Annotated in this window: 53 protein-coding genes and 2 pseudogenes (1 of these 55 only partly in view); 26 read left to right on the forward strand and 29 right to left on the reverse strand. The window is 69.4% G+C overall.

Annotation, left to right across the window (positions count from 1 at the left end):
- Nucleotides 1-326: the 5' portion of a DUF4352 domain-containing protein gene (locus ACFY0I_RS21340; protein WP_388897983.1), read on the reverse strand. 85 nt of this gene lie to the left of the window's left edge; the window shows 326 of its 411 coding nt (coding positions 1-326); its start codon is at nt 324-326; its stop codon lies off the left edge, out of view.
- 524 nt (nt 327-850) lie between these two features.
- Between ACFY0I_RS21340 and ACFY0I_RS21345 the strand changes: the two genes are divergently transcribed.
- Complete coding sequence (locus ACFY0I_RS21345) at nt 851-1,630, forward strand: class I SAM-dependent methyltransferase (protein WP_388897986.1); 780 nt, start codon at nt 851-853, stop codon at nt 1,628-1,630.
- Here the strand turns inward: ACFY0I_RS21345 and ACFY0I_RS21350 are convergent.
- The 3 genes from ACFY0I_RS21350 to ACFY0I_RS21360 form a co-directional block, all read right to left on the reverse strand.
- Nucleotides 1,600-2,133, reverse strand: a complete 534-nt coding sequence (locus ACFY0I_RS21350; RefSeq protein ID WP_388897989.1) for a hypothetical protein — start codon at nt 2,131-2,133, stop codon at nt 1,600-1,602. The two genes, ACFY0I_RS21345 and ACFY0I_RS21350, sit on opposite strands and share 31 nt — an antisense overlap.
- Nucleotides 2,130-3,533, reverse strand: coding sequence for a molybdopterin-dependent oxidoreductase (locus tag ACFY0I_RS21355; protein WP_388897992.1), 1,404 nt, complete (start codon nt 3,531-3,533; stop codon nt 2,130-2,132). Before ACFY0I_RS21355 ends, ACFY0I_RS21350 begins: the two co-directional genes overlap by 4 nt.
- A 168-nt stretch (nt 3,534-3,701) precedes the next feature.
- A complete protein-coding gene (locus ACFY0I_RS21360; protein ID WP_388897995.1) occupies nt 3,702-4,151 on the reverse strand; it encodes an SRPBCC family protein in 450 nt (149 codons plus the stop codon).
- A 543-nt stretch (nt 4,152-4,694) separates the two neighbouring features.
- Between ACFY0I_RS21360 and ACFY0I_RS21365 the strand changes: the two genes are divergently transcribed.
- The 3 genes and pseudogenes from ACFY0I_RS21365 to ACFY0I_RS21375 all read left to right on the forward strand — a co-directional run bounded on the left by ACFY0I_RS21365 (nt 4,695) and on the right by ACFY0I_RS21375 (nt 7,146).
- The gene (locus ACFY0I_RS21365; RefSeq protein WP_388897998.1) at nt 4,695-5,912 is read left to right on the forward strand and encodes a hypothetical protein; all 1,218 of its coding nucleotides are present in this window, start codon (nt 4,695-4,697) and stop codon (nt 5,910-5,912) included.
- Between the two features lie 31 nt (nt 5,913-5,943).
- Nucleotides 5,944-6,247 (forward strand): annotated as a pseudogene (locus ACFY0I_RS21370) (SAM-dependent methyltransferase); the annotation flags it as partial.
- Entirely contained in the window at nt 6,244-7,146 is a 903-nt protein-coding gene (locus tag ACFY0I_RS21375; RefSeq protein ID WP_388898001.1) for an aminoglycoside phosphotransferase family protein, read from the forward strand. The pseudogene ACFY0I_RS21370 and the gene ACFY0I_RS21375, both read left to right, overlap by 4 nt.
- A 147-nt stretch (nt 7,147-7,293) precedes the next feature.
- Here ACFY0I_RS21375 and ACFY0I_RS21380 read toward each other — a convergent pair whose 3' ends face one another.
- The 4 genes from ACFY0I_RS21380 to ACFY0I_RS21395 all read right to left on the reverse strand — a co-directional run bounded on the left by ACFY0I_RS21380 (nt 7,294) and on the right by ACFY0I_RS21395 (nt 9,263).
- On the reverse strand, nt 7,294-7,506 hold the full coding sequence (locus tag ACFY0I_RS21380) for a recombinase (RefSeq protein ID WP_388898003.1): 213 nt from the start codon (nt 7,504-7,506) through the stop codon (nt 7,294-7,296).
- Between the two features lie 474 nt (nt 7,507-7,980).
- Complete coding sequence (locus tag ACFY0I_RS21385; protein WP_388898006.1) at nt 7,981-8,220, reverse strand: hypothetical protein; 240 nt, start codon at nt 8,218-8,220, stop codon at nt 7,981-7,983.
- 26 nt (nt 8,221-8,246) lie between these two features.
- A complete protein-coding gene (locus tag ACFY0I_RS21390) occupies nt 8,247-8,900 on the reverse strand; it encodes a hypothetical protein (RefSeq protein WP_388898009.1) in 654 nt (217 codons plus the stop codon).
- Between the two features lie 48 nt (nt 8,901-8,948).
- Complete coding sequence (locus ACFY0I_RS21395) at nt 8,949-9,263, reverse strand: hypothetical protein (protein WP_388898012.1); 315 nt, start codon at nt 9,261-9,263, stop codon at nt 8,949-8,951.
- 68 nt (nt 9,264-9,331) lie between these two features.
- Here ACFY0I_RS21395 and ACFY0I_RS21400 point away from each other — a divergent pair, with 68 nt between their 5' ends.
- Entirely contained in the window at nt 9,332-9,535 is a 204-nt protein-coding gene (locus tag ACFY0I_RS21400) for a hypothetical protein (RefSeq protein ID WP_388898015.1), read from the forward strand.
- A 415-nt stretch (nt 9,536-9,950) separates the two neighbouring features.
- On the opposite strand, the gene ACFY0I_RS21405 is transcribed toward ACFY0I_RS21400, so the two are convergent.
- Nucleotides 9,951-10,901, reverse strand: coding sequence for an alpha/beta fold hydrolase (locus tag ACFY0I_RS21405; protein ID WP_388898018.1), 951 nt, complete (start codon nt 10,899-10,901; stop codon nt 9,951-9,953).
- Nucleotides 10,902-11,040: 139 nt separating this feature from the next.
- Between ACFY0I_RS21405 and ACFY0I_RS21410 the strand changes: the two genes are divergently transcribed.
- The 3 genes from ACFY0I_RS21410 (at nt 11,041) to ACFY0I_RS21420 (ending at nt 15,369) form a co-directional block, all read left to right on the forward strand.
- Nucleotides 11,041-11,697 (forward strand): TetR/AcrR family transcriptional regulator, encoded by a 657-nt coding sequence (locus tag ACFY0I_RS21410; RefSeq protein ID WP_388898020.1) that lies wholly within the window; start codon nt 11,041-11,043, stop codon nt 11,695-11,697.
- A 600-nt stretch (nt 11,698-12,297) separates the two neighbouring features.
- On the forward strand, nt 12,298-14,079 hold the full coding sequence (locus ACFY0I_RS21415; RefSeq protein WP_388898023.1) for a hypothetical protein: 1,782 nt from the start codon (nt 12,298-12,300) through the stop codon (nt 14,077-14,079).
- 480 nt (nt 14,080-14,559) lie between these two features.
- Nucleotides 14,560-15,369 carry an alpha/beta fold hydrolase gene (locus tag ACFY0I_RS21420; RefSeq protein WP_388898026.1) on the forward strand — a complete coding sequence of 270 codons (810 nt, stop codon included), beginning with the start codon at nt 14,560-14,562 and terminating at the stop codon, nt 15,367-15,369.
- Nucleotides 15,370-15,451: 82 nt separating this feature from the next.
- On the opposite strand, the gene ACFY0I_RS21425 is transcribed toward ACFY0I_RS21420, so the two are convergent.
- On the reverse strand, nt 15,452-16,351 hold the full coding sequence (locus ACFY0I_RS21425; RefSeq protein WP_388898030.1) for an RNA polymerase sigma-70 factor: 900 nt from the start codon (nt 16,349-16,351) through the stop codon (nt 15,452-15,454).
- 168 nt (nt 16,352-16,519) lie between these two features.
- On the opposite strand from ACFY0I_RS21425, the gene ACFY0I_RS21430 reads away from it, so the two are divergent.
- Entirely contained in the window at nt 16,520-17,578 is a 1,059-nt protein-coding gene (locus ACFY0I_RS21430) for an NAD(P)/FAD-dependent oxidoreductase (protein WP_388898033.1), read from the forward strand.
- A 361-nt stretch (nt 17,579-17,939) separates the two neighbouring features.
- Here ACFY0I_RS21430 and ACFY0I_RS21435 read toward each other — a convergent pair whose 3' ends face one another.
- Nucleotides 17,940-18,905 (reverse strand): hypothetical protein, encoded by a 966-nt coding sequence (locus tag ACFY0I_RS21435; protein ID WP_388898036.1) that lies wholly within the window; start codon nt 18,903-18,905, stop codon nt 17,940-17,942.
- A gap of 312 nt (nt 18,906-19,217) precedes the next feature.
- Nucleotides 19,218-19,349 (reverse strand): hypothetical protein, encoded by a 132-nt coding sequence (locus ACFY0I_RS21440; RefSeq protein WP_388898038.1) that lies wholly within the window; start codon nt 19,347-19,349, stop codon nt 19,218-19,220.
- Nucleotides 19,350-19,560: 211 nt separating this feature from the next.
- On the opposite strand from ACFY0I_RS21440, the gene ACFY0I_RS21445 reads away from it, so the two are divergent.
- The 7 genes from ACFY0I_RS21445 to ACFY0I_RS21475 all read left to right on the forward strand — a co-directional run bounded on the left by ACFY0I_RS21445 (nt 19,561) and on the right by ACFY0I_RS21475 (nt 26,643).
- Entirely contained in the window at nt 19,561-20,163 is a 603-nt protein-coding gene (locus ACFY0I_RS21445; RefSeq protein WP_388898040.1) for a TetR/AcrR family transcriptional regulator, read from the forward strand.
- Between the two features lie 73 nt (nt 20,164-20,236).
- Nucleotides 20,237-21,415, forward strand: coding sequence for an MFS transporter (locus ACFY0I_RS21450; RefSeq protein ID WP_388898043.1), 1,179 nt, complete (start codon nt 20,237-20,239; stop codon nt 21,413-21,415).
- Nucleotides 21,416-22,095: 680 nt separating this feature from the next.
- Complete coding sequence (locus tag ACFY0I_RS21455) at nt 22,096-23,028, forward strand: NADP-dependent oxidoreductase (protein WP_388898458.1); 933 nt, start codon at nt 22,096-22,098, stop codon at nt 23,026-23,028.
- A gap of 333 nt (nt 23,029-23,361) precedes the next feature.
- A complete protein-coding gene (locus tag ACFY0I_RS21460; RefSeq protein ID WP_388898046.1) occupies nt 23,362-24,207 on the forward strand; it encodes an alpha/beta fold hydrolase in 846 nt (281 codons plus the stop codon).
- Between the two features lie 182 nt (nt 24,208-24,389).
- Nucleotides 24,390-25,358: a sigma-70 family RNA polymerase sigma factor gene (locus tag ACFY0I_RS21465; protein WP_388898049.1), complete on the forward strand. Its 969-nt coding sequence runs from the start codon at nt 24,390-24,392 to the stop codon at nt 25,356-25,358.
- 702 nt (nt 25,359-26,060) lie between these two features.
- On the forward strand, nt 26,061-26,210 hold the full coding sequence (locus ACFY0I_RS21470; protein WP_388898051.1) for a hypothetical protein: 150 nt from the start codon (nt 26,061-26,063) through the stop codon (nt 26,208-26,210).
- Nucleotides 26,211-26,250: 40 nt separating this feature from the next.
- Nucleotides 26,251-26,643, forward strand: a complete 393-nt coding sequence (locus tag ACFY0I_RS21475; protein ID WP_388898054.1) for a RidA family protein — start codon at nt 26,251-26,253, stop codon at nt 26,641-26,643.
- 16 nt (nt 26,644-26,659) lie between these two features.
- Here the strand turns inward: ACFY0I_RS21475 and ACFY0I_RS21480 are convergent, their stop codons facing one another.
- The 4 genes from ACFY0I_RS21480 to ACFY0I_RS21495 form a co-directional block, all read right to left on the reverse strand.
- Nucleotides 26,660-27,055: a transposase gene (locus ACFY0I_RS21480; RefSeq protein WP_388898460.1), complete on the reverse strand. Its 396-nt coding sequence runs from the start codon at nt 27,053-27,055 to the stop codon at nt 26,660-26,662.
- Between the two features lie 474 nt (nt 27,056-27,529).
- Nucleotides 27,530-28,222: an alpha/beta fold hydrolase gene (locus tag ACFY0I_RS21485; protein ID WP_388898056.1), complete on the reverse strand. Its 693-nt coding sequence runs from the start codon at nt 28,220-28,222 to the stop codon at nt 27,530-27,532.
- Nucleotides 28,223-28,774: 552 nt separating this feature from the next.
- Nucleotides 28,775-29,137 (reverse strand): hypothetical protein, encoded by a 363-nt coding sequence (locus ACFY0I_RS21490; RefSeq protein WP_388898057.1) that lies wholly within the window; start codon nt 29,135-29,137, stop codon nt 28,775-28,777.
- Between the two features lie 260 nt (nt 29,138-29,397).
- Entirely contained in the window at nt 29,398-30,321 is a 924-nt protein-coding gene (locus tag ACFY0I_RS21495) for a LysR family transcriptional regulator (RefSeq protein ID WP_388898060.1), read from the reverse strand.
- Nucleotides 30,322-30,501: 180 nt separating this feature from the next.
- Between ACFY0I_RS21495 and ACFY0I_RS21500 the strand changes: the two genes are divergently transcribed.
- From ACFY0I_RS21500 to ACFY0I_RS21515, 4 genes are all read left to right on the forward strand, one after another.
- A complete protein-coding gene (locus ACFY0I_RS21500; protein ID WP_388898062.1) occupies nt 30,502-31,785 on the forward strand; it encodes an FAD-dependent monooxygenase in 1,284 nt (427 codons plus the stop codon).
- A gap of 248 nt (nt 31,786-32,033) precedes the next feature.
- The gene (locus ACFY0I_RS21505) at nt 32,034-33,020 is read left to right on the forward strand and encodes an oxidoreductase (RefSeq protein WP_388898064.1); all 987 of its coding nucleotides are present in this window, start codon (nt 32,034-32,036) and stop codon (nt 33,018-33,020) included.
- A 197-nt stretch (nt 33,021-33,217) separates the two neighbouring features.
- Nucleotides 33,218-33,583 carry a hypothetical protein gene (locus tag ACFY0I_RS21510; protein ID WP_388898067.1) on the forward strand — a complete coding sequence of 122 codons (366 nt, stop codon included), beginning with the start codon at nt 33,218-33,220 and terminating at the stop codon, nt 33,581-33,583.
- A gap of 60 nt (nt 33,584-33,643) precedes the next feature.
- On the forward strand, nt 33,644-33,985 hold the full coding sequence (locus ACFY0I_RS21515) for a hypothetical protein (RefSeq protein WP_388898070.1): 342 nt from the start codon (nt 33,644-33,646) through the stop codon (nt 33,983-33,985).
- A 1,491-nt stretch (nt 33,986-35,476) separates the two neighbouring features.
- Here ACFY0I_RS21515 and ACFY0I_RS21520 read toward each other — a convergent pair.
- Both ACFY0I_RS21520 and ACFY0I_RS21525 read right to left on the reverse strand, forming a co-directional pair.
- On the reverse strand, nt 35,477-35,845 hold the full coding sequence (locus tag ACFY0I_RS21520; RefSeq protein WP_388898463.1) for a nuclear transport factor 2 family protein: 369 nt from the start codon (nt 35,843-35,845) through the stop codon (nt 35,477-35,479).
- Between the two features lie 180 nt (nt 35,846-36,025).
- A pseudogene (locus tag ACFY0I_RS21525) lies at nt 36,026-36,148 on the reverse strand (ATP-binding cassette domain-containing protein); the annotation flags it as partial.
- Between the two features lie 373 nt (nt 36,149-36,521).
- Between ACFY0I_RS21525 and ACFY0I_RS21530 the strand changes: the two are divergent.
- Nucleotides 36,522-37,409 (forward strand): LysR family transcriptional regulator, encoded by an 888-nt coding sequence (locus tag ACFY0I_RS21530; RefSeq protein ID WP_388898073.1) that lies wholly within the window; start codon nt 36,522-36,524, stop codon nt 37,407-37,409.
- A 99-nt stretch (nt 37,410-37,508) separates the two neighbouring features.
- Here ACFY0I_RS21530 and ACFY0I_RS21535 read toward each other — a convergent pair whose 3' ends face one another.
- From ACFY0I_RS21535 to ACFY0I_RS21565, 7 genes are all read right to left on the reverse strand, one after another.
- Complete coding sequence (locus ACFY0I_RS21535; RefSeq protein WP_388898076.1) at nt 37,509-38,294, reverse strand: ABC transporter permease; 786 nt, start codon at nt 38,292-38,294, stop codon at nt 37,509-37,511.
- Nucleotides 38,291-39,292, reverse strand: a complete 1,002-nt coding sequence (locus tag ACFY0I_RS21540; RefSeq protein ID WP_388898078.1) for an ATP-binding cassette domain-containing protein — start codon at nt 39,290-39,292, stop codon at nt 38,291-38,293. The genes ACFY0I_RS21535 and ACFY0I_RS21540 overlap by 4 nt, the downstream gene beginning before the upstream one ends.
- A gap of 188 nt (nt 39,293-39,480) precedes the next feature.
- Nucleotides 39,481-39,915: a VOC family protein gene (locus ACFY0I_RS21545; protein WP_388898081.1), complete on the reverse strand. Its 435-nt coding sequence runs from the start codon at nt 39,913-39,915 to the stop codon at nt 39,481-39,483.
- 746 nt (nt 39,916-40,661) lie between these two features.
- A complete protein-coding gene (locus ACFY0I_RS21550) occupies nt 40,662-42,617 on the reverse strand; it encodes an ABC transporter permease (RefSeq protein ID WP_388898084.1) in 1,956 nt (651 codons plus the stop codon).
- Nucleotides 42,617-43,477, reverse strand: a complete 861-nt coding sequence (locus ACFY0I_RS21555) for an ABC transporter ATP-binding protein (RefSeq protein ID WP_388898086.1) — start codon at nt 43,475-43,477, stop codon at nt 42,617-42,619. The genes ACFY0I_RS21550 and ACFY0I_RS21555 overlap by 1 nt, the downstream gene beginning before the upstream one ends.
- 388 nt (nt 43,478-43,865) lie before the next feature.
- Nucleotides 43,866-44,729: an alpha/beta fold hydrolase gene (locus tag ACFY0I_RS21560; protein ID WP_388898089.1), complete on the reverse strand. Its 864-nt coding sequence runs from the start codon at nt 44,727-44,729 to the stop codon at nt 43,866-43,868.
- 123 nt (nt 44,730-44,852) lie between these two features.
- The gene (locus tag ACFY0I_RS21565; RefSeq protein WP_388898091.1) at nt 44,853-45,200 is read right to left on the reverse strand and encodes a hypothetical protein; all 348 of its coding nucleotides are present in this window, start codon (nt 45,198-45,200) and stop codon (nt 44,853-44,855) included.
- 130 nt (nt 45,201-45,330) lie between these two features.
- Here ACFY0I_RS21565 and ACFY0I_RS21570 point away from each other — a divergent pair, with 130 nt between their 5' ends.
- On the forward strand, nt 45,331-46,224 hold the full coding sequence (locus tag ACFY0I_RS21570; protein ID WP_388898094.1) for a LysR substrate-binding domain-containing protein: 894 nt from the start codon (nt 45,331-45,333) through the stop codon (nt 46,222-46,224).
- Nucleotides 46,225-46,796: 572 nt separating this feature from the next.
- On the forward strand, nt 46,797-47,306 hold the full coding sequence (locus ACFY0I_RS21575; protein WP_388898097.1) for a GNAT family N-acetyltransferase: 510 nt from the start codon (nt 46,797-46,799) through the stop codon (nt 47,304-47,306).
- A gap of 101 nt (nt 47,307-47,407) precedes the next feature.
- Here ACFY0I_RS21575 and ACFY0I_RS21580 read toward each other — a convergent pair whose 3' ends face one another.
- On the reverse strand, nt 47,408-48,337 hold the full coding sequence (locus ACFY0I_RS21580) for a zinc-binding dehydrogenase (RefSeq protein WP_388898100.1): 930 nt from the start codon (nt 48,335-48,337) through the stop codon (nt 47,408-47,410).
- Nucleotides 48,338-48,466: 129 nt separating this feature from the next.
- On the opposite strand from ACFY0I_RS21580, the gene ACFY0I_RS21585 reads away from it, so the two are divergent.
- Entirely contained in the window at nt 48,467-49,117 is a 651-nt protein-coding gene (locus ACFY0I_RS21585) for a TetR/AcrR family transcriptional regulator (protein ID WP_388898103.1), read from the forward strand.
- Between the two features lie 402 nt (nt 49,118-49,519).
- On the forward strand, nt 49,520-50,407 hold the full coding sequence (locus tag ACFY0I_RS21590) for an SDR family oxidoreductase (protein ID WP_388898106.1): 888 nt from the start codon (nt 49,520-49,522) through the stop codon (nt 50,405-50,407).
- A gap of 22 nt (nt 50,408-50,429) precedes the next feature.
- On the opposite strand, the gene ACFY0I_RS21595 is transcribed toward ACFY0I_RS21590, so the two are convergent.
- Nucleotides 50,430-50,678, reverse strand: coding sequence for an alpha/beta fold hydrolase (locus tag ACFY0I_RS21595; protein WP_388898109.1), 249 nt, complete (start codon nt 50,676-50,678; stop codon nt 50,430-50,432).
- Nucleotides 50,679-50,843: 165 nt separating this feature from the next.
- On the opposite strand from ACFY0I_RS21595, the gene ACFY0I_RS21600 reads away from it, so the two are divergent.
- On the forward strand, nt 50,844-52,112 hold the full coding sequence (locus ACFY0I_RS21600; protein WP_388898112.1) for a YhgE/Pip domain-containing protein: 1,269 nt from the start codon (nt 50,844-50,846) through the stop codon (nt 52,110-52,112).
- Between the two features lie 956 nt (nt 52,113-53,068).
- Here the strand turns inward: ACFY0I_RS21600 and ACFY0I_RS21605 are convergent.
- Together ACFY0I_RS21605 and ACFY0I_RS21610 are read right to left on the reverse strand one after the other, a co-directional pair.
- The gene (locus ACFY0I_RS21605) at nt 53,069-53,944 is read right to left on the reverse strand and encodes a nitrilase-related carbon-nitrogen hydrolase (RefSeq protein ID WP_388898115.1); all 876 of its coding nucleotides are present in this window, start codon (nt 53,942-53,944) and stop codon (nt 53,069-53,071) included.
- Nucleotides 53,941-55,452 carry a purine-cytosine permease family protein gene (locus tag ACFY0I_RS21610; protein WP_388898118.1) on the reverse strand — a complete coding sequence of 504 codons (1,512 nt, stop codon included), beginning with the start codon at nt 55,450-55,452 and terminating at the stop codon, nt 53,941-53,943. Before ACFY0I_RS21610 ends, ACFY0I_RS21605 begins: the two co-directional genes overlap by 4 nt.
- Nucleotides 55,453-55,740 lie beyond the last annotated feature (288 nt).

Here is a 55,740-nt window from a genome sequence, read left to right on the forward strand (position 1 = left end):
ACCTCGAAGGTGAGGAATCCCAGTCCTGTGTCGCCCGGCGCGACGGTGATGCTCCCGGGGAAACTCACACCGGCGTCGCTGTCGTCGAACGATGTGTCGAACCGTTGGCCTTGGGTGTCCACGAGCTTGGCCCCGTTACCGGGGGAATCCTGGTATACGGCGGTGCCGGTGTTCTTCAGACGGAACTGGACGGCCACGAATCGTGTGCCGGCCTCCGGGGTGGAGTACTCGTTCTTCGCGCCGGCCGGGTCGACCACCTTCACGAGGGTGACCGCGAGGCTCTCCCCAGCGCGGGCGCCCGTGAGGTCGATGGTGGTCCCCACCATCGCGGATGCGGAGGGGGACGGCGTTGGGCTCGCCGGATCGTAGCCGGGGGCGCCGGATCGGCGGTCCGCCACCTTCACCGTTGTCGAGCCGCGCCCGCGGTCGGCCTCCCGCAGCAGCGGTCGGAACGTTCAGGGCGTGTGCCGAGCGTCTGATTCAGAGGACGACGTGCGACTGCGACACCACGGGCCGGCGGCCCGAAGTGCTCAGTACGTCGGATCCATTCTCGCCGGGAGCGCTCTCCCCGCCCCGGAGCCGGCGACGGGACGGCAAGCCCCAGGGGCGAGGGGCGGCGATCCGCAGCCACCCTTCCCGGGTGGACCGAGGCTCCGCCCGTTCACAACATCCGGTGTCATGGCGACCATCCACCGCGCCGACTCGGCTGAGGAGATCACCCGGACGCCGACGGTACGCCGGCGGCGGCTGTCCGCAGCTCGGCCATCCGATGCTCCTGGCAGGCGGCTCGGGCGTAGTCGTCCTAGCGTCGTGCGGGTCGGTTCCAGGCGTGCTCCGAAAGGGCCGAGTCATGACGCGCGTGTTCCCCAGCCCCTACGGTGTACGGCCCGCCACCGGGCCGAGCTGCCTCCCCCGAACGTCCACGGCGCCCGCCCACAAGGCGCCTGGAATCCGTGTCCGTGCCGCCGACCGGGATACCGACCGCCCGGAACCCTGGAACAGCGCCCTGTACGCGCAGGCGATCCACGCGCCCATCGGTGAGGTCACGCTGCGGGACGGCGAGGGCTGGTCCCTCCCGTTGGACGTAGCCCGCTGGTCGGGCGGGGCCGATCCGGCGGACCAGGCCGTCCTGGAACGCTGCAAGGGGAGGGTCCTGGACGTCGGGTGCGGGGCCGGGCGCCTCGTGGAAGCGCTCACACAACGCGGCCACATCGTCCTGGGCATCGATGTGTCCCCGGCCGCCGTCATCTCCACAGCATGCCGGGGCGGCCACGCGCACAGCGGTTCCGTCTTCGCTCCGGTACCGGACGAGGGTCGTTGGGACAGCGCGCTGCTGATCGACGGGAACATCGGCATCGGCGGTGATCCACGCCGCCTCCTGCGCCGCCTCCACGACCTCGTACGCCCTGCTGGGCTGCTGCTCGTGGAAACCTCGGCTCGTGATGTGGACGAGCGGCGCCGGGTCGCGATCCACGTCGGCCGCCGCCCGGCCGGCCCGATCTTCCCCTGGGCCACCGTCGGCACCCAGGCCTTGGTCCGGCACGGCCGGCTCTCCGGCTGGGCGCCCCTCGAGCAGTGGACCAGCCTGTCGGGCGAGCGTCACTTCGCCGTTTTGCGGGCCTGCCCCTGAGCTCGGCGCTCCTTGCGATCCGGCCGCGGGCGCAGCCGGATCCGCGCCAACCAGAGGATCGCCGAGGCGATGAACAGGGCGGCGGTGATGAGGAGCCAGCGGGCGAGGAAGCCGTCGGCGGACAGGGCGGTGTAGGCGGTGTAGTTTCCGCCTTGCTGGAGGATCAGGGGCCACCAGACCAGGAACAGCACACCCGAGACGAAGGCCGGGACGCGAAGGTGGTTGACGCTCGGTCGCGGCACGCCTGCGGGCGCGGTGGTTCGGCCGCGGACAAGGATCTGGGCGGCGCGGTCGGTGAGGGAGTAGGCGGGGAGCAGGACCAGGTCGTGCAGGAGGGCGGCGCCGACGAACCAGATCGCCACCCCCATGGTGTCGCCCGCCAGGAGGCGGATGCCGGCGTACAGGGCGAGGGCGAGGCAGGCCAGGGTGAGCAGGAGGTGGAGCGGGGAGGCACCGTAGCGTCGGCGGAATGCCGCGGCCGCCCCCATGGGCAGATCATTCATGCGGATTCTCCGAAGGTGAGGCGGGTGACCCATTTGGTGTTGTGGACGCCCGGGGCCGCCGGGATGATCACGCGGGCCGGGTATCCGTGGTCCACAGACAGGTCCGCCCCGTTGACGCGCACGGCGAGGAGCGAGCGGTCGTCGCGTGCCTGGTTGGCGGCGAGGACGACGGAGGAGAACGATCCGCCGCGTTGGACCGACTCCACGAGTACCCGCGGGGTATCGGTGCCGAGTCCGACCAGGGCGGCGAGATCGGTGAGGCGCACTCCGGACCACTGCTGGTCGGGTGTCGACCAGCCCTCCACGCACGCGATCGGCAGCGCCGCCTCCCGCTGCGGCATCGCCAGCAGCATCGCGCGGGTCAGCACCTCCTGGCGGCCTGCCCCGCGCACCGTCAGCCGCCAGGCGGGGCCGATGTCGCTGGGCCGGATTCCGCTGGAAGCGGCGGTCTTGTTGATCTGGAAGCCGTTCGGTCCCGTACCGGGGTCGCGGCCGTGCGGGGCCAGCAGTGCGGTCCGGCGCCACCAGCCCCCGATGCTCTGACCGGCCGTCACCACCAGCAAGGCCAGCGAGCCGGCCCCCACCATCGCGACCGCGCCCCGGCGCGAGATCGTGGCCTGCGCCGGACGGGGCGAGACCAGCCCCGCCGCTTCGTCGGAGTCCGCGGCGGGCTGCCACCCACGGCCGGCCCGGACCGCGCGGACGGCTCGTGGCAGCCGGAAGGCGACGTGGACGACGAACGCGGCCATGAACACCCAAGCGCCGTAGAAGTGGAGGGTGTAGAAGGAGCCGGGGAAGATGTAGTCCAGCTGGATGTTCAGGATCCCGGTGACGAACGTGAACCCGGCCCCGCCCACCAGGAGCAGCAGCGACAGGCGATCCAGGGCGTGGGCAGCCGAGCGAAGCGGCGGCCACTCGAACAACTTTGGGATGACCGACCACAGCTTGGCCAGCAGCACCGGGACCAGGACCACGCCGAGGACGGTGTGCACGCCCTGGGTGAGCCGGTAGAGCCAGTACGGGGACGTGGGCCAGGTGAACAGGTAGAACCCGAGCCAGCCCTTGCCGGGGGTCTGGTCGTTGCGTGGGGCGAGGTTCGGGTTGTAGGCCGCGTATGACAACAGACCCGTCACGAACAGCACGATGACCCCGACCAGCAGGATGAGCCCGAACACTCCGGTCAGCCACGGTCCCCGCAGCGGACTGCGCCAGAACCCGGGGCGTGCCGGGCCCGGCGGTGGACCCGCCGCCCGCGCCTTGCCGATCGCGTCACGCACCCGCTCGGCGACCGGTGTGCGCGGGAGCTTCGACGAGGCGGACGGCCGCTGAGGCACATCCTCCGGCTGGTCGCTGTCGCCGCCTGTATCCATCTGGTGCGTCTCCATGGGTATCCGGTTCATCGGACATGAACGTCTGGGAGAACGTCCCGCGCCCACGTCCTCACCGGGCTCGTGACACTCGTCGGGGGGCGTTGTTCCTCGTGCCGTCGGCCGTTCCGTCCCGGCCGGTGGCTCCCGGCGGCTGCTGCACACCACCGCCGGGACTCCACGGACGCGAAAGCGGGAGGCTCAGACCTCGCCGCGCCAGGAACCGGCCTCGCCGCCCTGCTCCTCGATGTACTCCTTGAACCGCTTCAGGTCACCGGTGATCTGCCGCTTCACAAGCCCGAGCTTGTCGGCGACGTTCTCGGCGAAGCCCTCGGGGTCGTAGTCGAGCTGCAGCATCACCTTCGACTTGTGGTCGTCCAGCCGGTGGAAGGTGACCACGCCGGCCTGCTGCACCTCGCCCGCGGACGTGGTCCAGGCGATCCGCTCGTCGGGGATCTGCTCGGTGATCCGGGCGTCGAACTCCCGGTCCACCCCACCGAACTTCGTCACCCAGTGCGTCAGCGTGGGCGTGAGCTGATCGATGCGCTCCACGCCTTCCATGAAGTGGGGGAACTTCTCGAACTGCGTCCACTGGTTGTAAGCCGTACGCACGGGCACATCGACCTCGACGGACTCCTCGACCTTCGACACAACAGCATCCTTCCTCCACGCCGGCCAGGCGGCGCCCTGCCGTACCCGGGAAGACCTTCCCCTCCCCCACGCCCGCGCCCCCGTTGCCCGCACCCATGCCCCCCGAACAGACGAACGATCTCCCGAACGACGATTCCCGAGGGAGCGCATGCCCGCCCTCGGGAGCCGGCGGCGTGGCCTGGTGCCGCTGTCTCGACCACCAGGTCGGGACGCACGGGCAGCACGTCCAGGACGTCACGACTGCCCCACGCCGCCGTGAACCGTGCGCCGGCCCACGGGTGCCCGGGGTCGGCCGCGGTGAGATGCTCGGCGACCCGGCGGGCCGGCTCCGGGCGCAAGGTCCCGGTGCGGCCGACATGCGCAGGCGGCCCGTGCTGTCGTGGCGGCCGAGGATCAGGAGCTGTGGGCGGGCGAGGGTCCCGGTGATCGCGCCGATGATGGCTTCGGTGGTGTCCCGTCTTCTGAACTTGCTCCTTAACCGCACCAGGGGTCGGGCCGATAATGCATGGCGGCTACGCCCCCGGCCGGGCAGGGTGTGGCGTGATGAGTCATTACGACGAGACGGCCCGCACCGCGTCCTACGCCCGCCACGACACGCTGGAAGGGCTGCTGCAACGCGGCCGGGGGCTGGGTGCGCAGCGCGCACGGTGTGACCCGAAGGCCACCGCGCCGTTCGTGTACGACGGGATCCGCCAGGACTGGACGTGGGATTCCCAGTGCGACGACCGTTCCCTCTACCAGGCGCGGCTGCTCCGGGATCTGAAGCTGTCGCCGACGCCGGCCGTCGACCACCTGGCGAGGGATGAGGAGGAGTGTCCGCGGACCGCCACGGTGCTGAAGCTGCTCGCCCTCGCCGGTTCGGACGAGGCCCGGGACGGGCTCCGGGCATACATTCGGAAGGGCAAGCACTGGGTGGCGGTACTGCAGTCGGTCGCGGACAGCTGGCCGACCGAGTGGTGGGAGGACCTCGGCGATGTCGCGCGCGCCCGGATCGGCGAGGAGGAAGAGCTTCCATGGTCCGCCGAACCGTGGGGCCGGTTCGGGATCGAGACGCCTGGCCGCACGTTCCGTCCGCGGCCGTCCCTCGGAGGGCTCAGCAACGAGGGACTGCTCGCCCTCCTGGCCGCCGACGGCACGGAGTTCCACACAAAGATCGATGCGTTGCGTGCGCTGGCCGGGCGCGAGCCGGCCGAGGGGCTGATCCCGCTCGTACCCTCGCTCGGAACCCGGGACGACAGCCGGCCCCTGCCCGTGCTCCGGCGGGCGGTCGACCGACTCGGAGCCCTCGCCGTGCCGGCGGCACGCGGATGGGCCGTGGACGGGCGGCAGTGGCTGGCCGGGCTGGGCGCGGACGTCCTGGCCGACCACCCCGGGGCTGAGGCACTACCGGGGCTGGTGGCCGAACTCACCGAACAGTGGACGGCCCGCGCCTGGTGCGGACCCGACACCACAGCGAGGAGACTGGCCCGCTTCGGACCCGAGGCCGCCGACGCGGTGCCCGTTCTGTGGCGCTATTGGCGGCACACCCCGCACTCCTACGAGCGCACCGACTACCTGATGGCTCTCGCCGCGATCGACCCGTGCGGCCTGGACGATGCATACTCCGAGTCGCTCTGGGACTGCGAGAAACGGGCACGGCTGCTGGCCATCGCCTCGGCACCCCACAACCCGCAGACCCTGCACCGCATCGCCGCGCTCCGCAACGACCCGATGGAAGCACCAGAGGTACGGGCCGCCGCCGGAGCACGGTTGGCCCCGTGACCGGCCATGAGCCTCTCCTCGTGAACAGAATAGCTTCGACTGGATTCTCAACGGGCAGTCCGTCCCGATGAAGTTCTGGCGCAGGCCGTGGCATGCGATGACCGATGCCGTCACCACCGCCGGCTTCCGTCTTTCCGTCATCAGCGAGCCGCACCCCGATCCGGCTGCCCGTGAACTGTTCCCCGGACGGCTTCCATGACCTTTCAGCCAATCCCAACTTCCTGTTGTTCGTCGTCGAGGTGCCTCCGTCGGCTACCGGCTCAGGCAGCTGGTCAGGCGTGGTTCACGAGCGGACCCCGAGTCGGCGCCTGCGCCAGTACTGTGGCCTCGTATGACCGACCTCGAGATCGAGATCACCGCAGACTTGGTCCATGACCTGCTGCGGGAGCAGCATCCGGACCTTGCAGGGCTGGCCATCCGCGAAGTAGTGGGCGGGTGGGACAACCAGCAGTGGCGCCTTGGGGACGAGTTGGCCGTGCGCATGCCGCGCACAGAACGTGCCCCGGACCTCCAGCGTAAAGAGTGCCGATGGCTACCCGTACTGGCCCCGCGCCTGCCGCTCCCGGTCCCCAACCCCGTACGGATAGGTGAACCGTCCGCTCGGTTCCCCAAGCCCTGGACCGTCATGACGTGGGTCCCCGGCGAGCCACTGGACCAGACCTCCATCAGCCGCGGCGACGACGCGGCCGACAATCTGGCGGCCTTCCTCACCGCGCTCCACGTGGAGGCGCCCGACGACGCGCCCATCAGCTCGGATCGCGGCGATCACCCCAAGAAGTGCGCCGACGGCTTCGACTTCTTCTTCCACGCCGTCGCCCCTGACGACCTCGCCGACGACGTCCGCGCCGTCTGGAACGACGCCGTCGCGGCGCCCGAGTGGGAAGGCCCGCCGCTGTGGGTACATGGCGACCTTCATCCCGCGAACGTCGTCGTCTCGGACGGGACGCTCTCCGGCGTGATCGACTTCGGTGACATGTTCGCCGGCGATCCGGCGTGGGACCTCGCAGCCGCCTGGGTGATCCTTCCCGCGGGCGCCGCCTCACACTTCTTCGACGCGTACGCGCATGCGGACGACGCGACGATCCGGCGCGCCCGCGGGCTGGCTGCTCTGAAAAGCCTGTTCCTCATGCTGATGGGCCAGAACGGAGACCGCGGCCTGCCAGGCGGCAAGCCGACCTGGGGACCCGCAGGCCGGGCAGCACTCGATCGTGTTCTGAAAGGCCGTTTGATGTAGGCACGGAGCGACGGTACTCACCCGATACCTGCCGTCGGAAATGCCCGCGATATCGCGCTCGCGTCGCTCACGACGCCCTCCCCCTGGAGACGAACGGATTCTCCCGCGACTTCTGTAGGAGTCGGATACGCGTGAGGGCGAAGGCGATCACCTCTCCTGCCTACCACGAGGCACCGGCGCGGGAATGCCCAGGTCAACTGTTCGGGGCATGCCTGTCAGCCGTACCGCTTCGGCCTGTTTCTGCCGGAGCAGCATCAGTGTCTGGTCGATGCCTTCGATCTCACCGAGCCAGCCTTCGGCCACGGCACGTGCCCGGCGTGCGATCAGATCGATCTCGATCTCTTCCAGGCGGAAGGCCATCTGCGGGTTGACCCGCAGGACCGGACAGCGGATACAGACGTGTTCGTGGCGGCAGTTGCTCGCGGCCGGCCGCAGTCGCCGAGCTCGACCTTGCGGCTGTCCAAGTGCTCCTCGAACTCGCTCCCCTCGGTGCTGGTCGGGGTTCGGTATTCGCCGTCGGGCCGCAGGCTGCGTCGGTTGTCCAGGAACTTCTGATAGTGCCGGACCACCTCATCGTTGAAACCCGCTAATGGTGGAGTCGGGTATTGGAACTGTCCGAATGCCTCAGCCATTGCGGACCCATGAGGTGAACTCGTCGGCGAGACCAGGCGGGTTGACGGCCTCGGTCTGCCGGGCGATCGCCTCGTAGTACTCCAGCGCGTGGACGATCACCGGCATGGTTCGGCCGACAGATCTTTCGATGACGCCGGTCGTATGGAGGGTTCGGGCGAGCTGTGGCCCCGGCGGGATCGCTGGTCAGGTCGCCGAACACAGTCAGCTCGTTTTGGATCCAGAAAGCATAGTTTCAGCGGCTTCTGCCTGGTCAGAGGCATCCTGGATGCTGCGTCGGGCCTGAGTTTCAGTGTTGTAGCCGATCGTCAAGGTCGGCTGACAAGGGTCGTCGTCCTCTTTGTCGATGAGGAAGGAGACAGCGTGGATGTCGCCGGCGTCGGCGGCCGGGATGGATGCGAGGGCCCTCTCGACGAGATGCACAAGGTGATCGTTGAACATCATGGTCGGAGGGGTCCTGTCAGTCGGGGTCATGAGTGCCACTGGTCGCAGTACTCGATGTGGATCTCGCGCGCGTCGCCGAGAATGCCGTCGTTGGAGTGGAGTTCGGTGCAGAAGTGCGGGTAGCTCGGATGGACGGGGATGTATTCGGGGCCGTTTCGGGCGACGTCGAAGAAGTGCCTGGCGGTGTCCCTGAACACCTTCGCGCTGCCGGTCATGAACAGGGTCTCGGAGTGGAGATGCTGGTGAAACAGATCCCGGTTCTCCTGGTAGTGCCGTGCCTCGTGATCAATCACGGTTTCGTCGGTGTGTCCTGGGCCGGGCAGCGTCACGGTCTGCGGACGTCCTGGGCCGAGCCGTCCTCGTACTTCCTTCCAGCGTGAAGGCGCGAACTGGAGTGAGTGGTGCAGCAGCACGAGATCAAGCTGCCGTGTGCCGTCTTCTGGCTGTTCGCGGGAGGGGCCACGGTTCCCCCGCATCGGCACGTGGACCAGCGAGCGCGGTGAAGAGGCGGCGAGCTTCCATAGCCCACCGATTCGCTGGGCGGCGTCCTGATCGAGGTAGGTGTCCAGGTGCCGATCGTGGTCGATGAGCACTGCGTGGAGCAGGGGCCGGGCTGGTCGGATGACCTTGAACTCCGTGGATCCGAGACGTGCTTGGTGGATGGTGATGGGTAGCTTCATTGGTTCTCCGGGACACGGCGGCTGACATCAGCGGCATAGGAGGCCCAGTCACCGGCTGATGCCTCTGATCCCCGGCAGCAGCGGCGCCGCGCCTTCGGCATCCATGCTGGATGCCAACCACCGCTCCTGCCAAGTCTCCCCCGGATACTGCGCCAGCAGACCAGTGATCATCCGCATGCCCTGACGCTGTCTGCTGCGATTGCCCGACAACTTCCCGGCCGAAAATCGATCAACCGCCCGCACCAGCTCGTCCTGGCCAGCGGCGGTCAGATCCCCGGACGGCAGCGGCAGCGCCGCCCTGGCCGCAACCGGAGCGACCGGCTCGATGACGGAGTTCCTGGCCGCCGCGTCGCCCGCCTCCACACGGGCCGCGGTGCCCGACCCTGAGGGACGGTCCACGCTGGTCCGCTGTCTCACGACGGCCGACGGGGGTGAGCGTCGATGCGGCCGCCTCGGGAGAACTCGCCGTGGGCGGCATGACCGCGGCCGAGGTCGGCGGCCTCGCCCACCACTGCGGCGTAAGGCTGCACGCGCTGAGCGACGTACGGGTGTCGCTGGAGCAGGCGTACATGGACCTGACCGCGCGGAGCGTCGAGTACGCGACGGGCTCCACGGAACAAGGGGGACTGCGTTGAACAGCGCGACGACATCCGGCGGGCGGACACGTGCGCCTCGGACCGTGCACGACACTCCGGGACGGCGCGCGCCCGGCGGCTTCGCCGGGGTGGTCGCCTCCGAGTGGACCTTGCGGACCGGTCCGCACCAGGGCGGCGTCCGTGTCACCGCCGTCCTCCCGCACCAAGCGGCGCGCCCTGCGACGCGGGCAACCGCCCCCGGGACAGGCGGGCACATCGATCGCGGCGCCGCCCCCGAATCCACCGACCGGCTGGCCGCCGCGCGGCGCCGGACCGTTGCCGCCTTCGCGGCGCCGGTCACCGCAGCGGCGTTCTTCGTCCCGGCCGCCGCCTGTCTGGCCTGGCAGCTACGGTCCGGTGCCCGGAGAACTTCCGCTGAGCGCTGTTGGACGGTACGCGTCTGCGGCTCCCGCGGCTACGCGTCCGCGGCGCCCCGTGCCGCCGCCGGATCGAGGGAGTCGATGTCCTCCATGAAGCCCAGCATCCGGGCGTTGACCAGGTCGGGGTGGTCAATCTGCGGCCCGTGGCCGGTCGCGGCGACGATCTCGGCGCGGGCTCCGTGAATCAGGCGCGGTACGCGCTCCAGCTGACGCTTGGGGTGTACGAGCAGGCTGCGCTTGCCCATGACCAGGTAGAACGGCGTCCAGATGGAACCCAGTTCCGCGTCCGACAGCGGCAGCGGCGCGGGTCGGCGGATCCGGAAGGCCCGCACGCTGGCCTGGATCATCGCGCGCAACTCGGGGACCACGATCACCGGTTGCTCCAGCCACTTGGCGAGGCGCGGTCGCCACGCCTTGGGGGCGTAGGTGGCGAAGAGGCTGGCGAAGATCCATACGAAGAAGCGCAGCCCCACCTTCTCCAGGCCGCCCGGATCGAGGGCGGTGACCGAGGCGAGGCGTTCGGGCCGAAGGTGGGCCTGGTTGATGACCAGCCAGCCGCCGTACGAGGAGCCGACGAGGTGGACGTTGTCGAGGCCCAGCGCGTCGAGGGCCTCGTCCATCCACTGCGCCGCGCGCTCGGGCTGCCACATCGGCTCGCGCTGGACGCTGCGGCCGGGGTCTCCGGGAGTGTCAAGGGCGTAGACGGGGCGCTCGGCGCTCAGCGCGCGGGTGTTGGGATACCACTGCGCGGAGCAGCCGCCCGAACCGTGTATCAGCACAACGGGCGTACGTGACTCGGCTGCCGGGTCGGCGGGGCCGTACCGGTAGACGTGGGTGGTGCCGAAGCTCGTCTCGACGTCCGTCTCGGAGCGGATGGGCGCTCCCTTCGCGTAGAGCACGTCGCAGGTGGCGAAATAGAGGTCGCGCAGCTCGTCGCTCACGTAGCGGCCGATGTCTCGTCGTACTCGGGTCGTGTTCTCGGGCACGGGGTACCTCCAGGAAGATCCGTTCTTCGTGATACGAACGTACCATATTGTTGATACGGCGGTACCATGAAAATGTTCGGAGCGAGCCGGACTGCGAGCGCTGAACCACCCACCCCACCCACGGCCGGAGACAGCACTGATGCCAAAGCGCGTGGACCACGAGGAACGGCGCACCCAGATCGCCGAAGCTCTCATCCAAGTCGCGGGGCGGCGAGGGCTGCACGCCGTCGGCATGCGCGACGTGGCCGCCGAGGCCGGTGTATCCCTCCGGCTCGTGCAGTACTACTTCGAGACCAAGGAGAAACTGCTCTTCTACGGACTCCAGCACCTGACCGACCGCTTCACCGCCCGCGTGGGCGCCCGCCTGGCCTCCGTCGGCCCGGACCCGGGCCCACGCGAGACGATCGAGGCGCTGCTGCTGGCTTCCCTGCCGACCGATCAGGAGAGCCGAGTCTTCCACCTCCTGTACAGCTCCTACTCGATCCTGTCCGTGACCGACGGAGCACTCGCCGCCCAGCCCTTCATCGACAACCCCGACGCGGCCGAGAACGCACTCACCGGCCTGGTCGAAGGAGCCCAGGCGGCAGGCCTGGCCGATCCCGGCGCCGACGCACGCACCGAGGCGCTCAGCCTGCTCGCGATGACCGCGACCATGGGCACCAGCATCCTCGTCGCCCAACGGACACCGGAGTCAGCCAACGCCGTACTCCGCCACCACCTCGACCGCATCTTCACCGCCGACGGCCACACCACCCCGGACGCCGGACAACGGACAGGGGCCAATTCCTGTCCCTAACTGCTGCTCGTACGCCACTGCGGCGGCGCGGGGGCGTGCGAGCGGGATGGCATCGGCGGCCTGCGCCAGCACCGGTTCCACCGGCGACCGCAGCACCATCTCCCCGCCTGTACGCGGCGACAACAGCGTCCACCTCGCCGAGCTCCAAGCCGGCCAAGGCGCCTGGGCAAACCTCGTCCACCCTTACACCTCGAAACCCTTCCACCGACGGGCCTGCCCAGCACCGTCGCCCGCCGCACCTTCGCCGGATCAGCGTCCGCCTCCGGGAGGTCGTACTCGATACGTTCGGTGCCCGAGTGCCGACCCTCGCCCAGGAGGACCAGCGGCGCCTCGTCGAGCCGCGGCCGGGGCAGCGCTCGCGGAAGGGGCAAGGGTTCTGGTGCCTCCTGGGGTGGAGGACCACGCTGCGGTCCTTCGGTTTGAGTCATGCGCGCGTGCTCACAAGGGGTTTCAAGGACAAGACCTCACCCGGTCGCTCCGCCTGTGGCTCGTTCTGGGCTGATCGACAAGGCCGCACCTACGTAACGTTGTGCGCACGGGCGAGCACACGTTGTGCCTCTTCCGTCTACACGCACGCCGATGCTTGGGGAGCCTTCGCACATGGCTGAGCAGAAGTACCAGGTGGAACGCCGGGGAGTCTGGCAGACCTCGTTCATTTCCCGCGCCGACGAGGTGAAGAAGCCGGACGGCTCCGCGCCGCAGGACTTCTCCACGGACAAGCCGGAGTCCGGGTCCGTGGGCTGGTCTCCGCAGGATCTCCTGCGTACGGAAATCGGATACCCGCCGCGTCTGGTCGAGCACGGCGGCAAGGTGTACCTGACCCTCACCGGCGGCGACGAGCAGGTCCCGGTCGTGCGGTACTTCACGCCGGGCCGGCCCGGGTGGACCGACCTGGGCGCGATACCCGGGGTGAAGAGCGTGCGTCCGCCGGCTCTCGTCTCCCACCAGGGCAACCTGCACGCCTTCCTCAAGGCGGTGAGCGACGGACAGATCAACGAAGCAGTCCTGTCCCCCGCGGGCAAGTGGACGGTCCGGGCTGTCCAGCGACCAAAGGGCGAGGGCAGCTCGGAGACGGCACCCCTGTCGAGCCCGGTGGTGCCGGGTCTCGCCGTCCACGCCGGCGAGATGCACATCGTGTGGAGCGAGGGCGTCTACGGCCTGCGGTATGCGACGGTCAAGGACGGCGTCACCTCCACTCCAGTGCCGTTCCCGGGCGCGTGGACCACCGATGAGGAGGTCAAGTCGAACGGCCCGGCGGAGTCGCCGTCGTCACGGCTGTCGCTGGTGTCGTACCGGAACGCCCTCCATCTGATCTACACCGAGGGCGATCACCTCAAGCATTGGATCAACACCGATGGCTCCTGGGCGAAGGCTCCCGACAGCCCGGCCACCGGGACGGCCCAGTCCGCGCCCAGCACGGTGGAGTACGACGGCAAGCTCTACACCTTCTACAACGTGATCACCGAAGAGACGATCCGTTCCGAGGACGCCGTCGACGAACTGATCCGTTCCAAGGGCGGCCTCCACTTCCAGATCCGCCAGCACCTGTTCGGGCTGATCTCGCCGCGCCTGTCGGACATCGTCGCGGCCAAGGGCGAGCCTCAGGTCCTGAGGCAGATCGCCAGCCACCTGGCCGAACCGTTGCGCGAGAGCCACAGCAGCCAGGCCTGGAAGATCCTCGACGACGCTCTGAAGGGCAAGGACGTCCCGGAGACCTACACCCGGACGGTCGGTCGTATCGGCTACCAGGTCTACGACGGAAAGTCGTGGTCGGGTGAGTTCGTCCTTCCGGTGACCTCCAGCCGACCGCCGACCCCCGTCGTCTACAAGGAGCCCGGTGACCCGACGCAGGGCCGTCTGCTGCTGGCCTACACCGGGCCCGGCCTGTGGACGCCGCCCCCGCCGCCGCCCCCGGCACCGGTCGGCCCGGAACTCGCGCACCGCAAAGCGCGGCGAGAAGGCATGGTCGCGAAGGGCTTCGACGGCTACAGCAAGCTGAACCACACGCTCCAGGCACGGGTGTTCCACAACGCGGAGCGCAACGTCTTCCATGTGAAGGCGACGTGGTACGTGGACGCGTGGGCGCTGAACTTCGCCGGGACCGCGTGGGGCGACAGCGGCCACGTCTCGGGGAAGATCAAAATCGCGCAGGCCTCCAGCCCGCACCGCCTGATCTCCGACTATCACTTCACCCGGGACATCTCGAACGGCAACGTCACCATCGAGGTGACGTGGGAGGTGCCTCCCGGCACGTACGACCTGACCCTGTGCAACGTGAAGAAGAACGGCGGCTACCACTTCCCCTACAGCCACGACGACCCGCACCGGTACTCCTCGGTGGAGACCGGCTGGGAATCCGTAACGGTCGTCGTCGGGAAGTAGGCCCTGACATCATCACCAGCGTGGCCCGCCACCCCGACCACCGGGGGCACGGGCCACGCACGCTTTCCGGACACGGCCCCCGCTCCGTGGCGGGGACCATCCTGGGACGCACCACGGGAGCCCGTTGGTTCTCCCACGAGGTGCTGCGCCGAGCGGCACGCCTACCCGCAGCCACCCGGGAGCAGGGGTGGGTGTGCCGCACGTATGCGTTGTTGAACGGTTCGGCCCGTCAGCCGGAGGCGGGCCGGCGCCGTCCTCGCCCTCACGTGGCGAAGTCGGGTTGCCATGTGGTGGTTCGACCAGGTGGCGGGCGCATGATCTTGTTCGTCTGCACAGGTCGCCACGGCAGCCGGCGGACGTACCGTACTGCCAGGCCTTGATCACACGGGCGCCCTGCCGAGCCGGTGGCCGGCCGTGCCCGGGGGCACCAACCCGACGGCGCCCACGAGGCCCGAACGACTCCAACAGCACGGAGACAACATGTTCAAGGCGATCTCCTCCGACGGAACCCCGATCGCCTTCGAGCGCAACGGCGACACGGGCCCGACCCTGATTCTCGTCGGTGGCACCTTGATGACCCGGGCCCGGCACGCACCACTCGCCTCTCTGCTCGCACGTGACTTCAGCGTCATCAACTACGACCGCAGGGGCCGCGGTGACAGCGGTGACAGCGGTGACAGCGACGTCTATGACGTGCAGCGCGAGATCGACGACCTGGACGCGCTGATCGAGCGGGTGGGCGGGCCGGTGCGGCTCTTCGGCATGTCCTCCGGAGCCGTCCTGGCCCTGGAGGCCGTGGCCAAGGGCAGCGCGGTCTCCGCCCTGGCCCTGTACGAACCACCGTTCATCGTCGACCGGACCCGCCCACCGCTGCCCGCCGATTACGTCGCCCGCATGAAGGCGCTCATCGCGAAGGGGCACACCACCGAGGCACTCACCCACTTCCTGACCACGGGCCTGGCCATGCCGCACGAAGCCATCGCCGCCGTGCGGGACACCCCCGTCTGGGCAGCGTGGGAGGCAACCGCCCCCACCCTGCCCTACGACGGCCAGTTGATGAGGGACACCATGTCCGGCCGGCCACTGCCCACCGACCGCTGGCAGTCCGTGAAAGTGCCCGTCCTCGTCGGCCACGGCAGCGCGGGCGAGACCTACATGACCAACGGGGCAAAGGAACTCGCCTCCCACGGAGACAACTACACCCTGCACGCCTTCCCCGGCCAGAACCACAACGTCGACCCGCACGCGCTCGCGCCCGTACTCACCGCCTTCTTCACCACGGTGCGGTAAAGCCTCGTCAGGAGCGATTCGACCAGGCTGCCCTCGGCTTCGGGACCATGGTTGTGCAGCGAGGGGAACAGGATCCCCCACCTCAGCGGCTCACGGCGGTCTCCCGCTCCATGCGCGTCAGCTTCTCGGGGTTGCGCACGGTGTAGAGCCCGGTGATCAGGCCGTCGTCGATCCGCATCGCCACGACCATGTCGATCTCCCCGTCGATGCGTGTGATCAGTGCCGGGTGGCCGTTGACCCGTGTCGGTTCCACCGTCACCCGGGGGCCGAACACCGCCACGCCGGCGGCCAGGGCCCGGGCCACCTTGTCGGCCCCCATGACGGGCCGCGGCATGGCCTGCTTGATGCCGCCGCCGTCGCTCAGGGCGACGACGTCCGGAGCGAGGAGGTCGAGCAGGGTCTGCAGGTCGCCCGTCTCCAGCGCGCGCTGGAAGGCCCCGAGCGCAGCCCGGGTCTCGGCGGCGGAGACCGCGCCGCGGGGTCGGCGCGCGGCGACGTGCGACCGTGCCCGGTGGGCGATCTGGCGGACCGCGGCCGGGGTCTTGTCCACGGCCTCCGCGATTTCCTCGTACCCGAGGTCGAACACCTCGCGCAGTACGAACACCGCCCGCTCGGTCGGCGCGAGGGTCTCCAGGACCAGCATCATCGCCATCGACATGCTCTCGGCCAGCTCGACGTCCTCGGCCACGTCCGGCACGGTGAGCAGCGGCTCGGGCAGCCAGGGCCCCACGTACGACTCCTTGCGCCGGCCGAGCGTACGCAGCCGGCCGAGCGCCTGCCGGGTGGCGATCCGCACCAGGTACGCGCGCCGGTCCCGCACCGTGTCGAGATCGACGCCCACCCAGCGCAGCCAGGTGTCCTGCAGGACGTCCTCCGCGTCCACCGCCGAGCCGAGCATCTCGTAGGCAACGGTGAACAGCAGGTTGCGGTGGGTGACGAACACCTCGGTGGCGGGGTCGGGACGGGAGGCGTCCTCGCTCATGCCGGTGTCTCCTGGTTCTCGATCCTGATGGTGTCACCCACAGGACGCCGGACCCCACCGTCTTGTGACACCACACGCCCTGTGACGTGCGACACGTACGCAGGGATGTCACAGGACTCGACCCGCCGGCATCTCATGTCCGACCAGTCACCAAGGCAGGAGGCCGACATGAAGGTTGTAGTGGTGGGCGCCGGATACGCGGGCATGTACGCGGCGAACCGGATCGCCAAGAAGGTGAAGACCGCCGAGATCACGGTGATCAACCCCCGCCCCGACTTCGTGGAGCGCGTACGGCTGCACCAGCAGCTCGCGGGAACCGGCGCCGCCGCCACGCCCCTCACCTCGATGCTGCGCGACGGGATCACCTCACTGGTCGCCACCGTCGACAAGATCGGCGACGGCAGCGTCCGCCTCGACGACGGGACGAGCCTCGACTTCGACTACGCGTTCCTCGCCGTGGGCAGCACGGCCCGGCCCATGCCGGGAACGGTCCCGGTGGGCACGTGGGAGGGAGCCGAACAGGCCCGCGTGGCGCTCGCCGCGCTTCCCGCGGGCAGCACGGTCACGGTGATCGGGGGCGGCGCGACGGGCATCGAGACGGCGGCCGAGGTGGCGGAGGCGAGGCCGGACCTCCGGGTTCGGATCGTCGGATCGTCGGTCGCCGACGGCTTCTCCCAGCGCGCGTACCAGCGGGTCCGCGCGGGGCTGGAGCGGCTGAAGGTCGACATCGTGGACGACGGCGTCACGGAGGTGGCCGACGCCGTCGTACACCTTCGGTCGGGAGCCGCCTTCGCCTCCGACCTGACCCTGTGGGCGATCGTGGCCGGCGTGCCCGACCTTGCGGCACGCAGCGGTCTTCAGGTCGATGCGGACGGCCGGGCGCTCGTGGACGAATACCTGCGCAGCGTCGACGACGAACGGATCTTCGCCGTGGGCGACTGCGCGGCAGTCCCCGGAGCCCGTTTCGCCTGCGCGCTCGCCACACCGCAGGCCGCTCACGCGGCCGACACCCTGGCCCGCCTGATCCAGGGCCGCAAGCCCGAGCCCTACGCCCTGCGCTACGTCGCCCGGGCGGTCACGCTCGGACGCAACAACGCGGTGGGCCAGTTCACCCGCCCCGACGACACCCTCCGGCGGGCCTGCGTCACCGGGCGCACCGCGGTCGTCATCAAGGAGCTGGCGTCGCGCGGCGGGAGGTACGGTGCCCGCACGGGCACCGGCGCCTGAACACAGGGCCGGAGCACGACGAAGACGCGGCGTCTGCAGACCCTCCGGCCCCGCGGAGGTGCTCCCCATCTCTCGGCGACATCTTCATGACAGCCAGCCAGCAACCGCTCGCAGTACTCACTGACAAGTGGCGGTCTCACCTACGCAGTCATCCCTACGCCGGCAACATCGCCGCCCGACGGGCCGAACCTCCCCCAGAGCCCGCAAGTTGCGCATGTGGGGGTGGGTCAGGCGATGTCGATGAACGCATCGATGGACTTGACCCCGCGCGGTCACCGTGTCGCCGACGTCGAGGCCGAGGGGCCGGCCCGCCTCCCGGCCCTGTTACTGCAGGGGGCCTGGAGGCGGGTCGGGGGGTTGGTCAGCGGTGCCACATGACGTACAGCTTGTCGTGGTGTACGGCGGCGGCGAGGCTGCCGAGATACACCTCGTTCTGCTCGCCCCGGATCGTCCGCCACAGTTCGGCGTAGGAGGAGACGAGGCCGATGGGGCTGCGTGAGGTCCAGTCGGTGGAGTCCTCCGACCACTTCCAGTCTCCGGCGACGACCCAGCAGCGGCCGTGCCAGATGTTGTCGTCGGTGCCGACGAGGGACATCCACAGCTGGTTGCCGTAGGTGGCCAGCGCCGGTGCGAGCCGGGTTTCGAGGTTGTGCTGGTGGACGAGGCTTCCCCAGGTGTCCTGGCCGGGCCAGTGCTCGGCGAGGTGGACAGTGTTGTCGCGGCCGGTGATCGCCACGTACAGGCGTTTGTCGAAGGCGGCCAGCGCCGGTGCGCAGTAGCTCCGGGCGTTGCTGATCTGCCGGGGCGTGCTCCAGACGCCGTCGGTGAGCCGGCTCCACATCACCCGTTCGGTGCCGGGTTCGACGAACGCGGCGTGGAGCGATCCGGCGAAGGAGGTCAGCGCAGGCGCGCTCATGGACTGCCAGGGCAGGCTGATGGCCTTGCCCCACTTGCCGCCCGAGCGGACGGCGTACTCGAGGGTGCCGGTGGGGAAGGGAACCGGGTCACCGGTGTAGTTGATCTTCAGGGTGTGGTGGCCGTCACCGTTCAGGTGCAACTCGGCGTTGCCCTGGCGGTCCATGACGGCCAGGTCGCGCTGGTCCAGGACGATGACCCGCGCGCTGGACAGGTCGTCCTGGTTGCGGAAGGTCTCCATCAGGAACGCCCCGAGCTTGAACGCCTCACCGGCCATACCGAGCAGGTCAGCGCCGGGCATCAGGCCCGTCGCCGGCTCCCAGGTCGGACTGTTGAAGATCGAGGCGCACAGGTCGTTGAGGGCCTTCTGCAGAGCGTCGTACCACTCGCTGGTGACAGTCAGCCACCTCAAAGCGGTTGTCGCCCGACAACACACCGAGGTCCCTCAGCATCCCCACGCTCACCGGGACGCGTGCAGACCACGCGGGCGCCGACCCCCTCCATCTCCTCCGGAAGCGGGCGGTGATGAAACCGGTGACGAATCCGGTGAGAATCGGGCCGGTGAACACCGCCGACATCGGCTCGTTACCGAGCAGCACCCGGCTGGTCACCTCTCCCCGCACGGTAACCGCCGGCCGGTAAGTGAACTGGTGACCTGTGTCCGGTCGGCCGCTGTCCTCGCGCTGCCGCACGACCGCCTCCCACACCCGAGGGCATCGGCAGCTCAGCCGGCGGCAGCCGCCGGACCGGGCCCGAACCCCGGCACGTCCTCCACCGAGGCGTCCAGGCGCAGCCGCTTGAAGCGGACCGGGTGGCGGCGGACGCCCGCTCCCGTGGTCGATGGCCCGGTCGGCACTGATCTCCGCCACCAGCTCGGGGAGGACCAGGACCGCATCGAGGATGTCGCGGGATCCCCACGCGGACGCGGAGCGAACCCCCGTCCACGGATTCCCGAAGTCGGCGGCGGTCAGGTACTCGGCGACCTGACGGGCCTGATCCGAGCGCAGGGCCGTGGTGCGGCCGACGGATTATGTATTTCGAAGTACAGAATGTGGTAGCGTCCACGCATGGCCAGACCACGAACCTTTGACGAGACGACAGTTCTCGAAGCGGCGGCGGCTCAGTTCCGCGTCCACGGCTACGCCGATACGTCGACCGAGCAGCTCTGCGAGGCCGCTGATGTGCGGCGCAGCAGCCTGTACAACGCGTTCACGTCCAAGGATGAACTTTTCGTGCGGGCACTGGAGCACTATGCGACCACGACGCGAGGGCTTCAGGCGGCGATCTTGACCGACACTTCCCTCAGTGGTGGCGACCGGCTCCGGAAGCTGGTCGATGTGATCGTCGACGAGGAGCGCGCCGCTCGTGATGAGGGCCACGCCGCCGGGTGCATGGGCGTGCACACCCTGATGAATCCCGATTTGCGGGCGCGCGACGAACGCATCGCACGGATCCTCGAGCGAGACCTGCGTGAGCGACTCGGCCTCCTCGAGGACACCATCCGGGCCGGCCGCATGGACGGAAGCATCCCTGATGGCCCTGACGCCGTTGAAGGCGCGGTCCTGGTCAACACTCTCATCGCCGGGCTCCGCGTGACCGCGCAGACCGGAGTCACTCCCGAGATGCTGCGCCGGATCGCACTTGGCGGGCTCCGTTCCCTGCTGGCCTGAGCGAAGAGGGCGGCAAGTCCTGGTCTCGGCATGCCCTAATTTTGGACTTCAGAATACAGAAAGAGTTCCTGCTGTGAACAAACGACCTCTCCACTGGCTCATGCTCACCCTGCTTCTGGTGGCCATGAGCGAGTTGCAGACGATGGGCATGCTGCCCGATATGGCCCGTAGCCTCGGTGCCTCGACCGCCGCGATCGGCGCCTTCATCTCGATCTACTCGTTCGGCATGGCCATCGGCGGCCCGCTCATCGCCTGGGCCCTGCGCAAGGTCCCGCCCAAGACCGCGCTGTTGGGCGTCGTCACCGCCTACGCGGTAATGGAAGCCGCCGTCCCCCTGGTACACCACTACTGGTGGATCGCCGCGCTTCGACTGCTGACCGGAACTCTCGGCGGCGCCGTGTTCGGTCTCACCCTGACCATGGCCGCCAGGCTCGCCCCCAGCCCCGACCGCATCGCGTCCTCGATCACCATCGTGCTCAATGGGCTCATGCTCGGTGCAGTCCTCGGCCTGCCCATCAGCCACGCCATCGCCACTGCCTGGAACTGGCAGACGAGCTTCGTCGCCCTCGGCAGCGCCGGCCTGCTCATCGCCATGCTCGACCTGCGCGCCCTGCCCGTCCTGCCCGCGGCCTCCGCTCAGACCACCGCCGACGAGCTCCAGCAGTTCCGCTCACCCCGCCTGTGGAGCCGCTACCTCATCAGCCTGCTCACCATCGGCGCGACCTACGGCGCGTTCTCCTACTTCACCCCCCTGCTGGAGCAGGAGGCGGGCTTCTCCTCAAACGCGACGACCGCGATCCTCTTCGGCTACGGACTGTGCACCGTCATCGGCAACAACCTGGTGGGCCGCCACGCGGACCGCCACGCGGTCACCCTGCTGCGCATCGGCCATCTCGTCCTGGCCGGCGCGCTGGTGCTCCTCGCGCTCTTCGCCCACCTGCCCTGGGCTGCTCTGCCCGGTGTACTCCTGGTCGGCCTCGTCGGCGTCACGATGAACCCCGCGCTCGTTGTCCGGGTCGTCGAAGTCGCCGGAGCCGGAAACCTGGTCAACACCGTGCACACATCCGTCATCACCCTCGGCGTCGTGGCAGGCAGCGCCATCGGCGGCGTCGCCATCAGCGGCGCCGGCGACAGCAGTTCAGCCGCCGCCATGTGGACCGGCGCCATCCTCGCCCTCCTCGCCACCTGCGTCCTGACCGCACAAACCGTCGCATACAAACGACGCGTCCACCCGCAGCCGGTACAGGACTGACCCAGCATCCCGGCCCGTCCGCGCCCGACCCCAGGGCGCAGGCGGGCACCACCTGGGGCCGGGCGATCGCCACCCCGGCCGGGGCGACCTGGAAGCGCACCGCCGGCTCGACGACCCGATGTACGTGTACCTACCCGGCATTGATGGGCTCCTGGGGTCCCCTGTGGCCGCCGCCCGGGCATCAGGTGTGATCGCCGTGCACGGCCGAAGCCGGCTTCTACGGTGCGGTCCTGGTCAGCGCCCTCGTCAACGCCGCCGCGATCTGGGCCCCGCTCCGCCACGTGGCGCGACGGCGCGACGCCCGGAGTGCGCGGGTCCAGGCCACGGCCGGTCCGCCGGGGCACCCGCAAGCAGGGCCCGGACGCCGTCCCGCTGGGCCCGGGCGAGGCTGCCCACACCTGCAGCCAGTTGTGGGCGCTCGGGCAGGTCCATCCGCGGCATCCCCGGTGCGGTACCTGAACGCGATCGCGTCGATCACCTGCCGGTGACCCCGCCAACGCCGCCCCGCCGCTGCCTTCCGGTCCGGCAGCAGCGGCTCGACGCGTGCCCGAGCCGACGTGCCAGTAGTGCGGTGACCTGAAGGTTCACCGGGTCGTGATGCCCGGCACGCCAGAACACCGCCGGGCGGCGAGACCGTTTCCCCTCTCATGATCATCTGGCGCAGAATGCTCGGCGTGACGATGACACGCGTGATCACCCAGCAGACCATCGGCGGCTCCGACGTCCTGGAGCTCGCCGAGACACCCACGCCATCCCCCGGCCCCGGCGAGGTGCTCGTGGGCGTACGGGCCACCGGTATGAACCCCGCGGACTGGAAGGTCCGCATCGGCAAGGTGGACTTCTTCGGTCCGCCGCCGTTCGTCCTCGGCCACGAGTTCAGCGGCACGGTGGAGGGCGTCGGCGAGGGCGTGACTCGCTTCGCGATCGGCGAGGAGGTCTACGGCTGGACCGTCCCGCCGCAGGGCAGTCACGCCGACCACGTGGTGGTGACCGAAGACCGCATCGCGCCCAAGCCGCGCACTCTCGACCACGTCGGCTCCGCCGCCCTGCCGATCTCCGGCTTCACCGCCTACCAGGCCCTGATCACCCTCTCCGACGTACAGCCGGGACAGCGGGTGTTGATCCACGGCGCGGCCGGTGGCGTCGGCCACCTCGCCGTACAGATCGCCAAGGCCCGCGGCGCGTACGTCATCGGCACAGCGCGCGCCACCAAGCACGAATACCTGCACGGACTCGGCGCCGACGAGGTGATCGACTACACGGCCCGGGACTTCTCGACCCTGCGCGACATCGACGCCGTGCTCGACACCGTCAGCAACGACTACGGCCCGCGTTCCCTGCCCACCCTCAAGCCGGGGGGCATCCTGGTCGATGTTGTCGGCGTCGGCGTGGACCGCACCCCGGTCATGGCTCGCGCCGGCGAACTCGGCGTGCGGTTCGTGGAGTTCTTCCTGGAGCCGACCCCCGCCGTACTGAGCGCCTTCGCCGAGCTCGTCGACGCGCACGGAATACGGCCCACGATCTCCGAGACCCTCCCGCTCACCGAGGCCGCGAAGGCCCACGAGCTGAGCGAAACCGGACGGGTCCAGGGCAAGATCGTGCTCGTACCCTAGGAACTGTGCGAGACCGACGTCCGCGCCGCTGCGCCTCGTACTCGTGTTGATCCGACACCGGGGCGAGGTGATTCTCGGGACGACCGGGGGCGATGCCCGGGCCATCCCGATCGATTCGCGGCCAGGAGCGCGTCGTCGATGCGGAGCAGTCCCTGGTCGACCAGGCGCCTGCTTCCGTGGATCCCGTTGAACGAGGCCATGTTCACCGGCAGCGCCCAGCACACCGACGCCGACCTCGACCACTACGCCCGCCGACGGCACACGCGCCTTCCTCGCCGCCTACCGCTGACCCGGCGAAGCCCTCCACCCGACCACCTCTTGAGAGAAGGCCGCATGACCTGGTCCGAACGCACCGTCATCCGCGACGGCGTCCGCATCTCCTGCCGTGACTGGGGCGGAGACGGACACCCCCTTGTCCTGCTGCACGGACTGGCCGGCCACGCCGGCGAATGGGACGACATCTCCCGAGCCCTGAGCCCCCGGTACCGCGTCGTCGCCGTGGACCAGCGAGGCCACGGCGCCAGCGAACGCCGGCCACTCGATCTCTCCCGCGCCGCATACGTCGCCGACGTCGTCGCCGTTGCAGATCAGCTCGACCTGCAACAGCCTGTTCTGATAGGCCAGTCGATGGGCGGCAACACCGCCATGCTCACCGCCGCCGCGCACCCGGGACTCATCCGCGCCCTCGTACTCGTCGAGGCCGGACCCGGCGGCCCGAACCCGCACACCCCCGCGGATATCGGTGGATGGCTCGACTCCTGGCCGATGCCCTTCCCCTCACGGCAAACCGCCGTCCAGTTCCTCGGCGGCGGCCGGGTAGGCGAAGGCTGGGCCGCTGGGCTGGAGGAACGCGACGGCGGGTGGTGGCCCCGCTTCGACCGCGACGTGATGGTCGCCTCGGTGACCGAGAACGCCCAACGCGCCTTCTGGAACGAATGGGCGAAGGTCGGGTGTCCGGTCCTGGCCGTCCTCGGCCAGAACGGCATCATCCCTCCGCAGGAGTCCGAGGCCATGCTGCGGCATCAACCAGGGACGGCGGCCGTGAGCATCCCCGGGACGGGGCACGACGTACACCTGGAACAACCCGCCATCCTGCAGCGCCTGCTCCTGGAGTTCCTCGACAGCGTCACCCTGTCGTCAAACGACCAGACCACCACAGACGCCACGGACGTCCCATAGACCGGGCCCCGGCCTCGCGGGCTCTCAACGCAGGTGGCGAAGCCATTGTTGTCGAGGGCCGCGGCGAGGGCCTCGCCGCCCGCGCTTGCGCCCGCAGCGCCACCCAGTCAACCAAGAGCCCTTCTCCCTACAGTGGAGTACCAGGTCAGCGGCCTGGGACTGTCTTCTTGAAGAGGTGTGGCATGGGGGATATCGGGGCGCCCGGCGCAGTGGCCGAGAGGCTTGAGGAGTATCGGGGGGAGTTGACCGGTTACTGCTACCGGATGTTGGGGTCGTACGCCGAGGCCGAGGACGCCGTGCAGGAGGCCTTGATCCGGGCGTGGCGGAACATCGACCGTTTCGAGGGCCGCTCAGCGCTGCGGACGTGGGTGTACCGGATCGCCACCAATGTGTGTCTGGATGCGCTCACTTCGGGCAAGCGGCGGGCGCTGCCGATGGACCTGTCCAGCCCGAGCGGCAGCGACACCCCGCCGGAGCCCACGCAGGAGTCCATGCTGTGGGTGGAACCCTGTCCCGGCGGCGATCCGGAGGGGACCGCGACGGCGGGTGAGTCGGTGCGGTTGGCGTTCGTCGCCGCGCTGCAGCACCTGCCGCCGCGGCAGAGGGCCACGCTGATCCTGCGGGACGTGCTGGGGTTCTCGGCACGCGAGGTCGCCGACCTGCACAGTTGCACCGTCGCCTCGGCCAACAGCTCCCTGCAGCGGGCCCGAGCCACGCTGGCCGACCGCCGCGACACCACAAACGGGCCAGTCGCTCGGCCGTCGGACAACAGCGTCCGCAGGGTACTGGCCGAGCGGTACGCCACGGCCTTTTCCCGCTACGACATGGAGGAGCTGAACATGCTCCTCCATGTCGACGCCACGCTGTGCCTGCCCCCGTACACGAAGTGGATGCGCGGTGTCCCCGACATCCAGGCATGGCTCACCGGTCCCGCGATCGGTTGCCGCGGCTCGCGTCTCGTCCCGACCATGGCCAATGGCTCCCCCGGCTTCGGCCAGTACCGCCCCCACCCGAACGGCACCGGCTACGTGCCCTGGGCTCTTCAAGTCGTCGAGTTCCGCAACGAGCGGATCAGCGGCATCACGGCCTACCGTGACACCGACCGGCTCTTCCCGCTCTTCGGCCTGCCCGGCAGCCTGGACGACGTGTAGCACGACGCAGGGCTCGTACCCCTATGGCGGCCTCCGCCATGGGGGTACGAGCGACGAGGGGCCGTGGCGGGAGCGGCCACCGACCAGTGGCCCGTCGCGTTCCCGCACGGCTTCCTCCCACCGGACCCGATCCGAACCCGCGAAGGCGAACAGGGCTCTCTCCCCCGACCACTCCGGCATCCCCTGGACACCCTTATGCGGGGACGGGAACTCACCGACCACCGCCCCAACAGTTCACAGCCGGCCCGCTCACCGGGAACAACAGGATGTGAGCCACACAGCCCGATATCAGCGGGTGTGGCGGCGCACCGCGTCTGGGCATTGATTCCTGGATCATGTGCGAAGCCAGATGATGAGGGCTGGGAGGGGGACGGTGCACAGGTAGGTGTAGGGCACGTTTCTCGTAGCGGGTGGCGACGGCGCGGCAAGCCTTTGGGTCAGGGGGTGCGTTCGACGGTGTTGCGTCGATGGACGAGCTGCCGGCCATCTGTGCGGTGGCGGGCTTCCGCCCTGTGATCGACGAGACCCTTGCGACCGGCGAACAAGGCCGGGCCGCTCTGCGCCAGCGGCGTCCCACCAATCCGAGGTGCCGGCGGGGCCGGGTCGGTACTTGGAAGCGGTTCGGTAACGGCTCGTCAAACATGGCGCCCGACCGGGCAGAATCCATAGGCCGCGTGACAGTCTCGCTCGGATGGGAGCCCCGTGACGATCACGAAGGAAGAACTGGTCTGGTCAGTGATTCGATTCCTCGCCATCGGAATCGGCGGCATGCTGCTCTGCGCAGTCGCTATCGTCATCGTGGTGGCCTTCGCCGTCGCCATCAAAGGACGCACCAGAGCTCCGCGCCGCTAGGGCCTGTTTCGACAGTGCGGTGATCTGGGAGCATGGTGCGATGGATCATGTTCGGCAGATAGTCAGTTCTGGCTCGCCACTCGAACCCCAAATCGGTTTCTCCCGGGCAGTCCGCAAAGGGGTGCACGTCGCTGTCGCTGGGACTGCTCCCATCGGGGACGACGGGACGACCGTGGGGCGAGGCGACGTCTATGCCCAAACTGTCAGGTGTCTGGACATCGCTGACGCCGCACTGAAGGCAACGGGGGCGTCACTGGAGGACGTCGTGCGGACCCGCATCATGCTCACCGACGTGACTCGTTGGAAAGAAGCCGCGCGAGCGCACGGGGAGCGGTTCGCTTCTGTCCGTCCGGCCTGCACCTTCGTTGAGGTCTCACGCTTCATCGATCCCGAATGGCTCGTTGAAGTGGAGCTTGACGCCATCCTCGACTGACTACCGAAAGTACTGGTCACAGCCACTCGTTGATGGCCGCGATCAGCACTGTGGCTTCGTAGCGGACGGCGAGCTTGTCATACCTTGTGGCCACTACGCGGTGGCGCTTGAGGCGATCAATCCCGCACTCCACCGCATGGCGCTCTTTATGGTCCTCCTTGTCGAACTTCGGGGGCCGTCCGCCGAGGGAGCCGCGCTTCTTGCGGTTGGCGATCTGGTCGCGCTTCTGCGGGATGGTGCAGCGGATCCCGCGTTGGCGCAGGTCTCCGCGATTGGCGCGGGAGCCGTACGCCTTGTCGGCGCGGACCCTGTTCGGGCAGGTGCGCGGTCGTCCCGGGCCGAGCCGGGGAACCCTGATGCGGCCCAGGACGACCTGGAACTGCGGGGAGTCACCGCGTAGTTTCTGAAGCAGGCACTAGCACGCGTAAGCGAAGTGCCACCCGGGAGCGAGGTCCGGTCACACGGAAGGGCGCAAGATCGGCTTCCGGGGTCAGGTCCGCACCGCGAACCTGAGGTCAGGTGGCTCCGGCGGAAACGGGTGAGGTGCATGGTGGCGGATTCCGAGGACGACCTCGTCGTCCGTCATGTCATCGGGCGGCTGGTGGAAACACACACCCTTCTCGACCTCAGGGTGATGGAAACGGCGGTACGGACGGCACACGAGGAGCAATGTCCTCTTCCGTCGGCGTCTTCTCGGCCGGAGCGGTGTTCTCCCTGGCCCGTCCGGGTTTCAGTAGAAACCCTGTCGTCGCGTCAGGGCCAAGACGAAGCGGCGACGTAGCGGCAGTCTCGCGGATTGGTTCGACGGGGGTTCCGTGGCTGCCGCACGCGCGGTGTAGGTGTCCGGGGCCGCCCGGGTCGGGCGGGTGGCTCCGGACACGGTGGTTCAGCTTCGGGCTGCCTGGCGGATGAGGTCGGCTACGGCGTCGGGTCGGGAGACGTAGACGGAGTGGCTTCCGGCGACCTCCACAGTCTGCGCACTGATCCGCTGGGACATCGCGTGCTGGGCCGGCGGCGGGATCATGCGATCGTCGGTGGCGATCAGGTACCAGGACGGTTTGGTCCGCCAGGCGGGTTGGGAGACCGTGCCGGCCAGGGCGTCGATGCCCCAGGGCAGCTGTGAGTCGGCCATGAACTCGGCCTGGGCGCGGGGCAGGTCGCCGGCGAACGAGTCGGCGAACTTGTCCCGGTCCAGGAAGAGGAAGCCCTTGTCGGGCGGCAGGATCGGCGGGACGGGGGCGCCGGGGGGCGGGTCGGCGATGAGGGTGGCGACCGACTCTCCCTTGTCGGGGGCGAACGCTGCGATGTAGACGAGGGAGGTCACCTTCGGGTGGTTGCCCGCTTCGGTGATCACGACGCCGCCGTAGGAGTGGCCGACCAGGGTGACCGGCCCCTCCAGCTTGTCGATGATCTGCTGGGTGGCGGCGACGTCGCCGTCGAGGGAGAGGGTGGGGTGCTGCACGACGGCCACGTTGCAGCCGTCGGCCTTCAGGACGTCGTGGACGCCCTGCCAGCCGGAGCCGTCCACGAATCCTCCGTGGACGAGCACGACGTTTCCAGGTGCTGCGGCCTCGGTCATCAGTCCTCGAGGTTTTCTGCGGGCCCGACCAGTGCGACCCGTTCGGGTACAGATCCGGGTGCGGGATTTTCGCACTTTGTGCACTGCGTGGTTGCCGAGGCCCGGGAAAGCCGGGCCTCGTACCCGTCCGAGCCGGTTCAGCGCTTCGCCCGACCGGGCCCGGAAGGCGACGTCGGCCCCGTCAGCATCTGACGGTCTCCCATGGCTGCGACGTCCGGGCATACTCTCGGTCCGGAAGGCTCAGTGGGCCGAACTGGCGCAGGAACGGAACCCTTGGTTCGCCCGATCGGCCCATCAGCCCGGGCTGTGCGAAATGATGCGCGGCCCTGGGCCGGACCTGCAGGTCGATTGGGATTCGCGGCGGTGCCACCATGGTCGCCACCTCCAGGCCGGGAACAACGCCGGCCGGTCTGCGCGTCCGAGGCCCGTGGCGTGTCCGCTGTTCCGCCCGGGTCCGAATTCACCTCCTCGGAGGGCGGGCGCGCTCGCGGCCGTGACGGATCCCGGAGTGGTGGCGCGTTCGGGCCGGTGTGCTGGGCGGATGGCCTTCGGTCAGCAGGGCCGGTAGGAGGAGATCTTGTCGTTGATCCACCCGGGGACCGTGGCCCACCACTCGCCGGGGCCGATCCTGAATTCAAGGCCGCCGTAGTTCTTGTGCTCGTAGAAGCACATGGAGAGGTTCGTGCTGTTGCCGATGGAGGAGGTGGTGTCCTTCGCCGGCCCTGTGAGCTCCGCGACCTGCACGGGCGCGCCGCCGGGGTACACGGGGATCGAGTAGTTGGGGTTGGCGTAGATGAAGACGCCGCCGAGCGCGGCGGCCGGGGCGGCACTGGCCATGACGCCTGTCGTCGCGACCAAGGCACCCAAGACGCCCGCCGCGGCCAGGCGCTTCTTGCTGTTCCTCAAAAACGACATGGGTTCCGCCTTCACTTCAGGGGCCCCGGCCGTGGAGTCATGTGGGCCGTGGCCGGATGCGAGCCGTACCGTGACGCCTTGCAAGAGGTTGCTGCAAGCGGTGAAAGAGTTTCATGGGGATGGCGGACAGGCAACACCCCTGAAAGGACGAAGATTTGTCCCTCAGTTCGGGCTTCCTCTTCAAGTTGATTCATCTGGCCGACAGGAGTGGGGGGCTGTTCGCTCCAGCGTTCACGGGGCATGCGTCGACCCCGCCGGCGTCACCCGTCCATGGCGGTCCTGGGGCCGGCCCCCTCGCCCGGTGGCCGGTCGGACAGTTCCGTCCACAAGTCGAGAAAGGCCCGCAGGGGCGCACTGGGCCTGCCTCCTCGCCAGACGAACGTCTTCCGCAACCGGATGGCGGGCTCCAGCGGCACGACGACGAACCGCGGGTCCCGTCCGAGGACCGGACTCGCCTGGGAGGTCAGGGCGATGCCGATCCGCTCGGCGACCAGTGCCAACTGGAGGGCGACGTCGTTCGTCGCGTAGGCGATGTCCAGCCGCAGGCCCTCGGCGGAGAAGGCCTCGCGAATGTACGCGTGCACTCCACTGTCGGGGCCGTAGCTGACGAGTGGGTTCCGGGCGGCCTCTTCCAGGGGCATCGGGCGGTTCGCGGGCCGGCCTCCGGCGGGAAGAACCGCGACGATCTGGTCCTCGAGGAGCACTCGTGACGCGACGGCGTCGAGCGCGCCTTCCGGCGGTCCGGCGACCACGGCGGCGTCGATCCGGCCGTCGCGGACCTTGGTCAGCAGTAGCGGGCTCGATGCCCCGGTGAGGCTCACCGCGACCCGGGGGTAGCGTCGGTGGTACTCCCCCAACAGCCGTGGAACGGTGGTGCCTTCCAGACCTCCGACGGTCCCCAGGACGAATGTGCCGCTGAGGAGGCCCGACCGGTCGGCGAACTCCAGGACGGCGGACGCTGCCGCGGCCAGACAGGCCCGGGCGTGCGGGAGCAGGGCCGCGCCCCCGGAGGTGAGAACCACCTGTCGCGGCAGCCGCTCGAACAAGGGCTCGCCCAGTTCCTTCTCCAGGGCCTGGATCTGCTGACTGATCGCGGGCTGCACGACATGGCAGCGGGCCGCCGCCTTGGTGAACGACCGCTCCTCCGCCACCGCGACGAAGTATTCGAGTGTGCGGAGCTCCATGATGGAGAAGCTACCAACTCCGCTGCTGGAAGCTCTGGTTGTTGCGGTCACCGCCCGGCTTTTGCCTGGCGTCGGTCGATCGCCTCTGCGATCAGCGATCGTGACGGCTGCCATCACCACTGTGTATTGGACGTGCGCCACCGGCGACGCGAGGCTGATGGCAGGGTGTAGGTCGTACCCGTGGCTCCGGTGAAGGGCGAGTACAGGCGCATGAGGGTGTGCATCGTCGGTGGCGGGATCGCGGGGCTGGCCTGTGCTCTGAGCCTGCAGGCCGCGGGCTTCGAGCCGCGGGTATACGAAGCGGCTCGAACGGTCGCAGCGGTCGGCGTGGGGATCAACCTGCTGCCGCACGCCGTCCGGGAGCTCTTCGAGCTCGGGCTGGAGGGGGAGCTGGCGTCGATCGCACTGCCCCCGCAACGGCTTGACTACCGGACCCGGCTGGGCGAATTGGTCTGGGTGGAGCCGCTGGGGCGCGGGGCCGGATATCACTGGCCGCAGTACTCCGTTCACCGCGGCCGTCTGCAGATGCTGCTGCTGACGGCGGTACGCGAGCGGCTGGGGCCCGGCGCGGTCCGTACCGGCCTTCGGTTCCAGCGCTTCGAGCAAACCCCGGACGGCGTCCGCGCCCATTTCATGGACCGTTCGAGTGGTCTGCCCGTAGTCGAGGAAGCCGACGTACTGGTCGGCGCCGACGGCATCGACTCGGTGGTTCGCTCCCAGCTCTACCCGGACGAGCCCCTCCCGAAGGAGAACGGCGTCCACATGTGGCGTGGGGTCGCGCACCACCCTCACATCCTGGGTGGCCGGTCGATCGTGGTGGCCGGGGGCACCCCCGGCGCGAAGTTCGTCGCCTACCCGATCGCGGACCCCTCCACCGCTGGCGGCGATGCCCTGATGAACTGGGTCCTGGAGGTACGGCACGGGCCGTCCGGTCCGCCGCCGGGTGGTCCCGGCCGTCGCGTCACAGCGGCGGAGGCCCGCGCCGCACTCTCGTCGTGGGACCTGCCCTGGATCGACCTCGCGGGGCTCGCCGACCGCTCCCCGGCGATCCTCGAGTACCCGATGATCGACCGCGATCCCCTGCCTCGCTGGAGCTTCGGACGAATCACCCTGCTCGGCGACGCCGCACACCCGATGTTCCCCATGGGCATGAACGGAGGCTCGCAGTCCATCGTGGACACCCGGGTCCTGGCCTGGTGCCTGACCCGGGACGACAACCCCGTGGCCGCGCTCCACCGCTACGACCGGATGCGTCGGCCCGCCGTCAACGCGGTCGTGCTCGCCAACCGCAACCTGGGACCGGAAAGAATCATCACGCTCGCCGAAGAGCCCGGCAACGCACTGCACTCCGGTCAGGCGGAGAAAATCTCAACCCGGTACAAGAGACTGGGCCGGGCGACAGTCTCCCAGGTCAACACCCACTCGTCCTGGACCGTCCCTGCCGTCGCAGCCGATGTGGAATGACTTGATCGGTGAGGCGACCCGATGTCGATTCGAGGAGCCGCTGCGCAGTCACCGTCATCCGACACGACTGATGTCGAAACAACTGCCCGAGACCTCGGGCACCAGCACCCCGGCTCTTCCGAAAGCCTGCCCGGCGTTCGAGGTTGGTCAGGACGCGCAGGGCGCGCAGGAGCTGGGTGGCGTGATGACCACTACGCCCTCGGCGAAGCAAGTGCACCCAGGCTCATGCCGCGTGTTTCAGTGAGTTGATGAAGATCTTGGTTTTGGGTGGAACAGCGTGGGTCGGCCGCGAGATTTCGCGGCAGGCGGTGGAACGTGGGCATCAGGTGACGTGTCTGGCACGGGGGGAGAGCGGCGCCGCGGCCAAGGGCGCGGTCTTGATCGCCGCGGACCGGCATGATGCGGCGGCGTACGAAGGAGTCAGCGGGCAGGACTGGGATGCCGTCGTGGAGGTGTCATGGCAGCCGGGGTTCGTCCGCGGTGCGCTGCGGGCTCTGTCCGAGCGGGCGGGACACTGGGCGTACGTGTCGTCGGTCAGCGCCTATGCCTCGCACGCCCAGCCGGGCGCTGATGAATCGGCGCGGTTGCTTACCGCCACGGAGCGAGAGGCGGTGGGCCACGACGAGTTCGGGCAGGCCAAGGTCGCCTGCGAGGAAGCCGCGGCCGCCGTACTGGGAGATCGGCTCCTTGTGGCGCGGCCAGGACTGATCGGTGGACCGGGCGATCACAGTGGTCGATCCGGGTACTGGGTCGCTCGCGCGGCCCGCGCGCCGCAGTCCCCCCTGCTGGTACCGGCATCTTCGGATGTTTCGACGCAAGTGATCGACGCACAGGACCTTGCTGCCTGGCTGCTCGACTGCGCGGAGAAGGGGACGGCCGGGACATACAACGCGGTCGGGCCGGCCGTGCCGCTTTCGGAGTGGATCACGCTGTCGCGGGAGATCGGCGGACACACTGGGCCGGTGGTGGAAGCGGAAGACGACTGGCTGCTCGAGCAGAAGGTGGTCCAGGCGATGGGGCCCGAATCGCTCGCACTGTGGGTGGCCGACCCGGAGTGGGCCGGGTTCGGAGCCCGCAACGGCACCGCGGCGACCGCAACCGGTCTGCGGCACAGGCCCCGAGCGCAACTGCTGGAGGCAACCTTGCGCTGGGAACGCGAGCAGGGACTTGAGCGGCCCCGACGTGCCGGGCTGAGCACGGAGCGCGAGCGGGAACTCCTGCAGACACTGAAGTAGCGATACACGAAGCACCCGCCGCCCACGGGGCGGGCCGGGGCGGTTTCGCCGGTTCCACCCCGTCGTCGGCCCGGTGCCGCCTACGATCCGGTTCGTGGTGGAGTCCGAGATCTCAGAATGGATCGCGGCGCGACGCGCGGAACTGGACGAAGGAACTGGACGAACCGGAAGACCAGCTGGTCAAGCAGGTCGACCAGGTGCGGGCAGAGCGGGACGAACTCGCCGTCGCGGAACGGGTACGGAAGCGGATGGCCGAGCAGTTCGCTGCGGAGACGGAAACGGCTGCGCTACCAACGGCGCAGGTCGCGGGCCACGCGGTGCTGCTGGTCCCGCACCGCGGGCCCGCCGTGGCCGAGGACGCACTACCGCCGGACTACCAGCGCATCCTCGGCATCGTGCGGGGTGCGGGCGGAGCGGTGTCGACCAAGCAGGTCGGCGAGGAGTTGGGGCTGGAGGTCGCGGCGCGGGGCAAGCTGGAGCCGTTGCGCGGGAAGCTGTCCAAGCTCGCCGGGCGGGGCTGGCTGCGCAAACTCCCGGACGGCAAGTTCACCACGCGTCTGTGACCTGCGACGCGGCGGACTGCGGGGCGTAACCGCGTTACCCTCGGCGGCCGTTGAGATGCTGTGCCCAAAACCAACGCGTCGACCGAGGGCGTCCCACTTGTCCACCGGCGCAAGCTCAACCTGTCCACGAGCATCATCGTCTACCTCGCTGACCTGCTGCGTTCCCGCCTGAGGGCGGTCCGCTCCCCGTTCAGGTCGCTGCTGCCCGGCCGGATCGCGGTGCTCCTGCTGGCGATGCTGCGACACGACCAGCGGCTGCTGGACCTGGCTGACGGCAGCGGCGTGCCCGAGTCCACCCAGCGGCGCCGGCGCGACGAGATGATCGGCCTGCTCCCGCGAAAGCCCCACGCCTGGACCGGGCGCTTCGCCAGACAGCCCGGCGAGGCGGGGAAGTCGTGCTGATCGACGGCACCCTGATCCCCACCCAGCGCCGCACCGGGAAGGCGAACCGCCCGAACCACTCCGGCAAGCATCATCGCCCGCGCCGTGCCGCCACCCCGACCGCTCACCTGTCGCCACACCGCCGGGCTGGACACCTACGCCCGGACGGCTCCTGATGCTCCGTACAAGTGACGAGGCACCAAAGGTAGGAGGGCGGCTGCGGCTGCTGCGCGCTCGCTTCCAGGGTCGCCGGGTACGGCCGGGCCCGCACCCATTGGCCCGGGTCGGGGCCGCCCCCAAGCAGCCCCGACCCGAGTGAAACGTACTGCTTTGGTTGTGGTTGAGGGGCATGGCGATGTCGGTGACCTGCTGCCGTGCGCGGAACTTGCCCTGTCCGGTGGCCTTGCCGGTCAGGACGTCGACCTCGTACAAGCCGTATCCGGTGCCGGCGTCGATGGTCGCGAAGCCCTCGTTTTTGGACCCTGAAGTCGATCCCCATGAGCTTGGTGTAACCGCCGAGCCCGGAGATGCGGCCGATCGGTGCGGTCCGACCGACCGCCTCGAACTCCACCAGGCGCTGATCCGACGTCACGCCTACGGCCCGCATGCTCTCGTGTTCCATCGCGGGCCGAGTCCTGGGACGCGGGGTGTCGGCGCCGGTGGCCGCAGGGGCAGGGGCGGCGCAGAGAGCGGCGAGGACGGCGTAGGCGGCAAGGACGGTGCTGCGCGTACGCATGTTCATCCCTCAGGGAGGTACGGCTCGTGACGCCGTCCAGCCTTGAGGCGGGATCAGTGAGGGATTCGGAGCCACTTTGCGCCCGGCCGGCGGTCAACACCACTCCATCAGCCCATCTTCTGCCGGCACTTCGGTCCGGAGGCCGTGAGGGTGATCCCTGCGCGGGGGCAGCTCGCCGTTCCGGGGCATTCTTCGTCGGATGGTTCCGCGAGAGGCTTGGCTGGGCTGTTGGGGTCGTTGCGCCTGCGCGGCGCCGACTCAACGCTGCGGATCCAGGGCGGGGCCGGCACGCTGGTGAAACCGGCAGGGGTGTCCTCTGCCGCCGGGCTGTGACCGTGGTCGATCGCCTCTTCTCACGGTCGCAGCCCACCCACCACGTGCCCGGTCCTCACCGGCTGGTGAAGTCCACTCCGCCCGGGCTCCGGCCTGCCTGTCGACCCAGCCGGCTCGCCTGCCTCCGGGGGATCTCGGCGGTCACCCTCCATTGATGAGGATCTCGGAAAACAACCAGACCTGCGGTCGGCAGTGGCTGCCCCTACGCCAAGTCGTGCGTGAACAGGCCAACCAAGCCGTAGCTGAGGCAGAACAGCATTGCCAGGAGGAGCGCCGGCGCGGTGAGCCCGGGTCGTGGTCGCCGACCTGGGCCTGCCCGGCGTCGACGGTGGCGTTTCCACGCACGGTACGGGGCACTGCGCCGGGGTCGGGACGCTGTGCGCGTCCCGACCCCGGTGTCATGGACGTGCCTCGCAGTAGGGGTGAGGGTCCAACGGCGGGGATCAGGCGGCGGGCATCTTGTCCAGGAAGCCGTAGACGCCCGTGATCCTGCCGGCGCCGTCGGTGACGAGGACGTCGAAGCCGATGGCGATGGGCTCGGCGCCCGGGCCGGTCACCAGGGCCCACTGGAAGCGGGCGATGTTGTGGTGGGTGTCAATGTTTCCGTGCAGTTCGAAGGAGAGGCCCTGGAACTGCTCGCGAGCGCCCGCGAGGACGGCCGCGATGGCCGCGTGGCCCTCGACCGCGACGAGCGGATCGATGTAGGGGGCCTCAGGGGTGAACAGGTCGGTGATGCCGGCGGCGCGACGGTCGGCGTCGGCCTCGTTCCAGAGGTCCAGGTACTGGGCGACGGTGTTGGTCAGGTCGCTCATGAGTCGGCTCCTTTTACTAGCAATCGGTAGAAATGCCGCAGGAAGCAGCACAGAATCCGGGGGCCGGACGGAGCCGGCAGCATCCCGGGGGTCTTGTTCCGCCACTGGTTTCATGGCCGGAGGGGATCGGCTCCTGTCCAGGCGAGCAAGGTGCCCGGGAGTCGACGGGGTCTTGACGACAGTGGCCTTGCCGGCCCCGTTCGAGCCGAGCAATGCGACCACGGTGCCGGCGGGGACCGTCAGGTCGATGCCGTCGGCGTAGGACTTGCGCAGGTTGTGCGCCGAAATCGCCAGGCCGGTCATGTGGGTGCTGCTCCTTGAATGGCTACGAACCGTCCTGGATGGCGGAGAGTCGCAGGCTGCGGGCGGTGATTCCGCCGTGGGACGTGCTTGCGTGAATGGTCAGGTCGGGGAATCCATCAGTGTTCTTCAGGGCGTTGCGGATCCGATCGTGGGAAGTAGCCGCGTCCATGGAGGCCGAGACGTCGGCGGCGGCGATCGGCAGGTCGCCGGTCTCGGTACGCAGCGCGACTGTTCCGGTAGCAGCCTCGGCAACGGTGATGTGTGGAGCAGCTCGGGGGGCCCTGATACCCGATGCTCGTCTCTGCCTTGATCAACATGTACGTTCACACCACGCGGTAGCCGAGGGGTTATCCATGCCAGGCACGGGGGACGAGTGGAGCTGCGGGACATCGAGGTCTTCCTGGTTCTGGCCGAGGAGTTGCACTTCGGCCGCACGGCCGCGCGCCTGCACGTTTCCCAAGCACGCGTCAGCCAGGCGGTGAAGAAGCAGGAGCGGCGTATCGGAGCCGCTCTCTTCGAACGGACGAGCCGAACTGTGCGTCTGACCGAGATCGGCCGACAGCTCCGGGATGACCTGCAGCCGATCTACGGCGACCTTCAGGACTCCCTCGAACGGGCGCGGATGTCCGCTCGGGGGGTCACCTCCCGGCTTCGCGTCGCGATGATGCCGTTCAACGTCACCGCCATGCACCACTACTGGCAGGCCTTCCGCTCCCGCCATCCCCAGTGGGAACTCCAGATCCGCCCGGTCCCGTTCCTCGACCCGTTCGGCCGGCTCCGCGCCGGAGACATGGACGTTCTGATCACCTGGCTGCCTGTGGAAGAACCCGACCTCACGACCGGCCCGATCCTGTGCACCGACACACGGCTGCTCGCCGTGCCCGCGGGCCATGATCTCGCCGGGCGATCAACGGTGGCAGTGGAGGACTTCGCCGACTTCGCACACGCCACGGCTCCGGACCTGCCCGACTACTGGGAGGACCACTACCTGCCCTTTCACACCCCACGAGGACGGACGATCGAACGGTCCCAAATAGTGACCAGCCCCGACGAGCTGATCAACCTGGTCACGATGAGGGAGATCATCCATGCCTTCCCCAGCCACGTCACCCAGTACTGGGGCATGTCGAACATCGGATGGGTACCCGTCTCCGGGCTGCCCGCCCTGTCCTACGCCCTGATCTGGCGGACCGAAGCGGAGACCGATCCCGTACGCGCTCTCGCGGACACCGTCCGCGACCTCGGAGTGCTCAGCTTCTGAGCAACCCGCGTGGGGGCGGCATACGACGGCGGTGGCGTGGGGGTGTACGCCGCCCCGGTCGGGGCGGGCCACGGTGTGCGGCCGGGGCGCGTGCGTCGGCTACTTGGGGTCACGGTTGAACTGGGCCTGCGACCACCGGTGGCCCAGGAGCGTCAGGCCGATGCACCAGGCGACGGCGATCCATCCGTTGTTGCCGATCTCGGTGCCGAGGAGGAGGCCACGCAGGGTTTCGATGGCCGGGGTGAAAGGCTGGTAGTCGGCGATGGGCTGGAACCAGCCCGGCATCGCCTCGGTCGGGACGAAGGCACTGGAGATGAGGGGCAGCAGGATCAGCGGCATCGCACTGTTGCTGGCCGCCTCCGCGTTGGGACTGGCCATGCCCATCCCCACCGCGATCCAGGTGAAGGCCAGGGCGAACAGCGTGAGCAGCCCGAGGGCCCCGAGCCACTCCAGGACGGTGGCGTCCGTGGAGCGGAAACCCATGGCGACACCTACGGCGCCGACGAGGACGACGCTGGCGACCGCCTGCAGCACACTGCCGACGACATGTCCGAAGAGCACGGAGCCCCGGTGGATCGGCATGGTGCGGAAGCGCGCGATGATGCCCTCGCTCATGTCGCCGGCGACGGACACCGCCGTGCCCACGACGGTGGAGCCGATGGTCATCAGCAGGATGCCGGGGACGATGTAGGCGACGTAGGCGTCACGGCTCCCGCCGCCGATGCCCGCACTCATCGTGCCGCCGAAGATGTAGACGAACAGCAGCAACAGCATGACCGGCGTGAGGAGCAGGTTCAGGGTCAGGGAGGGGTAACGTCTGGCGTGCAGCAGGTTGCGGCGCAGCATCGTGGCCGAATCGCGGGCGGCGAGGGAGAGGGAGCTCATCGGGCGGTTTCCTTCGTCTGGTCGAGCGAGCTGATGTTCGCAGCGGTGGCCGTGCCGGTGAGGGCGAAGAAGACATCGTCGAGGTCGGGGGTGTGGACGGTCAGCTCGTCGGCCGCGATGCCGGCGGAGTCCAGCCGGTCCAGGATGGAGCGGAGTTCGCGCTGGCTGCCGTCGCTGGGGATCTGGAGCGTCATCCCGGTGTTGTCCCTGGTGGCCTCGCGCAGGGTGGCTGCTGCGAACTGGTAGGCGGACGGGACGGAGAAGCGGAGCCGGACGTGCCCGCCGGGGACCAGCCGCTTGAGTTCCTCGGCCGTCCCCTCGGCCGCGATCCTGCCATCGCTGAGGACGGCGATGCGGTCGGCGAGTTGGTCGGCCTCCTCCAGGTACTGGGTGGTGAGGAACACGGTGACGCCGCCTGTGACCAGCTCGCGGATGATCTGCCACATGTTGTGCCGGGCCCTGGGGTCGAGGCCGGTGGTCGGCTCGTCAAGGAAGATGATGCGCGGATCACCGACCAGGGTCATGGCGATGTCGAGACGGCGCTTCATGCCCCCGGAGTAGGTCGAGGCCGGTTTCTTCGCGGCCTCCGTGAGGTCGAAACGCTCCAAGAGCTCTGCCGCGACACGGCGCCCCTCACGCTTGGACAGGTGGTGCAGGTCCGCCATGAGGAGCATGTTCTCCTCCCCGGTGATCAGGGCGTCGACGGCGGAGAACTGCCCCGTGACACCGATCGCGGCCCGGACGGCCTGCGGGTCTGCGATCAGGTCGTGGCCGGCGACCTGGGCCTGCCCTCCGTCAGCAGTGATGAGCGTGGAGAGGATTTGGACGGTGGTGGTCTTGCCGGCGCCGTTCGGCCCGAGCAGAGCGAACACCGACCCGGCCGGAATGCGCAGGTCAATGCCGTCAAGCACCGTCTTGTCACCGTACGACTTGCGCAAACCGACGACGGAGACGGCGGCGGTCGGCTGTGGACTCCCGCCGATATTCGACGTGGGCATGACAGATGAAGAGGCGATCATTTGCTTCTCTCGTTCGCGGCTCAATGGTGTGCAGTCCCGTGTGGCACGGGGTGGGAAGACGAGGGCACTCGGTGCGTGCGGGCGCCCGTAACGCTGTGGCCCACGGCGCGGGTGCGGGTGCCGGTGCGGGTGCGGGTGCGGGTGCGGGTGCGGGCGATGAGGATTCGTCAGGCGCCCGCAGGTGGGACCCACTCCACAAGCTGGATCACGACCCCGTTGGGATCGGCGAGCCGTAGCGTCCACTCCCCCCAGGGTTCCTGGCGAAGTGGCGTGGCGATCCGTGCGCCGTCCCGCCGCAGGCGCTCGTACTCGGCGGCCAGACCGGTGACGGTGAAGGACACCAGCACTTCTCGGCGCGAGTCCGGCTGTCGCCAAGGCGCGTGCGGTTCGGCTTCGGACTGCAGTACGACGAGGTCGGTGGCCGCGTCGTCGCGTGAGAGGTGGATGGCCTCCTCAGACACCAGGACCTCCCGGAAACCCAGATGGGTCGTGAAGAAGAGACTCGATGCAGGCGGATCGTCAACGGTCAACAGCACCGCCGACCCGGTGATATTCACGTTCTGGTCTCCTCCCTGTGGCCGGTTTTCCGACAGGAACAGCATCAGGGCGACGGAGGCGTTCGATCAACGTCTCATCTTGCAACGACAGTTAACACAGCGGTTATCAATACGGGGGCGGGGGGCACTGCGCCGCAGGAGACGGCGCTGCCCTTGGCGGCGGCCGCCGGAGCGCATATCGCGAACTGCCCGCACGGCCGCACCGGCACTCGTCACGCGAGGTATCGACCGAAGTGGCCCGCGGGTTGGGCAGCACGCGGGGCGCCCGCCCGTCCCGTGGGACAGGCGGGCGCCCCGCATCACGATGCCGTCCTCAGGCCCTCGACCCGACCGCACCGGCGCCGGTCGGTACCGGATGTTCCGGGCAATCCAGCAGCGGGGAAGGCAAGCGTTGCGCGTCGTCAGGGAACAGCACCCCGGGCTGGCGCAGCACCTCCCCGCGGGCCTGGACAGCCGGCTGCCCACGATGAGGCAAAGGACCCGCTGCCAGCCCCAGCTCCTCCAGCAACGACGCCCGCATCTGCGGCAGACCCGGCTTCACCCCGGCCACCGCCCGCCACCCGGCACCCGGAACCCGGCACCCGGCACCCGGCACCCGGCACCCGACCAAGCAGCAGATGCAGCGCCTGCTGCACCGCCCCCGTCTTCCCCGCCCCCGGCTCCCCGAACACGCACCCAATCCCCCGCAACGGTGCCACCTCCTCCTCTCCGTCCTTGTCCGCTCCAAGCCCTGTGCCGCGACCGAGAGCCGTGGTACCCGGGTGGGTGCGCACACCGTCGTACGGGAGGCGTCACTGACGGACGGCAGCCGACTCCAGGGCCCGCGCGCGCAGCGCGATCCGGGCAGGCACCAGACTGGAGACCAGCGCGAGCGCGAGCCCGGCGACGGCGGCGGCGCCGATCGCGGTCCAGGGCAGGCTCAGGGTGAGCGCGGGGCCTGACTCCAGGATCCTGTTTCTGATCAGCAGCAGGGTCGCGACCTGGGTGCCGGTGGTGACCAGCAGCGCCAGGGCCGTCGCGGTTACGGCCGTCAGCAGCGCCTCGGCCCCCACCATGGAGAGCACTTGACGGTCGTTGCCGCCGGTGAGGCGCAGGATGGAGAAGTCCCGCAGCCGGTCGCCAGTGGACATCATCATCGTGTTGACGATCGCGATCAGGGCGTACAGCAGGGCCGGCCCCAGGATGGCGATCATTGCGATCCAGTCGGAGCGGGACCGGGGGTCGTCGTGCCCGCCCCACGCGGCCGTCGCGGCGATCACGGCCCCGGGGATCGCGGTCGGCGCCGTGGCTCCCGCCGCGGGGGTGAGGAAGGCGGCGGTGGGACCGGGGTCGCCGCCGAGATGCCCGGCCACGGCCCCGTACGGCAGGAGCACCTCGGCCAGGTTCAGCGGCGTATTGACCAAGGCGACCACCTCGACCGTGAGGGGAGTGCCGTCGTCCAGGGCGGTGTGCAGCCGGTCGCCGACCTGCCAGCCATGGGCCCGGGCCAGTGAAGTCGACACGGCTACGGAGGAACCTCGTAGGGCGTCCAGCGAGCCTGCTTCGGTGGAGAGTGCCCAGGTGGCGGCGGCGTCTCCGTCGACCGCGGTCGCCGTGATCGTGCCCGAGGCCCCGTCCCCGGATCCCGAACCGCCGGCGAGGCCGTTGAGCCAGGTCGTACGTACCGTGGTTGAGCCGACCGCGGGCAGGGCGCGCAGTCGCTCCACGGTGTCCGGGGTCAGAGCGGACCCGCCGTCGGGTTCGACGACGTACTCGGCCCGTAGTGCCGCACGCGACTGGACGGTCCGCGCGACCCCGAAGGTCAGCGTGGAGCCGATCACCGTGCCGGTCAGGGCTATCACCAGGAACATCGGAGTGGCCGTGGAGATCGTGCGCCGCACCGCCACCAGGGCGTTCTGCCGGGCCAGCAGGCCCACCGCGCCCGAGGCCGGCAGGGTCAGCACCCGCACCAGCGCGGGTACCAGCACCGGCGCGAACAGGGCCACCGCCACGATGGCCATGACGTCGATCAGCAACGTCCAGACGGGCAAGTTCTGCGGATCGCGCAGCTGCGGGTCCCGGTCCATGCCCGGCGGCATCGTCGTGAACAGGACCAGCACGGTCGAGAACACCAACAGGTAGCCGACAGCCCACAGCCAGCGGCCGAGCGTCATCACCCGCCCGTCGACCGCCGCGTCGCCGAGCGCCTCCACCGGCCGCACGCGGCCGGCCCGACGGGCTGCCGCGTAGGCGCCGACCACCGCCACCGCCACTTCGACGGCAACGGCGACCAGCACCGGCCCTGCGCTGATCTGAACGGTGAAGCCCTCGGGCGCCGCGCCCCGCGCCACCAGCCAGCGGGCGAACAGCGGGGCCACGGCTGTACCCAGCAGCGCCCCGCAGACCGACGCGGCCAGTGAGACGACCACCGCCTCGCCGAGCACGAGCATCCGTACCTGGCGCGGGGTCGCACCGACCGCCCGCAGCAGGGCTGTCTCCCGGCGCCGCCCCGCGACCGCGAACGCAAACGTCGAGGCGACGACGAACACGGACACGAATCCGGACATGCCTGCCATGAAGGTGAGCAGCTTCTTCAGCGACGGCGCCGACGGGTCGTCGCTCTGCAGCCCCGTCGAGGTGCTGACGAGTAGCCCCGTCCCGGCGATCAGGGCGACGCCCAGGGTGAGCGCCACGAAGGAACCGACGAAGCCGAGCCGCCGGTGGCGCAGGGTGGCAATGGCCACGGGCAGCAGGGGGGTGACGGCCATCAGTGGCCACCGTCGAACCGGGCCGCTGCCGGGGCGGGCCTCGTACCGGCGTCCGCGGCTCCGTTCGGACCGGCTTCCGCGGCTCCGTCGGGACCGGCCTTCCGGTCGCCGGGGTCGGTGTCCGGGGCGGCCTCAAGCCGCGCCATGTTCTCAGCCACCCGCCCGGTCGTCGGGCGGTGCATCTCGTCGGCGACGCGGCCGTCGACGAGGAAAAGAACGCGGTCCGCGTAGGAGGCGGCCACCGGGTCATGGGTGACCATGATCGTGGTCTGGCCCTGCTCGTCGACCAAGCCGCGCAGCAGCTTGAGGACGGTCTTGCTGGAGCTGCTGTCCAGGGCCCCGGTCGGCTCGTCGGCGAACAGCACCTTCGGCCGGGTGATCAGGGCCCGGGCAATGGCCACGCGCTGCTGCTGGCCGCCCGACATCTGAGAGGGCAGGTGCCCGGCGCGCCCGCCGAGCCCGACCCTGTCCAACGCCGTCCGTACCTCGGCCTGATCGGGGCGGCGGCCCGCCAGCCGCAGCGGCAGTCCCACGTTCTGTTCGGCGCTGAGCGCGCCGAGCAGGTTGAACGCCTGAAAGACGAAGCCGATCCGCTCTCGGCGCAGCTCGGTGAGGGCCTTCTCGCGCAGGGTCCCCAGATCGACGCCGTCCAGGACGACGCGTCCCGCGTCGGGGCGGTCGAGACCCGCCGCGCACTGCAGGAGGGTGCTCTTGCCCGAGCCCGAGGGGCCCATCACCGCGGTGAAGGTGCCCTGTTCGAAGGCCACCGAGATCTCGTCGAGGGCGCGCACCTGCCCTGCCGATCCAGCCGCGAAATGGCGGCTGACCTGTTCGAGCCTGACCAGCTGACTGTCATGCATTCTTCAAAACCTCTCAACTGATCTCGAATCGGGGAGCTTGCCGCTACGGGAGCGGCGCTGCCGCGAGGTGTCCGTCGTGGGCTGTCGGCAGCTCGGAGGCGACCAGGAGGCCTCCCCCACCGAGGAGCAAGTGAGGGGCGGACGTCGAATGGTCAGGCTCGGGAGAGGAGAGTCCGGAGCCGGCGCATGTCATCGAAGCCCACGACGTCCGGTCCTTCGAGCCGCTGGGCGAGTGTCAGGCCGCAGGCCCGGCCGAGTTTCGTGACTGCCGACGGAGGTCCGTGTCGCCGGTCGCGGATGAGGAGGGCAATGCTTCGGAGGTCACGGTCTGCGGCGACACCGTCCAGTTGAACGGTCCCGGTCGCAGGGCGGGGCGGAAGCCCACGCACTACCGGACGGGCGTGGGCTCAACCGTCGTACGGGGGGCGAAGGCGAAGGCGCGCAGGTCGTCGTTGAGGCGGTCCGCGTGGGTCGCGAACAGCCCGTGACCCGCGTGCTCGTACACGTGCAGCTCCGCCCCCGGGATCAGGTCGGCCGCGCGGCGGCCCGTGAGGGCCAGGGGGGCTGAGACGTCGTCCGATCCGTGGATGACCAGGACCGGGCAGTCGATGTTCACCAGTTCCGGGACGAGGTTCAGGGAGGGGAGGATGTCCCCCAAGGCGTTGGCGGCGCGCGCCGTTGCCCCGAGGCAGCGCTCCACCATGTACGCCACGTATGCGTCCGACACCTGCGGCCCGGGCAGGTGTCGGGCGAAGAACGCGTCGGCCCCGTCGGAGAAGAACTTCGCCCGGTCCTGCCGGAAGGTCTCGTTGAATCCGCGAATCAGGTCCGGGTCCAGTCCTCCCGGGTGGTCCTCAGAACGGGCCGGCCCCGGGGCCATCGCACCGACGAGGGCGACCCGGGCCACCAGGCCGGCACCGCGAAGGGTCAGGTAGCGGACCACCTCGAGCGTGCCCATTGAATGACCGACCAAGGTGACGTCGCGCAGATCCAGATGGTCGAGGAGCGAGCCCAGGTCCCCGGCGAGGGTGTTGAGGTCGAAGCCGCCCCAGACGTCCTCGGACCTGCCGTGCCCCCTGCGGTCGAAGCCCACGCAGCGGAAACCTTCGGCCGCCAGAGGCAGCATCTGGTACTCCCACATCTCGGTACCGAAGTACGAGCTGTTGACGAAGACGATGACGGGGCCGTCCGAGGGCCCGTAGTCAACGAAATGGAGGCGGGTGCGGTCGGTGGCAGACTCGAAGTACGGCATGGCAAGGGTCCCTTCAGGGAATGGCTGTCAGCGGCTGTCCGGCGCGACACCCATCCTGACCTCGTGCCACCGGGGCGGTCGATTACCTCCAAGGTCATGCGGTACGGGCGGGAGCGGAGCCGGTCACCGAGTGGCCGTGGGCCACGCCCCGGTGGGCCCGTACGTTTTCCTGCTTCGCAGGGCCTCGGCCTTGCCGATGCGGCGGTGATCCGAGCCGACGGCGGCCGGACAGGCGTCGAACGCGGCCGCGGCCCGCGGCCGGGCCTCGGCGCCGCGGCCCAGTCCGAAGAGACCAGCAACTGCGGCCGGCTCGACACTGCCGGTCGCCGGCCGGCGGTGTTTCTGGAACAAGGTGCGACGCGGCACGTCGGCGCGCTCCACCTCGGTCAGGGCCTCCGCGTGGCGGTCCCGGCCACCGAGGCCGCCGCCCAGAGCGAGCCACAGAACCAGCCTGAGCCGGTCCGGTTCCACACGTGGAAGGCAGGACAAGCTCAGAGCCCGGGCCTGATGGGGGACGACTCAGCTGACTCGCAGAACCGTACAATCAAGCATTCCACGCGGTTCGACCGCTGCTGGGACATCGACGGAGGCCGGGGGGCCGGTGGAACTGCGCGACATTGAAATCTTCCTTGCGCTGGCGGAAGAACTCCACTTCGGCCGGACGGCGCAACGGCTACACGTCTCCCAGGCACGTGTGAGCCAGGCGATCAAGAAACAAGAACGACGCATCGGTGCCGAGCTCTTCTCTCGCACCAGCCGCACGGTACGCCTGACCGACGTCGGACGACAGCTCCGCGACGACCTGCAACCGGTCTACGCAGGCCTGCACGAGTCGCTGGAACGCGCTCAGTTCGCCGCCCGGGGCATCACCGCCCGGCTCCGCGTCAGCCTGATGCCCTTCAACGTCGCTGACCTGCACCCCTACTGGAAGGCGTTCCGCCAACGACACCCGCACTGGGGGCTCCAGCTCCGTCAGGCAACCTTCACCGATGTGTTCGGCCAACTGCGCAGCGGCGCCATGGACGTCATCGTCGTCTGGCTACCAGTGGAAGAACCCGACTTCACCGTCGGACCCACCCTGTGCGCCGACTCCCGGATCCTCGCGGTGGCCGCCGACCACCGGCTCGCGGGCCTGGACTCCGTTCCACTGGAACGGCTCGCCGAGTTCCCGCACGGCACGGCGCATGGTCTGCCGGACTACTGGGAGGACAGTTACCTGCCCTTCCACACCCCGCGAGGCCGGACCATCGAGCGCATCCGCTCAGCAGCTTCCGACAACGCCGACGAGCTGATCAGTCACGTCGGCATGGGCGACATCGTCCACACCTTTCCCAGCCACGTCACCAGGCACTGGGGTATGCAGAACATTCGGTGGCTCCCGCTCCCCGACATGGCCACCATGCACTTCGCCCTGGTCTGGCGCACGGAGTTCGAGAACGACCTCATCCGCGCACTCGCCGACACCGTCCGCGACCTCGGCGTCCTGCGCCTCTGACCGGCCCGTACCCGCCTCCAGCGGGGGCAGGGGCGGCGTCTCAGCTTGTCCTTTGTCTTCCGGCACCGCGGAAGTAGTGCGGGCGGAGCGCATCTGCTCCGCGGTGCCAGCCGGCGCGTTTGGCCCAAGCCGGATGGATCCATCGCGGAGCCATGGGAACCACTCCCCCAAACCAGGTGGTTCACGGGCGGGTCTGGTGCAGGGTTGGGGGGTGACGGATTCGGTCACGCCGCCTGGAGGGCCGCCCTGACGCAGATCGTCCGCCCTTTGGTGACCCGCACACTCAACCCCGACGCAATCACCGCAGGGGCGGTCAACCGAGGCGGGCGGGCGTGTCGGACATGACGCGGCCCCGGTACGCCGTGGCGTACCGGGGCCGCGGTGCGATCCGGTCGTACCGCCCGGAGCGCCTTGGACACCGGTTGTGACCCGCACGCCCGGGTCGGCGCGGACTCGCAACGACCCTGGCGCCGCAAGAGGGCCGACCTGCACAGCGTCCTCCATGCCGTTGTTAGCCGTTTCACCTGCCCGGACATGGCGTCTCTGCTTGGTCATGGATGAGGCTGTTCCTCATGGAAATCAGACTGGGTGGCCGGAATGACGCCGCCGACATTGCAGCACTGCATGCCGAGAGTTGGCGTACGGCGTATGCGGGAATCATGCCCGCCGACTTCTTGGACGGCCCCCTCCTGGAAGATCGTCTGGAGCTCTGGGCCGGGCGACTGGACGATCCTCTCCCGGGGGCCGCTCTGTTCGTGGTGGAGACGGCGAGCGGCATCGACGGGTTCGCGTACGTGGTGCCGCGACCTGACGATCGTGTATTGCTGGACAACCTCCACGCCAGACCTGGCCGCACCGGGTCGGGGATCGGCGGCCGACTACTGAGCCATGCGCTGGCGTGGGCAGCCGACGAGCACCCGAGAAAGGTGGTCTACCTGGAAGTGCTCCGCGCCAACACCCGCGCCATCGCCTTCTACGAGCGGTACGGGGCCGCCCGTACCGATGAACGTGTCTGCCAGTTCGATCAGGGCTTCGAGCTGCCCGAGCTGGAATACAGCTGGCCCATCACCACACCCGTGTAGACAGCCGAGGTGCGCACGCCCCGGGAAGACGAGGAGCTCCCGATCACCGGCTTACGACGTTGTCGGCGGTTGGCCGGCGGCGCGCCGGCCGTTCCAGGGCGTCAGTCGAGTTCGAGCACCGCCTTGCCGTGGAGTCGGCGGCCGAGGAGGGCCTCGGCCGCTTCGGCGGCCTTGTCCCAGCTGCCACGCCAGGAGATCTGCGGATCGAGTGCGCCCGTGGAGACAAGGGTGGAGAGCCAGGTCAGGTCGGGGCCGAGGCCGGTGCAGGCGAGCAGGAAGAAGGTGGTGATCGAGCGGTCGTGGCGTCCCTGGTCGCCGAAGAAGGCTCCGAACGGAAAGTGCTCGCTCTCGTCCGTCGCATGGCCCACGGCGACCAAAGTGCCCTTCTCGGCCAGCGCCTGGTAAGCATCGACGAGCTGGCGGCCACCCACCAGATCCACGACGCCGTCCACCGGCGCACCGACCGCTCCCGGCCCCGCGATCACTTCGTGGGCGCCAAGGGCACGCAGGCCGTCGCCGTGTGCCTCAGGGTTTCCGGTGACGGCGACGACGTGCGCACCGCCGAGCCGGGCCAGTTGGACGGCGTACCGTCCGACGCCACCGGTGGCCCCGGTGACGAGGATCCGCCTGCCGAGCAGCGGGCCGATGCGGTGCAGGGCGCGCAGGGCGCTGGCACCCGCCACCGGGATCGTGCTGATCGCGCCCGGGTCGGCGCCCGCGGGGGCAGTACCGATCAAGCCGGTGTCCACAGCGCGGAATTCAGCCCAGGCGCCGTCGTGGCCCAGGGTGGTCACGGGGGTGCCTACGGCCGGCCCCGAGCCATCGGCGGCGGCCTGCTCCACCACGCCTGCCGCGTCCCAGCCAAGGACCGCACCGTCGGGTGCGTGCTCCAGGACGTGCCTGATCTCGCCGTAGTTGAAGGACGTCGCCGCCACTCGGATCAGGGCTTGGTGAGGAGCAGGTTCAGGGTCGGGACTTCGGCCGAGCCGCAGTCCGGCGGGAGCGGAGCGGTCGACCAGCAGAGCGCGCATGAGGGTGCACCTTTCGGCAGGGATGGCATGGCGCTTCGAAGCGAGGCGCCAGTCCATTTCTGCCACTCAGTGGCACAAGCCGTCAAGTGGCGATCGCTTTCCAGTAGCTGTTCCGAGTACACTGCCGCCATGTCCGAAGCCGCGAACGAACGGCTGCCGCTGCGCGAGCGCAAGAAGCTCCGCACTCGGCAGGCCCTGATCGACACAGCCCTGGAGATGTTCACCGAGCGCGGCTTCGACGGCACGACGCTCGACGAGCTGTGCGACGCCGTGGACGTCTCCAAGCGCACCTTCTTCCGCAACTTCACCAGCAAGGAAGACGTCGCCAGTGCGCCGACCCAGGATCTGTGGGCGGCCTTCCTCGACGAGCTCGAAACCTGCGAACCAGCGGGCCGTACCCTTCTGGGGATGCTGCAGGACGCGCTGCTCGCCGCCCTGGATCGGATGACGGCCGACGGCTGGGCCCAACGGGTGCTGCTCAGCCGACGGCTGACCGAGAAGGCCCCTTCGATCGGCGCCCACGGCCTCCATTTCTGCGACCGAACCGGCCGCGCCGCGCTCACCGTCCTGCACCGCAGACTCGACCTCGACGGCCCAGGGGATCTACGCCCGCGACTCGCCCTCGATGTACTGATCGCCGCGTTCCACTGCGCGCTGGACACCTGGACGTCGCGCCCGGGCACTCCCACCCGAACCGGCCTCGCGGCCAACCTGCGCGAAGCCTTCGACGCGGTGCCCGGCAGCCTCACGCTGACCGCAGAGCCCCGAAAGGCCCCTTGACCGTGCCGCACCACCGGCTCCCGTGGCTCGACGCGTAAGCCGGTCCCTGCGGCGTGCTCGGCTGCTGATGGTCGGGGCGATGCGAGCGAGGCCCTCACCCGCACGTCACACGCGGAGCTAGCCGGCCGCGACCCCGCCGCACGCACGGCCGCGCCGAACCACCGGATCACCTCGATCAGCCCTTCGCAATCGCCGATCCGGTGTGCCGGAGCACTGCTCGTGCCCGAATCGTGGGACTAACTGGTATCTGCCGGTATCGACGGGGTGGATGTCAAAGCGGCTACGGCCGCGTTCGGGACGGTCGAGGTGACGGCGAGACGCCGCGCGACCGGCTCTGCATGTCCGGGCTGCGGCCGATTCTCGGATGCATCGCTACACGTCGACGTCTTACAGTGAGAAACTATGTCTCACTTAAAGAAGCTCCCTCCCATTGTTGTCACCGGGGCCACTGGGACCATCGGCCACCCGGTCGTCGCAGGGCTGGTTGATGCCGGTCACGTGGTGCGCGGCATTACGCGACACCCACAACGTGCCTCACTCCCGGATGGTGCGGACGTGGTCTTCGGCGACCTGGACGACCCGTCCACGCTGGTGCGCGCATTCGACGGTGCAGCGCAACTCGTCCTGATCGCGGTCCCTGAGACCGTTGAGGCGGTCGTCTCTCGCGCAAAAGAGGCGGGCGTCGAGCACGTGGTCGTGGTTTCCTCCGCCGCCGTCACGGCCGGCTACGACAGGACGTACAACGCCGTCGTCGAGCAGGCCGTCATGGACTCGGGACTGGATTGGAGCATCGTGCGTCCCGGTGAGTTCGCGACAAACTCACTCCTCATATGGGGCCCAGCGATCAAGGTGGATCGCCGAGTTGTGGAGCCCTTTCCTGATCAGATCGGGCATCCCGTCCATGAGGCCGACGTCGCCGACGTCGTCCTGGCCGACCTGCTCGAACCACACCGCCGCGGACGGATCGACACGATCATCGGACCGGAAAGTCTCACCAAACGCGAACAGGTTGCAGTGATCGCGGAAGCGATCGGAGAACAGATCACGCTCGATGAGGTCACCGCCGAACAAGCCCGCGACTTCTACCGAGCCCAAGGGGGCTTCGCGGCCGCGAGCGCAGACTTCCTGTTCGGGTTCGAAAGCTACGACGGCATCAAAGGCATCACAGATGAATCGCATGACACGAGGGCTCCTGAGGCCGATGCCTACCTCACACTCGACCGGATAACGGGAACTCCAGCTCGCACCTTCCGCCAATGGGCGCACGGTCACGCCTCCGAGTTCATTTGAGCGATGGCAGGGGCAAGCACTCTCAGCGGTCGCTTCCTCCCGATGTTTCATGGCCGGCTGTTCGTGGTGAGGGAGCTCCTGGAATGCCGCGACCTGGCCGCGGTACTGGCCCAGGTGCCGGCGGACTGCCGACGAGGGCGACCCGCGCCACCCGGCCGGCATCGCGGAGGGTCAGGTACCGGACCACCTGGAGCGTGCCCATCGAATGCCCGACCAAGGTGACGTCGCGCAGGTCCAGGTGGAGGATCGAACGGCTGGGTTCGCCGACCAAGGGCGAAAGGGGCCGGGGAACCGGGACGAAGAGTCCCGATGAGGAACATCCGTGCCGGGTCGTATGCGTGCAACGGGGGGAGGTGTGCGAGGCGTACAGCGGCCTTCGCCGGTGCGGGGCCCATCCTGATGTCCGATCCCGCCCGCCGGAACGTCACGGAGAGCCATGTCCGAGCCCGCCGCCCCCGAAGCCACTGCCGCTGCCCTGTTGCGCCGTCCGCAGCTGTGGCTGATCCCCACGATCCTGACCGGCCTGCTCGCCCTGCTGCTGTCCCTGCTCTACATGGGCGGCATCGTGAATCCCAACGCGGACCTCCGCGACCTGCCCATCGCCCTCGTCAACGACGACATCGGCAAACCGCCGGCCGGACAGCAGCAGAACCTCGGCGCGCAGGTCACGGCCGCCATCGCCGCCGATACCGCGGGCGGCAAGGCCGACTGGCGCACGGTGACCCGTGCGCAGGCGCAGGACCAGCTCGACTCCGGCAAGATCTACGGCGCGCTGGTGATCCCGTCCGGTTTCACGGACTCCGTCACCGCGCTCACCACGCCCGGGGCAACGGGACGGCCGATCATCACCGTGCTCACCAACCCCGGCAAGGGAAGCCTCGGTTCCTCCCTGGCCGGCCAGATCACCACCCGGGCGGCCCACAGCGCCTCCCAGAACATCGGCCGGCAGCTGACCGCTGCCGCGGGCGACCGGGCGAACCCCACGACGAAACTGCTGCTCGCCGATCCGGTCGAGGTCGTCACCCAGGTCGGCCACCCCATCGGCACCCACAGCGGCCTCGGCCTGACGGCCTTCTACTACACCCTGCTGCTGGTGCTGGCCGGGTTCATGGGCGGCAACGTGATCAGCAACGGCGTCGACACCGCCCTCGGCTACGCCGACAACGAGATCGGCCCCTGGCACACGCGCCGCCCGACCGTGCCGGTCAACCGGACCCAGACGCTGCTCCTCAAGATGGTGATGACCGCGGGCATCACCCTGGTCAGCACCGCTCTGGTGATGCTGGCCTGCGTCGTCGTCCTCGGGATGGACGCGTCCCACCTGCCGCTGCTGTGGATCTACTCCTACTGTGCGGCCCTCGCCGTCGGCCTGGGCGTACAGGCCATCAACGCCGCGTTCGGCGGGATCGGCCAACTGGTGTCCATGTTCGTGTTCATCGTGCTGGGCCTGCCGTCTTCGGGTGCCACCGTGCCGCTGCAGGCGGTGCCGGCCTTCTACCGGTTCCTGTCGCACTTCGAACCGATGCGCCAGCTCAGCGACGGCGTGCGCGCGATCCTCTACTTCGACGCCCGCGGTGACGCCGGCCTCACCCGCTCCTGGATCATGATCGCGATCGGCACCGCCTTGGCCCTGCTCTTCGGGTTCGCCATGACCGCCTACTACGACCGCAAGGGACTCAAGCGCCTCACCCCACAGCCCGCCTGACGTCGCCGGCGGCGCGCCCCTCCCCCAAGAGGGGCGTACCCGGGTGGCCGGGGGCCGCGTGGCCGGGGGCCGGGTGACCGTGCGGCCCGGCGGCGTACGCGAGGTAGCCGCAGAGCGCTCTCGGACACCCGCGCAGCAGCGGCGCGAGCCGGGCGACGGTCGGGGCCGGTGCGGACGACGCCTCAGTGGGAAGTCGGACGCGTTCCGGATGACCGTGCGGCCTTGCGTTCCTACGCCGTCCGAGCGGAGGAACGCGAGGCCGCAAGGCCGGTGAGCCACCCTGAGCGCTGAGGGCCGTAGGCCGGTCAACCAAGGGCCGGCGTCTCGGCTCGGGCTCGGGCCCTCGGCGACCGCCGCTCGCTCCCGCCCTGAAAGCAGAAGGCACCGCAAGCGGCGACACAGAGTTCCTGTTCCTGTGAATACCTGCTGGAAATCACCGGAATCCGAAGCAGTTCCAGGAAGGCGGGTTCCGACTCACGAAGACCGGTGGGAGAAGTGGCAGTAGGCATGGGGACCTCCTGAGGGCGAACGGAAGGAGAGGAATCGGACCCCTCCATCTCACCGACCCTCCTTGTTCATCCCGTCCTCCGAACGGACGAAACGGCGGACGACCCTCGCGACAGCAACGCAGTGGCACGTCCCCGCAGGCCGTCATCCCGGCCGCCGGCCTGGGCAGCAGTGGCGGTGGCGGGCAGGGATGGGTGCGGTGGCCGAGAGACCACCGCACCGCGGACCCCCCTAGCCACTCCTCAGCACGTCTGACGAATGCCGGTTCGATGATGCCCGTACTGGCTCGACGGGCCCGTGTGGAGTCGACTCAAGCGCCTTCTGCCAGGAGCGCCCCTGGGAGTGTTCGGTCGGCTCGGCGCCGCCCGAATGGACGCTACCGACCGGGGCGGCGACACCGTCGAGGGGGCGAGTGTCGTGCTGACCGGGTACCCGGAGGGTGAGGCAGCTCATCGTGCCTCTTCCGTCGGGAGAGGCACGGAACTGATGATGCTTCGGTAGAGCTCGGGGCGGCGGTCGCCGAGCACATCGTTGTGCTCGCCCACGCGTTTGTCCCGGGCGCCGGCCAGCGCGCAGTCGGCGATGAGCAGATCCTGGCCCGTCTCGGTCGCGGGACCGGCGACGGGGAAGCCGTCCAGGTCGACGATCACGGAAGCGCCGGTCCAAAGCACGTCCCGTTCGGTTCCGGCGCGGTCGCAGGCGGCGACGAACATCCGGTTGATCGCCGCGTTGGCCTGCACCCGGATCACCTCGGACGGCCGCTCGCCCTCGGGCCTGGGGAACAACGGCCAGTTGACCGGCACGCACAGCAGGTCCGCGCCGCGCAGTGCGAGCGTGCGCACGTACTCCGGGAACTCCTGGTCGTAGCAGACCAGCAGGCCGATCCGGCCGACGGAGGTGTCGACCACGGGTGGCAGTTCGGCGCCGGGGACGAAGAACTCATGCTCGGTGCCGAAGAGATGGGCCTTGCGGTGGACCGCTCGCAGTCCGGTCGGGTCGACGAGGACGGCCGAGTCGCGGATCAGGCCGTCCTCGTCGAGCTCGCAGTGCCCGCCGACGACGATCATCCGGTGGCGCCGGGCGAGCGTCGTCCAGTCGGCGACGGTCGGGCCGTCCAAGGGCTCGGCCAGCGACGCCGCCTCCACCGCGTCGCGGAAGACGTAGCCGCTGTTGGTGAGTTCGGGCAGGACCACGACGTCGGCCCCGGCGGCCGCGGCCCGCTCGATGGCCTCGCGGGCGGCGGCGCGATTGCCGTCCTGGTCGCCGACGCGCAGCGTGAGCTGCGCGCAGGCGACGCGAGCGGTGTCGGCGTTCGGGAAGGTCACCTCGGGCCCTCAGGGGAGGAGCCCTTGTGGGAATCGGGACCTTCCGCGTCCGCTCCCTCCAGTTCGCGCTCGCTGGCGGCGATCGCCTGCGCCTCGGCATCCAGGTCGAGGCCGCGGGTGAGCGCGTAGTACAGGGCGCCGGCGACGAGCAGGCCGACCGCGAAGGAGATGTCGGCGCCGCCCAGCGCGTTCGCGACCGGGCCGGTCCAGAACGAGGTGACGAAGAACGGCACCATCGCTGCGAAGCCGACGGTGTAGGCGGTCAGGCCCTGCCAGGACCAGAGGCCGTAGATGCCGCGCGGGTCGAAGATCGCGGTGATCGCGTAGCGGCCGCGGCGGACGAAGTAGAAGTCCACCAGGTTGACCGCCGTCCACGGGATCAGGAAGTAGAGCATCAGCAGCACGAAGTTGTTGAAGTTCGCCAGGTAGTCGGCGGGCAGGAGCAGCGCGACCACGAAGACGATCAGCTCGATCACGACGATGCCGGCGATCCGGGACTTCACCGTCGGGCGGACCTTGCGGAAGGCGTCCACGGCGCTGGTGGAGGTCAGCATCGCGCCGTAGGCGTTGACAGCCATGATCGAGATCAGGGCGAGCGAGGAGACGACGACGGCGAAGGTGCCGAAGCCGGGCAGGATGTCGTTTCCGACCTGGCGCAAGCCGGTGATCGCGTCCGGGTTCGGCAGCGCGGAGGCCAGCAGGGAGCCCAGCGACATGAGCCAGACGGCCGAGCCGGCCGCGCCGAGGTAGGTCCACCAGATGACCTTCTTGGCCGGGACGTCCTTGGGCAGGTAGCGCGAGTAGTCGGAGACGTAGACGGCGTAGCTGATCTGGTAACCGGACGCGGCCGAGAAGACGACCAGGAAGGCGGTGAACCCGCCACCGGAGCCGCTCGCGGCCGCGGCCTGCGGGTCGAGTTGGACGATGGCACCGACTGTCAGCACGCCGAAAACGAGGATCAGCAGGTAGGTGAGCCACCGCTGCACGGCGTGCAGCAGGTCGTGGCCGACCACGGCCAGGACGATCGCGAGGCCGATCAGGAGCGCGTACCAAAGGGTGGTACCGCCGGGCAGGATCGTCTGCAGGCCCTGGGTTGCCAGGATCACGTTGAAGACGTTGAAGCCGATGTAGACGAAGACGACGGCTGCGAACGGGACGATCGCGCCGCGGATGCCGAACTGGGCGCGCGACTGGATCATCTGCGGCAGACCCATGCGCGGGCCCTGGTTGGCGTGGAAGGCCATGAAGAAGGTGCCGAAGCAGGCGCCCAGTACGACCGCCAGTACCGACAGGCCCAGGCCCAGTCCGAGCGAGGGACCGATGAAGCCGGTGACCATCGTGGTCAGCACGAAATTGCCGGTGAACCAGAACGGTCCTTGGTGCCAGACCTTGCCGTGCCGCTCGCGGGCGGGGACGTAGTCGATGGAGCGTGTTTCGATCAGACCGCCGGAGGCGTTGGCGCCCGATCTGTCGCCGACCGGCGACGGGGGGTGAGGTCTGTTCTCCATGGGGCCCTCCTGAGGTGGTCGCGGAGGCGGGGTGGTCAGCAGCAACCTATGCCGCCTCGGGGCTCACAACGATGGATACCGGTGCGTTTCCCCTCCGGACTGATGGACGCTGTGTCCGTTTCTCTCCACCTCGCCGACCTGGTCGCGCTACCCGAGCTTCGTCTTTCGGTGGTCGCCGCGCCGGACCGGCCGGACCGGCCGGTCGAGACGGCCGACGTGTCCGAACTCCGCCGTCCGGGGCCGATCACGCCGGGGCGCGAGCCCGTGGACGACATGAGTTCCTCCAGC

The organism is Streptomyces sp. NPDC001568, assembly GCF_042893755.1.
Taxonomy (GTDB): Bacteria; Actinomycetota; Actinomycetes; order Streptomycetales; family Streptomycetaceae; genus Streptomyces.

Excerpts from the sequence above, each read along its gene's own strand:
- ACFY0I_RS21345 (WP_388897986.1), top strand. The coding sequence starts at position 851 with ATGACGCGCGTGTTCCCCAGCCCCTACGGTGTACGGCCCGCCACCGGG.
- ACFY0I_RS21350 (WP_388897989.1), bottom strand. The coding sequence starts at position 2,133 with ATGAATGATCTGCCCATGGGGGCGGCCGCGGCATTCCGCCGACGCTAC.
- ACFY0I_RS21355 (WP_388897992.1), bottom strand. The coding sequence starts at position 3,533 with ATGAACCGGATACCCATGGAGACGCACCAGATGGATACAGGCGGCGAC.
- ACFY0I_RS21365 (WP_388897998.1), top strand. The coding sequence starts at position 4,695 with ATGAGTCATTACGACGAGACGGCCCGCACCGCGTCCTACGCCCGCCAC.
- ACFY0I_RS21375 (WP_388898001.1), top strand. The coding sequence starts at position 6,244 with ATGACCGACCTCGAGATCGAGATCACCGCAGACTTGGTCCATGACCTG.
- ACFY0I_RS21380 (WP_388898003.1), bottom strand. The coding sequence starts at position 7,506 with ATGGCCTTCCGCCTGGAAGAGATCGAGATCGATCTGATCGCACGCCGG.
- ACFY0I_RS21385 (WP_388898006.1), bottom strand. The coding sequence starts at position 8,220 with ATGATGTTCAACGATCACCTTGTGCATCTCGTCGAGAGGGCCCTCGCA.
- ACFY0I_RS21390 (WP_388898009.1), bottom strand. The coding sequence starts at position 8,900 with ATGAAGCTACCCATCACCATCCACCAAGCACGTCTCGGATCCACGGAG.
- ACFY0I_RS21410 (WP_388898020.1), top strand. The coding sequence starts at position 11,041 with ATGCCAAAGCGCGTGGACCACGAGGAACGGCGCACCCAGATCGCCGAA.
- ACFY0I_RS21415 (WP_388898023.1), top strand. The coding sequence starts at position 12,298 with ATGGCTGAGCAGAAGTACCAGGTGGAACGCCGGGGAGTCTGGCAGACC.
- ACFY0I_RS21420 (WP_388898026.1), top strand. The coding sequence starts at position 14,560 with ATGTTCAAGGCGATCTCCTCCGACGGAACCCCGATCGCCTTCGAGCGC.
- ACFY0I_RS21425 (WP_388898030.1), bottom strand. The coding sequence starts at position 16,351 with ATGAGCGAGGACGCCTCCCGTCCCGACCCCGCCACCGAGGTGTTCGTC.
- ACFY0I_RS21430 (WP_388898033.1), top strand. The coding sequence starts at position 16,520 with ATGAAGGTTGTAGTGGTGGGCGCCGGATACGCGGGCATGTACGCGGCG.
- ACFY0I_RS21445 (WP_388898040.1), top strand. The coding sequence starts at position 19,561 with ATGGCCAGACCACGAACCTTTGACGAGACGACAGTTCTCGAAGCGGCG.
- ACFY0I_RS21455 (WP_388898458.1), top strand. The coding sequence starts at position 22,096 with ATGACACGCGTGATCACCCAGCAGACCATCGGCGGCTCCGACGTCCTG.
- ACFY0I_RS21460 (WP_388898046.1), top strand. The coding sequence starts at position 23,362 with ATGACCTGGTCCGAACGCACCGTCATCCGCGACGGCGTCCGCATCTCC.
- ACFY0I_RS21465 (WP_388898049.1), top strand. The coding sequence starts at position 24,390 with ATGGGGGATATCGGGGCGCCCGGCGCAGTGGCCGAGAGGCTTGAGGAG.
- ACFY0I_RS21475 (WP_388898054.1), top strand. The coding sequence starts at position 26,251 with ATGGATCATGTTCGGCAGATAGTCAGTTCTGGCTCGCCACTCGAACCC.
- ACFY0I_RS21485 (WP_388898056.1), bottom strand. The coding sequence starts at position 28,222 with ATGACCGAGGCCGCAGCACCTGGAAACGTCGTGCTCGTCCACGGAGGA.
- ACFY0I_RS21490 (WP_388898057.1), bottom strand. The coding sequence starts at position 29,137 with ATGTCGTTTTTGAGGAACAGCAAGAAGCGCCTGGCCGCGGCGGGCGTC.
- ACFY0I_RS21495 (WP_388898060.1), bottom strand. The coding sequence starts at position 30,321 with ATGGAGCTCCGCACACTCGAATACTTCGTCGCGGTGGCGGAGGAGCGG.
- ACFY0I_RS21505 (WP_388898064.1), top strand. The coding sequence starts at position 32,034 with ATGAAGATCTTGGTTTTGGGTGGAACAGCGTGGGTCGGCCGCGAGATT.
- ACFY0I_RS21520 (WP_388898463.1), bottom strand. The coding sequence starts at position 35,845 with ATGAGCGACCTGACCAACACCGTCGCCCAGTACCTGGACCTCTGGAAC.
- ACFY0I_RS21535 (WP_388898076.1), bottom strand. The coding sequence starts at position 38,294 with ATGAGCTCCCTCTCCCTCGCCGCCCGCGATTCGGCCACGATGCTGCGC.
- ACFY0I_RS21540 (WP_388898078.1), bottom strand. The coding sequence starts at position 39,292 with ATGCCCACGTCGAATATCGGCGGGAGTCCACAGCCGACCGCCGCCGTC.
- ACFY0I_RS21545 (WP_388898081.1), bottom strand. The coding sequence starts at position 39,915 with ATGCTGTTCCTGTCGGAAAACCGGCCACAGGGAGGAGACCAGAACGTG.
- ACFY0I_RS21550 (WP_388898084.1), bottom strand. The coding sequence starts at position 42,617 with ATGGCCGTCACCCCCCTGCTGCCCGTGGCCATTGCCACCCTGCGCCAC.
- ACFY0I_RS21555 (WP_388898086.1), bottom strand. The coding sequence starts at position 43,477 with ATGCATGACAGTCAGCTGGTCAGGCTCGAACAGGTCAGCCGCCATTTC.
- ACFY0I_RS21560 (WP_388898089.1), bottom strand. The coding sequence starts at position 44,729 with ATGCCGTACTTCGAGTCTGCCACCGACCGCACCCGCCTCCATTTCGTT.
- ACFY0I_RS21575 (WP_388898097.1), top strand. The coding sequence starts at position 46,797 with ATGGAAATCAGACTGGGTGGCCGGAATGACGCCGCCGACATTGCAGCA.
- ACFY0I_RS21580 (WP_388898100.1), bottom strand. The coding sequence starts at position 48,337 with ATGCGCGCTCTGCTGGTCGACCGCTCCGCTCCCGCCGGACTGCGGCTC.
- ACFY0I_RS21585 (WP_388898103.1), top strand. The coding sequence starts at position 48,467 with ATGTCCGAAGCCGCGAACGAACGGCTGCCGCTGCGCGAGCGCAAGAAG.
- ACFY0I_RS21590 (WP_388898106.1), top strand. The coding sequence starts at position 49,520 with ATGTCTCACTTAAAGAAGCTCCCTCCCATTGTTGTCACCGGGGCCACT.
- ACFY0I_RS21600 (WP_388898112.1), top strand. The coding sequence starts at position 50,844 with ATGTCCGAGCCCGCCGCCCCCGAAGCCACTGCCGCTGCCCTGTTGCGC.
- ACFY0I_RS21610 (WP_388898118.1), bottom strand. The coding sequence starts at position 55,452 with ATGGAGAACAGACCTCACCCCCCGTCGCCGGTCGGCGACAGATCGGGC.